Consider the following 46,396-nt stretch of genomic DNA (forward strand, 5'->3'; position numbering starts at 1 on the left):
ATACTGGAAGTGGATCCTACCATTCAAACGGTGGGGAACAAGCATACTTACAAAGGGTTCTTGGAGGTGGTGAAGTAGGAAAAAGAAGGGGGTGTATCAAAAGGCATCATAAAATAAAAATGGCCGATGATTGGAGGGTTTTAATCCAATTACATCAGCCATTTTGACTTTAAAGGTTTGCCTTTTAAAACCGAAAAATTAAGTTTTTTCGGTTTTGATACACCCCCCTCAAAAACTCAGCTTATTGATTGATTGTTAATCTACATTGTCGTGGAGAAAAGAGTTTCCTCTATTTAATCCTCCGTTTTTATCATCAGAACTTTCGTTTTCATCGCCTAAGGTATAGCGTGAAACCTGTGATTCTGAAGAGTGAGGAGTGTCATTCAACTGAATTCTTCTCCTCTTGTATGCCGGCTCATTCTCGAGATCAGATAACCCCTGAGGTGAACGCATTCTGCCAGTCAAATCATTGAGTCGCTTCATGCGCTCTTTTGCTCTTGCCTGCTGCTCTTCCATCGAGATTTCTTGTTGTTGACTAGATGTTTGAGTTTCTGGCTGATGATTTTCTTTTTGCTCAGAACGCTGCTCTGGTTGATTATCGTTTTTTAGATATGGCTCAAAGTCGTCTTGTGGCATTGCTTGCTCACGAGGCTTTGATTTATCATTCTCCAGGTCAAACTCAATGGTACCCTGGTTCTGACTATCAGATTTTGAATCGTCATTCTTCAGGTACGGTTCGTTCTCTTCTTCTTTTTTCTCCGGCTCAGCAGGTTCGCTCTTTTGGTTCTGATCATTACTTACAGGATCGGTCAAGCGAGTATCCACATCTTCTTCAAGCTTGTGCACTTTGCGTTTTGGTTTCTCTTCTAAAGAACTGGCTCCGGCATCCGGTGCGCTTTTAAAACCAGTTGCGATAATCGTTACGCGCAAGCCTTCAGCGAGACTTTCATTTGAGCCGTAACCCCAAATAACATCGGCAGTAGAACCGGCCTCTTCCTGGATGTAATCAGTAATATCAGAGATTTCATCCATTGTGAGTTCGTGTTCTTCGCTCCCATATTCCATGTTGAGGAGTACATAGCGAGCACCTTTAATATCGTTATCATTGAGCAATGGAGATGCGAGTGCCTGCTCAACAGCTTTGATAGATCTGTTGTCTCCCTCAGCAAAGGCAGATCCCATGATCGCTACACCGCTGTCGTCCATCACGGTACGAACATCCTCGAAGTCAACATTCACGTGTCCCGTACGAGTGATGATTTCAGCGATACCTTTTGCGGCTGTTGACAATACATCATCTGCCTGAGCAAAAGCTTCACCCATTTTGAGGTTGCCATACATTTCGCGGAGTTTATCGTTGTTGATGACAAGAAGTGTATCAACATGATCGCGAATAGCTTTTATTCCTTCCTCAGCTTGTTGACGTCTTTTTCTACCTTCAAAGAAGAATGGCATTGTCACAATTCCCACTGTAAGAATACCGAGTTCTTTGCAGGCTTCTGAAATAATAGGTGCTGCTCCAGTTCCGGTACCACCGCCCATTCCGGCAGTGATGAATACCATTTTGGTGTTTTTGAGAAGTTCATCTCTCACTTCATCGATTGTTTCGATTGCAGCGTTCTTACCAACTTCAGGCTTAGAGCCTGCACCGCGACCTTCAGTGAGGCTTGCGCCTAACTGAACTTTATGTGGTACCGGACTCGCTTCCAGTGCCTGATTATCAGTGTTGCAAATGATGAAATCTACACCTTCAATTCCTTGTTTATACATGTGATTGACAGCGTTGCTTCCTCCGCCACCAATACCGAGCACCTTGATGATAGACGGTGCATTTTTTGGCAAATCAAATTCCATAAGCTCGAGTTTTTTCAATCAATTAAACATTGCCGTCATCAAAAAATTCGCGGCTTTTTTCTTTTATAATGTTGAAGAATCCCGACATGCCTCTTTTCATTTTAGGCTGCTCATCGGATTTCTCTTCCGTTTCTTGTTCGCTCTCTGGCTGATTCGTTTTTTCGAGTCGCTCGTAACCTTTTAGGATTAAACCGGCACCAGTTGAAAAGCCTGGACTCGTAACTTCGTCAGATCCTTTTACGAGATGCTCTGTAGGATAGCCAATTCGAGTATCCATTCCGGTCATGAATTCAAACAGCTGAGAGATATGTTTCATCTGCGCTCCGCCACCGGTTATGACGATTCCGGCAATGAGCTTATTCTCAAATCCGCTGTTCTTAATCTCGTAATAAATCTGCTCGATGATTTCTTCCATTCTGGCCTGAATGATGTGAGCCAGGTTCTGAACAGAAATCTCTTTTGGCTCTCTTCCTCTCAAACCCGGAATGGCTACGATCTCGTGAGCTGATGTGTGATCAGCTAAAGCTGAGCCGAATTTAATTTTCAATTGCTCTGCTTGTTTCTTGATAATCGTGCATCCTTCTTTGATGTCCTCAGTGATAATGTTTCCACCGAATGGAATCACAGCAGTGTGCCTGATAATTCCTTCTTTGAAAATAGCGACATCAGTAGTACCACCACCAATATCAACTAAAACAACACCGGCTTCTTTTTCTTCAGAACTCAAAACAGCATCTGATGAAGCGAGTGGTTCAAGAATTAAATTCGCTACTTCTAATCCGGCTTTAGTAACACACTTGTAAATATTCTTTGCTGCAGCAATTTCACCGGTTATGATGTGGAAATTAGCTTCAAGTCTGCCACCCGACATACCTATTGGATCCTGAATTCCCTGTTCGTTATCGACAGTAAACTCCTGTGGTAGCACATCAATAATGCGTTCACCCGGGAGCATAACGAGCTTGTACATATCGTTGATGAGATCATCAATATCAGCTTGTGTGATCTCGTCCTCATAAGAACTTCTCATCTTTACTCCACGATGTTGTAAGCTTCTGATGTGCTGACCTGCAATACCAACATTGACAACATTGATCTTGACGCCAGATTTCTCTTCAGCTTCTTCAACAGCTTTCGTAATTGCATCAACAGTGGGTGATATATGAGTAACCACACCGCGATTTACTCCGATGCTTTCGGTTTTACCCATTCCCAATATTTCGAGTTTGCCGTGCTCATTCTTGCGACCTACCAATGCTGCTATCTTGGTAGTCCCAATATCGAGGCCAACTATTATTTCATCTTGCTGATCCATAAGCTAATTTTTTGTACAAACTACCTGGTTGTGGTATTTTAAATTTATTACATCGTATTCGTTCCAGCCGGTTTTATTCAAACCATCGTAGTAGAATACTTTCAGTTTATTCAGTTTTTCTTTCAAATCCTGAGCATCACCGAGAATAATCCTATGGTTGCCCACTCGCGGTATCAACTCGTAGTCATTGTTTTCATTTACATAAACCTGATTGAATTGTGCGTTCCACAATTCATCTTCTCTAATCGTTGAAACCAAACGATACAATTCGTGCAATTTCAACTTTTCACTGTTCAGTTTCTTCCCTGAGGTGTCAGCGTAATTTCGCTGATAACTGAGGTTAAATGGAACACGAATATTCCCGTTTGCCACCGGAACATGAGCTGTGTAATTACCCGAAAGGGGCATTAAAGCACCTTCATCATCTATATAAAAGCTCTCATTCCCAGTGTAAACACGAACTATAGGGTTTCGCTGTTCAATTTCAACCATAAGTTCCCCATTGATCGTGGAATATACTTGAGATTTCTTTACAGACGGATAGCGATCAAAAAATTCTTCTAACGATGTTATGTTAATACTGCGCACAGATTGAGCTCCGGTAGCATATCCCATATTTTTCACAGCTTGCTCAACTTCTGAGGTACTCACAAAAAAGTTTCCTTCATCAGTGTGGATATTTACTCGTAAATCTGAATACTTTTTAGATGCCAATTCACTCTCTGTAAATCCGAGCACGACTATCAAACCGACAACCGAGAGTACCCAACCTGCTATGTTCAACACACGCTTCATCGGGTTAACTCCTCTTTTAAAGGTTCAACAAGTTTGCTGATATCTCCGGCACCAATTGTCACTAACAATTCAGGTTTTTCTTCTCCAATTCTTTTAACTACTCCTTTTTTGGTCAGAACCTCTACTTTATCAGCATTGATTTCCATAGCAAGTTTTTTGCTATCAACTCCCGGGATGGGTCGTTCTCTTGCTGGGTAAATTGGCAAGAGATAAACTGTTTCACAACTCGATAAAGCCTTGCCAAAATCCTTCATATAATCTCTCGTTCGAGAATAAAGGTGTGGCTGAAAAACAGCTGTAATTTTCTTATTTGGATGTGCTTCTTTAACGGCTGATATCAATGAACTTATCTCATTGGGATGATGAGCATAGTCATCAATGAATATTGTATCGTTTTTTAGCTTGTACTCAAATCGCCTGTAAACTCCTTCAAAAGTTTGAAGACCCTGACGAAGTAAATCTATATTTAACCCAAGCTGAACACAAACTCCTAAAGCGGCTACAACATTTTCAAGATTGTGCCGACCGGGAAGCGTTACCTTAAACCCTTCATGAAGTGCACCTTTAAAGTCGAGGTCAAACGAAGTAACGCCCTGGTTCTGACCGATATTCACTGCCATAATATCAGCTCCTTCTTCCAGCCCATAAGTGTAGTGAGTTCCATTGAGTTCTAATTTTTCCTCTGCGTCATTGTGGATCACCAGAAATCCGGAAACCAACTTCGCGAAACTTTCAAATCCTTCAATGAAGCCCTTTTCACTCTCGTAAATATCGAGATGATCAGCATCTACGCTTGTAATTATTCCGGCATAAGGATGCAGCTGGAGGAACGAGCGATCATACTCATCAGCCTCAATGACAGTGTAGTTAGCGTCTTTGCTCTGAATGAAATTCGTTTTGTAATTATTCATGATTCCGCCAACAAACCCATTTACTTTCCCTGTAGCATAATGCATCAAGTGCGTTAAAATGGCTGATGTCGTTGTTTTTCCGTGAGTTCCGGCAACGCCAATTGTACGCTCCAGCTTAGTAATTTCACCGAGAACCTGAGAACGTTTGTACATCAACACGCCAGATGATAGCGCAGCTTTCCATTCTCCTAAATCTGAAGGAATTGCAGGCGTGTAAATGATCAGGTCAGCATCTTGAGGAATTTTTTGCGGATTATCCTTGTAGTGAATCTCCATTCCCTGCTTTTCGAGGTTTTCGGTCAGAGCCGACTTCACTCTATCGTAGCCGCTTATTCTCACTCCTCTGGCATGAAAATACCTGGCAAGTGCGCTCATTCCAATACCGCCTATGCCTAAAAAATAGATATGTTTCGCTTCTTCGAGATTCACTTTTCTGCCAGTTTTATTACTTCGTTTGCAATGATATCTGCAGAGTCATGCACGGCAAGCCCCGCTATATTTCGAGATAAGTTTTCGAGTTTTTTATCGTCTGATATCGTAGTTGAGATGGTTGAAATCAATTCATCTCCTAAGTCTTTATCACGAATCATCAAGGCAGCATTTCGGTTGACTAATGCCATTGCATTTTTAGCCTGATGATCTTCAGCAGCATAAGGAAAAGGAACTAAAACTACCGGTTTTTGAACCAGTGATATTTCACTCACGGCAATAGCTCCCGCTCTGCTCACAATTAAATCAGCCGCTGCATAAGCGAGATCCATTTCACTGATAAATTCACACACTTTTATGTTTTGTGCCCCGCTTTTTTCAACGGCACTTTTCACTTGTTCATGGGTCAACTTACCGGTTTGCCAAATCAACTGATAATCTGATTTAGCTATTTCATCGAGCCCATCAATTAAAGCGTTATTAACTGATCTCGACCCGAGACTACCGCCCACAACGAGCAATGTTTTTTTATCCGGTTTTAATCCAAAACGCTCAAATCCTCTTTCTTTTTTTCCTTCAATTTGTATCACACTACTCCGAACCGGGTTTCCAGACAATACAATTTTATCTTGCGGAAAGTATTCTTCCATTCCAGGATAAGCGACACAAACTTTACTCGCCTTTCGACTTAGAATTCTGTTAGTTATTCCCGGAAGCGAATTTTGCTCCTGCAGCAATGCCGGAACATCACGTTTCATAGCTGCTCTAAGAGTCGGACCGCTGGCATAACCTCCGGTTCCGACCGCTACATTTGGATTAAATTCTTTAACCAGTTTTTTTGCTTTAATGCTACTGCTGATCAACTTAAATGGAAACGCTAAATTTTTCAGTGTTAGACTTCGTTGTAACCCACTAATCCAAAGGCCTTCAATTTTATAACCTGCTGCCGGAACTTTTTCCATTTCCATCTTGCCTTTTGCACCTACAAAAAGGAACTGCGCATCAGGGCGTTTTTTCCTGACTGCATCAGCAATTGCTATAGCCGGGAAGATGTGTCCGCCCGTACCTCCACCACTTATGATCACTTTAATTTGCGGCATCAGCAATGGGTTTGTTTACAGGTTCATTTTTGGATTCGTCTTCTTTATAATTTTCTTCAGTAGCGCCTACTTCAACTGCACGGCTAACGCTCAAAATGATTCCGAGCGAAATACAGGTAAACCACAAGCTCGTTCCTCCCATTGACACGAGTGGCAACGGCTGACCGGTTACCGGCAAGAGATTTACATTTACGGCCATATTCACGAGCCCCTGGAAAACGAGACTAAAACTGAGCCCCAGGACCAGATAAGCGCCAAAGGAATGCGGCACTGCCTGTACAATCCTCACTGCCCTGTAGAGCAAAATGAGGTAGAACATCAAGATGAACAAGCCTCCCAGCAGTCCGTATTCCTCCAGTACAATTGCGTAAATGAAATCAGAATATGGATGTGGTAAAAAGTTACGTTGGGTGGAGTTTCCGGGACCTTTCCCGAAAAATCCACCCGTTGCTATGGCTATTTTAGCCTGTTCAATTTGGTAATTTCCATTTGGATCTTCTTCTTTATCTGATGCAAAACGTTCTACCCTGTTGATCCATGTTTCTGCACGGGGAAATAGATCAGGTTGAATTTTTGCAACGGCAAAGACGAGTAAAAGTGCTAATCCTCCGGCCGGAATGATAAGCAACATGTGTCTCAATCTTGAGCCGGCCATAAACATCAGCATCAAAACAGATGTAAACAAAACGGCTGCTGTACTGAAGTTTGCGGGTAATATCAATCCGCAAATCACAATTGCCGGTAAAATAATTGGAAGAAAACCTTTCGTAAAATCTTTGAGGTCGTCTTTCTTTACTGCTAACGTTCGCGCGGTAAACATGATCAGAGCCAGCTTCGCTAAATCTGACGTTTGAAAAGACTGGTTGATCACCGGAATAACAAGCCAACGACTCGCATTATTGAGGTTCTGACCGAGAAGAAGTGTGAGGATCAATAACGGAATGCTTATCCAAAACAAAAGCTGCGCAAAGCGCGATAAATAGCGATAGTGCACTTTGTGAATCAGGTAGATGAACAGGAAACCGGAAATAATAAACAACCCGTGTTTCAGGATGTAATAAAATGTGTTTCCGTCCTGGTATTTATACGCGAGTGTTACGATGGAACTGTACACCAGCAAAACTGATGCAAGCGCCATAAACACCACGATCATCCAGATGACCCGATCTCCGCCAATATGTTTGAATAAGCGCGTCATTAAAGTGCTCTCACGTATTCTTTAAATTGGTTTCCGCGATCTTCGTAACTCTCGAACAAATCAAAGCTGGCACATGCCGGTGACAACAAAACTGCTTCTCCTTTGCGAGACTCACGATAAGCGAGTCCAACTGCGTCACGCATTTCAGTAACATCGTGAATAACCGGTACAACATTGTCAAATGCTGCGTGAATTCGGCTGTTGTCTTTACCGAGTGCGATAATCGCTTTCACACGATCTTTCACGAGGTCGAGAAGTTCTGAGTAGTCATTTCCTTTATCAACTCCGCCTACAATCCAAACAGTTTGTGACTGCATAGATTCAAGAGCATACCACGTTGAATTGATGTTCGTGGCTTTTGAGTCGTTGATGTACTCAACTCCTGAAACTGTTGTCACGTGTTCGAGACGGTGTTCAACATTTTGGAAATCACTCAAGCTGTCGCGAATGATTTCTTTGCGGATCTCTAAGATCCTTGAAGCAATTCCGCTAGCCATTCCGTTGCTCGCGTTATGCTTTCCCTGAAGTGCTAATTCTTGTATTGACATTTCTAATTCCCCGTTTATATTGATTATTAAATTTTCGTTTTCTAACCAGGCGTTCAATCCTTCCTGATATCCCATTGCTGAAAAGCTGTATTGTTTCGCTTTAAGATCGCGATTTTGAAGCTCGTCAACTACAGCTTTGCTATCGACTGAGTAGATGAAGTGATCTTCTTCGGTTTGACTTCTTGTGATTCTGAATTTTGAATCGACATATCGGGCAAACTCATAATTGTAGCGATCGAGGTGATCTGGTGTGATGTTCAGCAAAATCGCAACATGAAACCGTGTTTCGTAAATGCGATCGAGCTGAAAGGAACTCACTTCGAGCACCCAGTAATCGCGATCACCTTTTAGAAGTTGGCGGGCCAGGCTCTGACCGACATTACCTGCCAAACCAACATCCAAATTCGCTTTTTGCAGAATGTGGTAAAACAGCTTGACTGTTGTCGTTTTGCCATTTGTGCCTGTTACTGCCAGTAGCTTTCCTTTGGTAAAGCGAGCTGCAAACTCGAGTTCGTCAATCACCGGTATCCTTAAAGTATCGAGCTTGCGGATGAGTGGCGCAGTATCGGGAATTCCCGGACTTTTCACCACTTCATCAGCGATCAATACTCTATCCTCAGTGTGACCACCTTCTTCAAATGGAATATCAGCATGTGAAAGAACGTCTTTCTTATTTTGCTTGAGGTTCCCCGCATCGCTGAGAAAAACCTCAAATCCTTTTTCTTTTGCCAGCAGTGCAGCACCAACTCCGCTCTCTCCTCCTCCAAGTACTACAATGCGCTTCATCTATCTCAATTTGAGCGTTACAATACTCAAAACAGCCAGTATGATGCCCACAATCCAAAATCTTGTCACAATCTTGGATTCGTGCATTCCCAGCTTTTGGTAATGGTGATGAATGGGCGACATTTTAAAAATCCGCCTTCCCTCACCGTATTTCTTTTTCGTGTATTTGAAATAGCTCACCTGGAGCATTACCGATAAATTCTCTACTAAAAACACTCCGCAGAGCATTGGTAAAATCAATTCCTTGCGAATAGCGAGCGCCACAACAGCTATGATTCCGCCAAGCGCGAGCGAACCTGTATCGCCCATAAAAACCTGGGCAGGATGCGAGTTGTACCACAAAAACCCAATACAGGCACCGATGAAAGCTCCAATGAAAATCACCATCTCCCCTGATTCAGGGATGTACATGATGTTGAGATAATCGGCAAAAATGTAGTTACCCGATACAAAAGCGAAAATCCCGAGTCCGAGACCAATAATCCCGCTCGTCCCTGCAGCGAGACCATCAATTCCATCAGTCATGTTAGCTCCGTTTGAAACAGCCGTAACGACTATGATCACAACCGGAATGTAGAGCAGCCAAACGTAATCCTTGTAGTTATCTCCCAGCCATGTCAAAAACCAGCCGTAATCGAACTCGTTGTCTTTGATAAAAGGAATTGTCGTTTTGGTTGAACGGTGTTCCTCCCACGTAAAAGTATCTTTACTTTTATTTTGGTCAGATCCCTGCTGAGCTTCAGCCACAACCTCCTGCTCTACTTTTTCTTTGATTACCACATCATCGTGGAAATAGAGAACAGCTCCTGCAATGATTCCGATTCCAACCTGACCAACGATTTTGAATTTTCCCTGAAGGCCTTCCTTATTCTTTTTGAAAACCTTGATGTAATCATCGATAAAGCCGATAGCTCCCAACCAAACAGTTGACACTAAAAGCAACAGAATGTAAATGTTATCCAATCGCGCAAAAAGCAATGTTGGGATAATGATTGAGGCCAAAATCATGAGTCCGCCCATTGTTGGGGTTCCCTGCTTTTCGATTTGACCTTTCAGCCCCAGGTCACGAACTGTTTCACCAACTTGCTGGCGCTGGAGTAAACGAATAATGCTCTTCCCAAACACCATTGAAATGATGAGCGAGGTAATGACTGCCATTGCGGCTCTGAATGAGATGTACCGGAATACACCTGCACCGGGCAAGTCGAGCTGATTTAAATATTCGAACAGATAGTACAACATTACTTGAGTTCGTTAAATTGTTCGTTCAACACTTCGAGGTCATCAAAATGGTGCCTCACGCCATTCACTTCCTGGTAAGTCTCATGTCCTTTTCCGGCAATGAGAATAATATCTCCCGGCTGTGACAGAGCACAAGCCGTTTTAATCGCTTCTTCCCTGCTGGTAATGGTCAGAGCCTTTTTCAAACCAACCGGGTCGAGGCCTTTCTTCATATCTTCGATAATCGCATCCGGATCTTCAGTTCTGGGATTGTCAGATGTCAACAAAACCCTGTCTCCATACCTGGCTGCTATTTGAGCCATCTCAGGCCTTTTCCCTGCATCGCGGTCGCCACCGCAGCCAACAACTACAATCACAGATTCATTTCCTCCTCTAATTCCCTGAACTGTACTGAGTACATTTTCGAGTGCATCAGGAGTGTGAGCGTAATCGACAATTCCAGTTACACCATTGGGTGACTGAATATGCTGAAATCTTCCGTCAACCGGATTGAGTGATGAAATTGCTGTCATCAGTTCGAGTTGATCAATTCCCAGTGTCATCCCGGTTCCATAAACCGCTAACAGGTTGTAAGCGTTGAATCTACCTACCAACTTCGTATAGAGTTCTTTCTCATCGAGGATGAGTTGCAAACCTGTCAACTGATTCTCCAGTATCTTAGCCTTGAAGTTTGCCAGAGATTTGAGAGCAAAAGTTTCCACTTTCGCTTTTGTGTTCTGAACCATAACCTCAGCGTGGCGATCATCATTATTGATGAGAGCGTGTGCATGCTGAGGGAGATTATCAAACAACATTTTTTTAGCAGCTATGTAGTTGTTGAATGATCCGTGATAATCGAGATGATCGCGCGATATATTGGTAAATATAGCTACGTCAAAATCCAGACCTGTTGTGCGATGTTGCACAATAGCATGCGAACTCGCCTCCATAAAGGCATATTCACAACCTTCGTCAACCATCTGCTGTAAAAGCTGATTGATTTGAACCGTATCCGGTGTTGTGAGTGAGGCTTCAATCTCTTTTATTCCAATCTTGTTGACAACCGTAGAGAGCAAACCGCTCTTTTTCCCGAGATCGGTAAACAATTGGTGTAAAAGCGTTACGACTGATGTCTTTCCATTAGTACCGGTTACAGCTACAAGTTTGAGTTTCTTTGAAGGGTGATCGTAGAAGTTTGAAGCCATATAAGCCAGCGCCTCGGCACTATCTTTCACTCTTACGTAAGTGATATTTTCAACCGGTTCTGACGGTAATTCTTCACAAACAACAGCCATTGATCCATTTTCAATCGCTTTATCGATGAAGTTGTGACCATCTACCTGAGTACCACGAACAGCCACAAAGACTGAAAACTCAACCGCTTCGCGAGAATCGAAAACGATGTTTTCTATCGCTACGTTTGTCGAGCCAACAACTTCCTCAATTCGGGCTTTGTACAATATGTCTTTCAATAACTTCACGTCAACTCCAACTTTATTTTTTTGCCTTTTTGAATGCGCGAACCGGCTCTGAGTGATTGCTGCTTTACAACTCCCCGACCAGCAACTTCCACATGAAGCCCCATGTTTTCGAGTAAGTAAACAGCATCCTGTACCGCCATTCCGCGAACATTTGGAACTAAGTTTGGCGTAACTTTTCGTTCATGAATATTCACCGAATCATTTCCTGTTTGAGTAAAAACCCATTCAGCTTTATCATCATTCAAGTGGTATTTCACATCAACCCTGTCGAAAACAGTTTTCAATTTATCGACATCTCCGTTTTTTGAAACAGGAATTTTTGGTCGCTCTGCTACCTGGAGCGGTTGTAATTCATCGTGAATATCAATACTTGTCGAATAAACTTTATCGGCAATTTCCTTGAAAATTGGACCGGCTACCAGGTTTCCGTAGTAAACATTTTTAGAAGGCGCGTTCACGACTACCATACAGGAATATTTCGGCTTATCTGCCGGGAAGTAACCACAAAATGAAGCCTGATAACTCACATCATCATAACCGAACTTCTCCCTCGCTATTTGAGCTGTCCCTGTTTTTCCGGCAATTCTGTAATCAGCTCCGCGGAGGTTTGTTGCCGTTCCATCTAGCACAACTTCTTCCAGCATTTCCTGAGCTCTTTTGATTGTGCCTTTTGAAGCGATTTGATCTTTTAAAACTACCGGCTCAAAGTCTTTTACAGTTCTACCGTGTTTTTGAATAGAATGCACAAAAGACGGCTTCATCATTTTACCATCATTTGCAACAGCATTGTAGAAAGTCAAAATTTGAAGTGGAGTCAACTGGAGTTCGTAACCGTGACTCATCCATGGCAGCGTAATGCCACTCCATGTTTCATCATCTGCATCCTTAATATAAGGCACACCTTCACCGGCAATTTCAATTCCGGTTGGTTCATCGAGTCGAAAATCTTTGAGCCGATCGACAAATCCTTGCGGATTAGACTTGTAGTATTTGTTGATGATCCTGGCGATGGCTATATTTGATGAAACAGCAAATGCCCTTTTCACCGTAATTTCACCATAACCTCCTTCTTTGGAATCGTACATTGGTGTATCATAAAAGAGGTGTTTCCCGTTGCCAGTTTCAATTTTGTGATCGAGATCGATAAACCCATCCTCCATCGCAGCCATGTATGAAGCCAGCTTCATGGTAGATCCCGGCTCCGTACTGGATCCGACCGCGAAATTGTAACTCTCGTAATATTGATTATCAGATCCTTTTTGAAGGTTTGCGATAGCCCTAATCTCTCCGGTATTCACTTCCATCAGAACCACACAGCCATGATCAGCATCGTGTTTTTTGAGCTGCTTCATGAGAGCGTACTCCGCAACATCCTGAATATTGACATCAATTGTACTGTACAAGTCAGCCCCGTCTTCAGGTTCAATTTCATTTTCGTCATTTACCGGCATCCAAACGCCACCTGCAATTTTTTTCATGAGGCGCTTTCCGCTATTCCCATGAAGCACATCGTGGTACGCTCCTTCTAAACCAACAGACTCAAGACCTTCACGATCATATCCAATTGTACGAGCTGCCAATAACCTGAATGGCTTTTGACGCTTATTCTGTTGCACATAAATAAACCCACCTTTATACCTGCCTCTCCTAAAAAGCGGAAAATTTCTCATCGCTTTTAGGTCATTGTACTTGACATTCCGTTTGATAAGATGGAATCGCTCCCCCTGATTCCGGGCGTTTACAAGTTCACGCTTGTATTGAAAAGGAGTTTTATCTCTGAATAGGTTTGAAAGAGATCTTGCGAGTGAATCAACTTTACTGTTGAATAATTCATCACTAAGCGCATCAGCATTTGGATCAAAGCGCACTTCGTAAATCGGAACAGACGTTGCGAGCAACCTTGAGTTGTAATCATAGATATTACCACGCACTGCATCAATTGTCCTGTATTTCACAGTGAGATTCTCTGCTTTCTGTCGCCATTGATCACCCTGCACATACATAATTTGCACAGTTTTAAAAACGATAGCAAAAGCAAAAACCCCCAGTAAAAAATACAGGAGATACACGCGCATCATCTTGCTATGTTTTTTTGGTTCACTCATCTATTCCTATAGCTTCTTTTTCTTCTTCAGTCACTACAATTTTTCTGGGCGGTTGGTAAGATTCTTCAAGTCCCAAACCTCTTTTCTCAATAATCTTTATCAACTCACTTTGCTTAGTCGTGTACATCAAATCACTCTTTGTTGTGATGTACTCACTCCGCAACTCCTTCAATTCATTTGTCACCTTATTAATATCTCTCACAGTTCCTTCAGCCATGTAGCCGTTTGCGATGTAGAGCAAAGCCAAAAAACCCAAAAAGAGCATGTAGGGAAGATTCTTCACCACTGCATCTTTAGCCAAAAAGTTTCCGCTCACCAGATCTTTCACCGGCTGCATCACTTTTCGCCTGTTTTTTTGTTGTTCTTTTTCTTCAGCCATTTTTAATCGCAACCCTCATTTTTGCGCTTCTTGCCCTGGGGTTTCTTTTTACTTCTTCTTCGGTCGGAACCGTAACTTTATTCTTCACAGGTTTTAGCGGTCTTATCAGGTTTCCGTAAAAATCCTTTTCTGGTTTTCCTGAAAAATTTCCGGTTTTCAAGAAATTCTTCACCAGCCGATCTTCGAGCGAGTGATACGAGATAACCACTAACCGACCACCTTCTTCCAGCACATCCACGGACTGAACCAGTAACTCTTCCAAAGCCTTCAGCTCATCATTCACCTCAATTCGCAAGGCCTGAAAAACCTGAGCAAAGAATTGAGCCATCTTATTTTTTGGTCCGAACCGCTCCACAGCCGACTTCAGTTTTTCAACCGTATCGATCGACTCCGTTTCACGAACACTCACGAGTTCACGAGCAATTAGCTTCGCTTTCCTCAACTCTCCATAGAACTTAAATATTCGCTCCAGGGCTTCCTCATCATACTCAGCCACAATCTGAGCAGCTGTTTTCTTCACCGATTGATCCATCCTCATATCGAGCGGACCATCGAACCGGGTTGAAAAACCTCTTTCACCAGTATCAAACTGATGCGATGAAACACCGAGATCAGCCAAAACACCATCAACAGGAAGAGCTCCATGCATCCTCAGGTAATTCTTTAAAAACCTGAAGTTCGCTTCAACCAACTGGAATCGTTCATCATTAAATTGGTTTTTAACCGCATCCTCATCCTGATCAAAAGCGATCAGCCTACCGCTATCACCCAACTTTTCAAGGATCGTTTTACTGTGTCCGCCACCACCAAAGGTGACATCGACATAAACACCTGAAGGGTCAATATTCAACCCTTCAATCGCTTCACTCAACAAAACCGGATCGTGATACATCAATCGTCAGTTTTATCATGGAGTTCACCCATCACATCCTCAGCGAGTGAAGCAAAATCATCTACATCTTCTTCCATCACTTCTTCGTAACGGTCTTTTGCCCACACTTCAATTCTATTAGCGTAAGCAAACAGCACTATTTCTTTTGATATCTCTGCCGATTTAGCAAGCGTACGCGGCAACAACAGCCTCCCCGTTCCATCGAGTAAAAGCTGAGTAGCCCCGTTGTGAAACTGACGGTAGAACTTGCGATTCTTCGCAACAAACAGGTTCAGCTTTTCAAACTTCTGCGTTTCCTTCTCCCATTCGTTCATCGGATACAGCACGAGACACCCTTCAAAACCACGGTTGATCACAAACTTCTCCTGAGCTGCAGGATCAAGCTGTTTCTTCAACCCCGAAGGCATCATGAACCGCCCTTTGGTGTCTACTTTGCAATGATATTCTCCGATGAAATTAGCCATGTATCTACTACCGTCTTTTCAGAACGTAAAAGTATTGAAAATTTACCACTTTCTACCACTTCTTACCACTTTGTTGAAAACTTTTGGCTAAACGAGGGTTTTCAACAGCAAACGACAGTTGGCTGAATTGCGGATCTGACCGTAATTACAAAGGGATAATTATTGAGGTGGCAATAAGTGGTAAAGTCGATTATGTGTCAACACATATTTGTTGAAACGAAAAGGGCTTTCTGCAACGGATTAATGAATAATGTTTAATTTCGTAATCCGTTTAGAAACGCGAGAATCGAATAAATGGAAGATCAATTAATCCGCGAAGGCGAATTCGAATACGTAGAAAAAGGGGAGGGCCCTGTAATCATCTTATTACATGGATTGTTTGGGGCTTTGAGCAATTTTGAAGATGTGATTAATCACTTTAGCGAAAAGTACAAGGTGGTTATACCCATGATGCCTCTTTACACTTTACCCATTATTAACACGAATGTTAAGAGCCTCAGTAAATTCATTCATAAGTTTATTGAGCATAAGGGTTATGACAAAGTGAACTTACTGGGTAATTCACTGGGTGGTCACGTAGCTCTTGTTTACATGACAAAACATCCTGAGCGGGTTAGATCTATGATTTTAACCGGATCATCAGGACTTTACGAAAACGCGATGGGTGGCAGTTTCCCCAGAAAAGGTGACAAGGAATACATTAAGAAAAAGGTTGAAGTTACTTTTTACGATCCAAAACACGCTACTGATGAATTGGTAGATGAATGTTTTGATATTGTGAATGATAAAAATCGACTAATTCGCATTCTTTCGCTTGCGAAATCAGCTATTCGTCACAATATGGCGAATGATCTTCATAAAATGGATGTTCCGTCATGTTTGATTTGGGGAAAAAACGATACAATTACTCCGCCTGAAGTTGCGCAAGAGTTTCAGGATAAATTACCTCAGGCAGATCTTTTTTGGATTGACGAATGCGGCCACGCACCAATGATGGAGCATCCAAAAGAATTCAACAAAATTCTACAAAAATGGCTCGATAAGACTTTTGGTGATGCTGATTAAAAAGGCACAATTCATCAAGAGTAGCAAAGGACTGGAGGACGCACCTCCAGAGTCACTTCCGGAATACGCTTTTATTGGCCGTTCAAATGTTGGGAAGTCTTCTTTGATCAACTTGCTCACTGAGCAAAAAAACCTGGCAAAAACATCAGCCAGTCCGGGCAAAACACAATTGATCAATCACTTTGAAATCAATGAAGCCTGGAATTTAGTCGATTTGCCCGGATACGGTTATGCGAAAGTTTCCAAAAAGATGCGGAACGAGTTTAAGCGCATGATTTACAATTATTTGGAAAAGCGCAAATCGCTGATTGCGACATTTGTACTGCTCGATGCACGCCATGAGCCCATGAAAGCGGATTTAGATTTTATGCAGTGGCTCGGGATAAAGCAAATTCCGTTTGTGATGGTTTTCACAAAGATCGACAAGATAGACAGCAGTGCTTTGCGCAAAAACCTCAACGCTTATCGCAATAAAATGCTTGAGACTTGGGAATTTTTGCCTGATAGCTTTACCACCTCAGCCGTGAGTCAACACGGCCGAGATGAAATTTTGAATTACATTGACCACATCAATACTGACCTGGCAAACGGCTAATTTTCGCTGGGTTTAATTATCTCCATTTTCATTCCCCAATCCTGTGCAAACTGACGCAATTCATCAGCGTGATTATTCTCACCTGTTGCGCGAGCAAAAGCATCGCTCATTGTTAAGATAGATTGATAGACAAAAAGCTTCATGTCATCTACAGTCATATCCTTTGTCCACAAGTCAACGCGCATCGTATTTTGCTCGTTTGAGTCCCACATCGATAACATGGTAGCATCACAATTTCCTTTTTCATCGGTATCCTGGGCCTCCCAGGTTATATTTTCCGGAACGTTGTTTTCGTCTAACTCTATATTGAATTTAATCTCACTTTTCTTTCCCATTACTTCTTCGGTTTATATTTAGATTTCTGTAATATCATTTGATAGTTGTCGAGTTTCATAAACTCTTTTAACGTCATATCAGGATGTTCGTCAATAAACGATCTCGCAATTTGCCAGCCTACCCAATAACCAACTCTCCCGGGAGACTCACGTGGCATTCCGGGAGTAAATGGCCCTTCTGAGAGGTAGGTTCTGACCGCTTCTTTTTCATTACTGTAGAGCACATTTTGATCCATCATTTTACCCCAAATTGAAAACTCACTATTTTCACACCACTGCAATTGTTCTTTCGTATAGCCAATTTTCAAATGGTCTGGCGCTTTTGGAAAAACAGCATCCATCACGACAAGCCCTTTTCCGTACTCAATCATTTTGGAGAGTATATTATTCTGTTTTTTGGGGTCTCCAAAATTACTGTGTATCCATCCTCTAAGAGCGTCATAAGGCAAATACTCAACATTAGCTGTTTCAACACGATACCTGGATATGGGAACTTTTCCATAAATTTCATGGTCAGATCCGAGATACATATCCAATCCAACTCCAAGTGTTGAGTCAGTAACCACAATTCTATTTTTAAACCCGCCCACAAAAGAAACGACATTTGGGATGTATTTATCAGGAAAATGATGATGGTAATAGCTGTACGCTTTTGATATTTTTTTGTGATAAGGGTTTACCGAAGAAAATTTATCCTGAATAGCTTTATTGAGTTTTTGAATGTATTTATCGTGTAAATAGTCGTCAATGGGTAAAGCTATTGCCGGGTCCTTTGGATGACCTAAACCCAGAATATTCCAGAGATAACGCATGTAAATCTCCCCGTATTCAGCACTTAGAGAATCATTAACTGATTCAATGTCGCGGCCTTTCATCGCAAAAAAGTCCTGATCGAGACGCTTCCATTCGATCGGTTCTGATTGTTGTTCTAGTTCAACATCCCAACGATTATCATTACAGGCTGTTAAAATCAATACCAAAAATATACCTTTGACAACGTGTTTTAAACACAGACGGGAAGTAAATCTCCTGTTCATAAACTGAATTTAATTGCACAAAATTATGAAACCAATCAACGTAGTAAAGCACTCTGCTGCGATTACCTTTTTTTTGTTTTCAACTTTAATTGGAACATCCCAGGGTAACGAAGATGTGAAAACTGCAAGACTTGGCCTCAACCTCTCACCTAACTTAGGTTGGATTTCACCTGATAACGATGGTTATTCAGGAGAAGGCGTAAAATTGGGGCTACAATATGGATTATCGATGGACTTTGTCCTTTTTAATAATCCAAATTATTACCTCGCAACAGGTGTTAAACTCAGTCACATTGGCGGCAAGTTCAGTCATCCTGAAAGACCAAATTATCTTGGAGAGGATGATGATAGAGCAAGAGGTGTTTCAGAAGCAAATTACAGTTTACGATATGTTGACGTCCCATTCGCTATTAAACTCAAAACCAATGAAATCGGGTACGCTTACTATTACGGTTTGTTTGGCTTAGAAGGTGGTGTAAATATTAAAGCGGAAGCTGATTACGATTACACTGATCAAAATGGCAGCAACGCTGAACTGAAAGATGTTGATGTCAAAGATGATGTAAGCCTTTTTAGAGCTGATTTGGTTTTTGGCGGTGGTATTGAACGCACACTGAGCGGCAATACCAGAATTGTCCTCGGTCTTCACTACCACAATGGTTTTACCAATATTGTAAATGGTAGATCTTATGATTTAGAATCTAATGGTGCTTTCTCCAAAGATCAGGAGTTGAAAAACCGTCAACATTTTGTAAAACTCAATATTGGAATTACATTTTAAGTGATGCAAGCGAAAAAGGTCATTGATCATATTCAATCCTGGTTACTTAATTATGTTGATCAGGCCGGTGCAAAAGGCTTTGTAGTTGGAGTATCGGGCGGAATTGATTCTGCAGTTGTGAGCTCACTATGTGCTCGTACTGAAAAACAGGTGATTCTCATGGAAATGCCTATTCATCAAGCACACGACCAGGTTTCGAGAGGAAAAAAACACATCGAGTGGCTCAAAAAGAAACACGATAATGTTTCCTCAATTGATATGGATCTGACTCCTTCTTATGATGAGTTTGTGAGAGCGCTTGAGAAGAATCAGGACATTAACGCACACACAGATTTGAAATTCCACACTCTATCCAATGTCCGCAGCAGAATGCGAATGGTTTCACTCTATGCCGTAGCGCAACTCAATTCCCTTCTCGTTTGTGGAACCGGAAATAAAGTTGAGGATTTTGGCGTGGGCTTTTTCACCAAATACGGTGATGGCGGTGTTGACCTCTCTCCTATTGCAGATTTGATGAAATCTGAAGTTTACGAACTGGGGAAACACCTCGGTGTAGACAAAGAAATCCTCACAGCGCGCCCAACTGATGGTTTGTGGGATGATGGCCGAACTGACGAAGACCAGATTGGCGCCACTTACGATGAGCTAGAGTGGGCAATGAAAGTTCAACAAAAGCACGGAGACAATCCACATGAAAGCGTTTTCGAAAACAGCCGACAAGAAAATATTTGGAAGATCTACCTGGAACGACACAAAGCAAACACTCACAAAATGAAGCCTATTCCCGTTTGCGAAATTCCAAAAGAACTGATGAAGTAAATTACTGGTGATACCATGTATTAGGACCTGCGATTAAAGCATCCAAATCCCCTTCACCTTTTTCTTCAATAGCCAACTCAACCTGATCGCTCAATTGCTCTTCATAAGTTGCGCGGTTTTCACTGTAAATCACACCAAATACTCGAGGTAAATCTGCAGATTTATCATTGTCAAAAAACTGTGACAAAATATAAGCTACTGTTCTATCTGAGGGATCATGTACAAGACAATCATCAACTGAGTTTTCACCACTGGTCAGATCCACAACCTTCGGTTTCAATCCATCCAGTACAATTCCTTTCTTATCCTTGTGGAAAGTCATCGGTTTGCCCGCTTCAATGAAAAGTGTGTTTTCATCTTTCAGGCCCCTATCAGTATAAGCGTTAAACGCTCCGTCATTAAATACCGGACAATTTTGATAAATCTCTACAAAAGAAGCACCCTTGTGTTTGTCAGCTTCAAGGAAAATCTCTTTCATGTGTCTCGGTTCACGATCCACTGTACGTGCTATAAAACCGGCATCAGCTCCAAGAGCGAGAGAAATCGGATTAAAAGGATGATCGATCACTCCCATTGGGCTTGATTTTGTGTGACTTCCCTCAGGCGTAGTGGGGGAATACTGTCCTTTCGTTAAACCGTAAATCTCATTATTAAACAGCAAGATATTCGTATCGATATTTCTGCGCAAAAGGTGAATCAAATGATTCCCACCTATTGAAAGGCTATCACCATCTCCCGTAACTATCCATACACTTAAATCAGGTTTTGCTATTTTCAACCCACTTGCAATTGATGTAGCTCTCCCATGAATACCGTGCATGCCATAAGTATTCATGTAATAAGGAAAGCGAGATGAACAGCCAATACCAGAAATAAAAACAATTTCCTCTTTAGGCTTACCAGTTTGCGCAACAGCGCTCTGAACCTGTTTTAAAATAGCGTAATCACCACAACCGGGACACCAACGAATTTCCTGATCACTCGCAAAATCTTTCGCCTTGTATTTCTTTTCCTTCACTTCACTCATCACGCATAACTTTCTTTGACTGATTCTACAATTTCCGTTGATGTAAAAGGAATCCCTTTAATCTTATTCAGCGGGATACAACGCTTGTTGTATTTCGACTGAATAATATGAATAAGCTGGCCATCGTTCATTTCAGGTACAATTACCTTATCAAATTTGGTCAGAACCTCACCTAGATTTCGCGGCAATGGGTTTAAGTAGCGCAAGTGTACGTGGCCCACATCGTAATCATCTTTCAAAAGATCTCCAATAGCTGTTTTCACAGCTCCGTAAGTCGATCCCCAGCTCAGGATAAGAACTTTCCCACTATCAGATCCATTGTCGATCTCCTGTTCCGGAATATAATCGGCAATTTTCTCGATTTTCTCAGCTCTCGTCTTCACCATCTTCTCGTGGTTATCAGGATCGTAGCTTACATTACCGGTCAGTTCTTCTTTTTCCAGTCCGCCAATTCGGTGTTCGAGGCCTTCAGTTCCCGGAATCGCCCATTTTCTCACGAGTTTCTCATCGCGGGCATATGGCATGTATTCTTCTTCCGTTTTTTCAGCATATAGAGGCTTGATCGGTTTTAGACAAGAAGCCTCGGGAAATTTCCATGGTGAAGCACCATTCGCGATGTAACCATCACTCAACAGCATAACCGGAGTCATGTGCTCCACAGAAATACGCACGGCTTCGTAAGTTGCTTCAAAGGCCTCCTCAGGACTACGAGCAGCAACAACCGGGATTGGAGCTTCTCCATTTCTACCGTAAACTGCCTGGAGTAAATCGGCTTGTTCAGTTTTAGTGGGGAGTCCAGTACTGGGTCCGCCACGCTGAACATTCACAACAACAAGCGGCAACTCTAGCATAATCGCTAAACCAATAGCTTCAGTTTTCAATGCTATTCCCGGACCAGATGATGCCGTTACTCCCAGCGCACCACCAAACGAAGCTCCTATTGCAGACGTTACTGCCGCTATTTCGTCCTCAGCCTGGAAGGTTCTGACCGTAAAGTTTTTATGCTTAGCCAGCTCGTGCAAAATATCACTTGCCGGAGTAATGGGGTAAGAACCGTAAAACATTTCGAGTCCGGCTTTTTTAGCCGCTGCTATCAAACCGATTGCTACGCCCTGATTTCCCATAATACTGCGATAAGTTCCCGGTTCTAATGAAGCGGGTTCAACATGATAACGAGAGGTAAAAGCTTCACTTGTATCACCAAAATTGTACCCGGCTTTGAGTACAGAAATGTTAGCATCTATGACATCGGGTAGTTTGGAAAACTTTTCTGTGATGTAATCTTCAGTAGATTTTAATGAGCGGTTGAACATCCAAAAGAGAAAGCCGAGGACAAACATGTTTTTGGTTCTCAGCTTTTCTTTTTTTGTGAGTGGTGAATCTTCAAGGGCTGCCATTGTGAGCTCGGTGATGTCAACATCGTAAACCTGAACATCTTCCAGCTTTTCGCTCTCTAAAGGGTTTTCATTTTCGCAATGTGCGAGTTTGAGGTTTTTGCTGTCAAACCCTGCAGTATTGGCAATGAGGATTCCGCCCTTTTTGAGTTTGTGCATATTGGCCTTGAGAGCCGCAGCATTCATGGCTACCAAAACATCGGCAGCATCACCCGGTGTAAATATTCGAGAGCTACCGAACTTCACCTGAAAACCGGACACTCCATTTACCGTACCCTGCGGAGCACGAATCTCGGCAGGAAAATTTGGAAATGTACTTATATCGTTACCAAAGAGAGCGTGCGTAGAGGTAAACTGGTTACCTGTGAGTTGCATCCCATCACCGGAATCTCCGGCAAAAAGAACTGTTATTTGCTCTCTTTTTTCTTTTACTTCAGTCATAAAAATTCTAACCTGTTTGCGACAAAATTAATGATGCCAACAATCAGAAAACATGAGGTTTATCAGGCCAGGAACTAACTTTCGTTGAGTGCAAAGTTGACTGCCTCAACAGCTTTGACCTCAGGAACCTGACGCATGATCGTGTCTTTCACCCCTTCGGTAAAGGTCATTCTGTTCATTGAACAGTTTGTACAAGTACCTTTGAGCTCCACTTTAGCAATCATGTCATCAGTGATTTCAGCCAAATAGAGATCGCCACCATCTTCCTTGAGAAATGGGCGAATTTGCTCCATGGCCTTCATCGTTCTTTCGTATATATCTTCTTTGTTTGCCATAGTCTTATACTTTAGACATCTTCTTCTCCTGAAGCGTTTTTTCAACCTCCTCAGCTAATTTCATAAACTCACGGGCCTGAATAGTATCGCCCTGTAAAACGGCTGGTCGGCCAGCGTCACTCGCTTCACGGATGCTTTGTACCAACGGGATCTGACCCAAAAGGTTTACGTTCAGATCCTCAGCTAAATTCTTGGCTCCATCTTTACCGAAGATATTGTAACGTTTTTCTGGCGCATCTTCCGGAACGAAATAGCTCATGTTTTCCACGATTCCAAGCACTGGTACATTTATGTTCTCTAACTGGAACATGGAAACACCTTTTTTAGCGTCACTGAGGGCAACAGCCTGAGGTGTACTCACAACTATTGCTCCTGTCAATGGAGCTTCGTTTACAAGTGTCAAATGAACATCTCCTGTTCCGGGAGGTAGATCGATCAACATGTAATCCAGATCGCCCCAGTGAACATCCTGGAACATTTGCTGAAGAGCCTTTGTAGCCATTGGTCCGCGCCAAACAACTGCCTGCTCAGGATCAGCAAAAAAACCGATTGAGATCATTTTTACTCCCCACGGACTTTCAACTGGTGCCATCATCCTGCGGCCATCTACATCAACCACGCCAGGCTTTTCGTGAACAACATCAAACATCATGGGCATTGACGGACCGTAAATATCAGCATCGATCAAGCCCACTTTGTAGCCTTTTTTCACTAATCCTGCTGCGAGATTTGCCGTTACTGTTGATTTACCAACACCTCCTTTGCCTGAAGCTACTGCAACAACATGTTTTACTTTAGACATGTGCTTGCGCTGCTCCGGCTCACGATCGTTGGGTTTTTCACTCAGTGGCTTCACATCAATGTGTGGTTCAACATCTTCTGATACGTGCTGCTTCAAATAATGCTCACAAGCATCTACAATCCGCTTCCTGTTGTGCATAGCAGGATTGTTCACCCTGAGCACAAACGCCACATTGTTTCCATCAATCTTAATGTCAGAAACTAAATTCGCTTCTATCAAATTCTTCTTGAGATCCGGCTCTACGACATAGGAGAGCCCTTCCTTTACCTGTTCCTCTGTAATCATCTTTTTTTGTGACATTAGATCACAAAATTAAGGATTATTCAACAGTTATTTAGACTGATTTTAAAGAAGTTGAAATTCTAGTATTTTAGGCAAGAAGATAATTCATATAGATAGCTCCATCAACGGGTCCCAGAACAGCTTTTCAAACTCCACCACTTTATCATCCTCAACTCGCACGCCTTCTCTTTCGAGTTTTTGTTCCATTTCCAGTAAATCTGGGAAATGATGTTTGCCAGTAAGAACCCCATTCCTGTTCACTACCCGATGAGCCGGAACCTCAACACTTGCAGAATGTGATGCATTCATTGCATAACCTACCATTCGCGAGCTGCGTGGAGCTCCAAGGTATTTGGCTATTGCTCCGTAAGAAGTTACTCTGCCTCGCGGAATTTCACGAACAGTCAACCAAACAGATTCAAAAAAATCGCTATGTTTTTTTACATCACTCACTCTTCTAACTGGAAGATAATGTACTTGATCTTAAACCCTTTTTCGCTGAAAATGCCTTCATAGTGCGTTTTGATACTCAATACCTCCTGTACACTCTCATCAAAATTCTCCATGCCTTTGCCGTAAAGATCATTGGTCTCAAAAAGTAGCTTGAACCCGTGTTCTTTTATCTGATCAAGCGTGTATTCGTAAAGCGGTGTATTGTCTGTTTTGAGGTGAACCAATCCACCCTTTTTCAAAAACCTCCTGTAACGATCAGTAAACATTTTACCCGTTAACCGTTTTCTTTCTCTGCGCTCCTTGAGTTGCGGATCGGGAAAAGTGATCCATATTTCATCTACTTCGCCCTTTTCAAAAAACAAATCGATGAAATCAATTCGGGTTCTGAGGAAAGCTACATTTTTAAGATTTTCATCGAGCGCTGTTTTCGCTCCTCTCCAAATGCGAGCTCCTTTAATATCGACACCGAGAAAATTTTTATCAGGGAATTTACGGCCCAGCCCAACCGAATATTCTCCTTTACCACACCCCAGCTCCAACACGAGTGGATTTTCATTCTCAAAAACCTTCTCGTGCCACTTACCTTTCAAGGGATGACTTTTAAAATTTCCTTTACCTTCATTTTTGATTTCATGGAGGGCCGGCTCAATGGTATTGGGAAATTCCTTCATTTGAGCAAAGCGGGCCAACTTCTTTTTTCCGGGCATAACTTTCAATTAATGCCGCAAAAATAGCAGACTCAATTTGATTGGGTTCGCTATTTTTGACAAGTGGCAAAAGAACCGCACATATTAGTAGCCCCGTTGAATTGGGGTTTAGGACACGCCACGCGGTGCATCCCGGTAATTCGGGCTCTGACCGAAAAAAACGTAAGAGTTTCCATCGCTGCTGAAGAACACCCTAAAGCTCTTCTGGAAAAGGAATTTCCTGATTTGGATTTTTTTGATCTTCCCGGCTATCAAATCACATATCCATCGGGCGGCAACATGGCTATACACATGGTCAAGCTGATGCCTAAAATATTAAAAGGGATCAGTGAGGAACGTAAAGCTCTTGAAAAGCTCATCAAAGAAAAAAATATCGATGGCGTGATTAGCGACAACCGTTTTGGTTTGCACACGAACCTCGTTCCAACAGTTTTCATCACGCATCAGGTGATGATTAAAAGCGCCTTTGCCGAGTCGATTATTCAAAAACTCAACAGGCGTTTTATTAGCAAGTTTGACACGTGCTGGATTCCGGATTATGAAGGTGAACCCAACTTATCGGGCGACTTGAGTCACCGCTATGAAAAACCAAAAGGAGCCCGGTTTATTGGTCCGCTCACCCGCTTTTCACGGTCAGAGCCTAAAAAAGTTGACATCGAGGTACTGGCCATCATTTCTGGCCCTGAACCACAGCGAACGCTCTTTCAACACATCGTGCAAACCGAGTTGGAGATTTCCAATCTAAAATCTGTGATGGTAATTGGCAAAGCTGAGCAACCTCAACACTTAAAATTGGAAAACATTGAGGTTCGCTCCCACGCAACAGCCACAGAACTGGAAGACCTCATCAATCGGTCAAAATATCTCGTGACACGATCGGGCTACTCAACTTTAATGGATTTAGCTGCAATGGGACGGTCTGCCATTATGATTCCAACTCCCGGACAAACTGAGCAGGAATATCTCGCACAATACCACATGGACCGCAAACATTATTTCGCCATCGATCAGGATCGGTTCGATTTGGAAGAAGCCATAAAATTCTCAACTGACTTTGAAGGTGTCTTCCTTCCTCCAACGCCAGATAAGATGAATAGAGCGATTGAGGAGTTTTTGGGGATAATCCGCGATTAAAATCTGTCATTTTTATCAAAAAAAGTTAACAACCACTCCGTAAAAGGGTGTTGTACTCTTTCAGGATACAAAAAGATCAATTTTTGTACTTATGAAACAAACAAAATCAATCTCAACATCTTTTCAATAACTAAGCCCAAGCCATTTGAAAAAATGAAAATTCAATATTTCACGATTTGAGAAAACGCTTTTTCAGCTCACTTAACCCTATACCAACCCTCTCTTCCAACTCTTCACATTTCCTGTACATCTTCGATTGAAAATCAATAAAGTTTTGATCTTCTTGAAAAGGCTTGTGGTTTGCAGCTTTAGTGAGTTTTTCAATTTCGCTCGCGATTTTTTTCGTCTGTTCAGAGAAAAAATAATTATTCACTTTTTCCCAAATAAAATCGACAGCCTGTTCATTGGGATGCACCATATCCTTCCCAAAAAACCGATAATCGCGCAATTCGTCAATCACCCATTCATAGGAAGGAAAATAATGAACTTGCTCAAAATTCTCAACAGTAGAACTACAAACATCAACAAGCCTTCCTTTTGAGCGATTATTCTCAACGAATCCGTCTTTCAAGTGCCTTACCGGACTCACAGTCAACACCACCTCTACATTAGGGTTAAGTGCGTGTATTTTCTCGATGCAAGCATTCATAGCATTTTGGATTTCAGATACCTCAAGCAATCGTTTAGTGAAAATACGCTGTGGCTGTTTGTGGCAATTAGCAACTACTTCAGCAGTTTCATCTAGCTCGTAAACCCAGGCTGTTCCAAATGTGATGAAAATTGTATGTGCTTTTTGCACACTGCCTCTCAGTTGAGTTTGCTTTGTTTCAAGTAGTTTTTTCAATTCACGATCAGAACTGGCCGAAACTCTGGAGTGCGCATCAAAACTGAACCACCGGTTGGCGGATTGGAGATAATGGTTCTGACCGAAAGTCTCATTATCAATTGCCTTATTGATATGATCAATAATCGAAATAGGATTGAAAATAACGCCAAACGGATTTTCTAAAATATCAAAACCCGCATTTCGCATTTTAGTGCCAATATTTTCACTGAAGCACGACCCAAGAAACAAAGCCAGGTCGCGATGATCAATTGATTTCAAGTTGAGTTGCGGATGAAATTCGGTTCTGAACGAAGCACTCATAATCATCATTTTCTTTACGCAAAGCTCGATTTTTTTAAAAAAGTAACGGTAGTTAGCCGTTTGCCTTTTACATTTGCGCTAAACTTTTTCAAAAAAATCAAATCAAATGGCTGAAAAACAGACCATCACGGTAGCTCACGGAGACGGAATTGGCCCAGAAATAATGGATGCCACTCTAAAAGTTCTAGATGCGGCAGGTGCGCAATTGAATTATGATAAAATTGCAATTGGGCAGGATGTATATCTCAAAGGAGTTACTTCAGGTATTGAAGAAGGTGCCTGGGACAGCTTGCGTAAAAACAAGATTTTCCTCAAAGCTCCTATTACTACTCCACAGGGTGGTGGATTTAAAAGTTTGAACGTTACTGTTCGCAAATCGCTTGGTCTTTTTGCAAATGTTCGTCCATGTAAAGCTTTTACTCCTTTTGTGAGTTCTAACTTTCCTAACATGGATCTCGTAATCGTTCGCGAAAACGAAGAAGATCTTTACGCAGGAATTGAACACCAACAAACCGAAGAGGTTGTTCAAACACTCAAATTGGTTTCTCGCCCTGGTATTGAAAGCATTGTGCGTTATGCATTTGAATATGCTCGTGTAAACAACCGCAAAAAGGTGACTTGCATGACCAAAGACAACATCATGAAACACACTGATGGCTTGTTCCACAGCGTATTCGATGAAGTCTCAAAAGAATATCCAAATATCGAAGCTGATCACATGATCATTGATATTGGCTCTGCTAAGCTGGCTGATAATCCTGAAGCTTTTGATGTTGTGGTTACACTCAACCTTTACGGTGATATTGTATCAGACATCGCTGCTGAAGTTGCCGGTTCTGTTGGGCTCGGAGGCTCTGCTAACATCGGGACAGATGTTGCCATGTTTGAAGCAATCCACGGATCTGCTCCTGACATTGCCGGAAAAAACATTGCCAATCCATCAGGTTTGCTCAACGGAGCTATTATGATGCTCGTTCACATTGGTCAAACTGATGTTGCTGAGAAAATTGAAAACGCATGGCTCAAAACACTTGAGGACGGCATTCACACCGGTGATATATATCAGGAAGATATTTCTGTGAAAAAAGTGGGAACTCAAGAGTTTGCTGATGCAATTATCGAACGTCTTGGTCAAACCCCAACAAAATTCGATATCAAGAAATACGACACTGATGCTGACCCGATGAAAGTTGAACGCAGACCAACTAAGAACTATCGCAAGAAAGAACTCAAAGGTGTTGATGTATTCATCGACTGGGTTGAGAATGATAGAGATCCTGATGTAATAGGAAAAGGTCTTGAAGATTGCCAGGGTGATACACTCAAACTCAAAATGATCACCAACCGCGGTGTAAAAGTTTACCCGGGCGGTTTACCTGAAACTTTCAAAACCGATCACTGGCGTTGTCGTTTTGTTCCGCAAGATGAAAACAAGGAACTCACTCACGCTGATATTACTCAACTATTGACTAATATCTCTGAAGCTGGTTTTGACTTCATCAAAACTGAACAGCTTTACACTTTTGACGGTGAAAGAGGTTACTCTTTAGGTCAGGGTGAATAAGATAAATTCATGAATTATAAAGAAAGCCGCTTCGTTTGAAGTGGCTTTTTTTATGTTCTACTGAGGCTTAGCTTTTTTAAGTGTAAAAGAGAAAGTAGAGCCTTCTCCTTCCTGAGAGCGAACATTGATCGTTTGCCCGTGAGATTCGATAATGTGTTTCACAATTGCGAGTCCAAGGCCTGACCCTCCCTGATGGCGAGACCTCGATTTATCAATACGGTAAAAGCGCTCAAATAACCTCGGCAGGTGATCAGCTGCTATACCAAGGCCATTATCTTCCACCTCAACGAGGATATTTTCATCCATGTCGTAAAACTTGATGCTTGTTTCGCCACCGTCTTCTCTGCTGTACTTGATAGAATTCATAATCAGGTTGGTCAAAACCTGAGAGATTTTACTCCTGTCAGCTTCAACCCAAACAGCCATCTTTGGATCTCTAACTGTGAGTGTCACGTTACTTTCTTTGGCTCTGAACTCGAGCTCTTTCACCAAATCATCGGTTAATTTTATCAAATCGAATTTTGTGAATTCCATCCTTCTTTCCCCCGATTCCAACTTGGTGATTTCATCGAGCTCGTTGATAAGGTTGGTAAGCCTTTCCAGGTTACGATCGGCACGTTCAAGGTAATCCCGATTGATCTTAGGGTCTTCCAATCCTCCTTCTAACAAGGTAAGTAAATACCCCTGAATACTGAAAATAGGCGTTTTGAGTTCATGAGATAAATTACCGATAAACTCTTTACGAAACTGCTCCTGCTTCCTCAGTTGTTCAATTTCTTCCTTATTGCTTCTCGCCCACTCTTCAACTTCAGTATTTACCTGCCCCAGTACATCCTTACTCAAATCGAGATCTTCCATATTTCCCGATTGCGTTTTAAAGCGGTGAATTGTTTTGTAGATGAGTTTAATTCTGCGGTGAATAAACTTTTCAATCCCCGTATTAATTGAAATCCAGGCTACTGCAAAAATGAGGATTACAGTAATACCATATATTAGCCACGGTTCCCACGAATCCGTGTAAAGCAAAAAAGCCGGCAACATCAGCACACCGGCAATAACAGCAACATAGAGCGCTGTAATGAACGCTATTTCGCGTGGCGTTCTATTTTTCATCAAGCTTCAAATTTATAGCCTACTCCTTTAATTGTTTTAATGTACTTATCACCAATTTTTTCTCTCAACTTACGAATATGCACATCAATTGTGCGGTCTCCCACCACAACATCTTCACCCCAAACAGATGACAAAATGGTATCGCGATTGAATACTTTACCAGGGGTAGAAATGAGCAAAGAGAGTAATTCAAATTCTTTTTTAGGGAGATTCAATTCTTCGCCAGATTTTGTTACAATGTAACGATCTCTATCGATAACAAGGTCGCCAATTACATTTCCTTTTGGTTTGTCATCAGAAGTAGTTCCCCTTCTCAACATCGCTTTTATTCTGCTGGTCAGAACCCGTGGTTTTACAGGCTTAATGATGTAATCATCAGCACCTGCATCAAAGCCGGCAATTTGAGAGTAATCTTCTCCGCGAGCTGTTAAGAAGGTCACGAAAGTGTCTTTTAGAGAATCTATCTTACGCATCTCAGCACATGTTTCAATACCATCCATTTCAGGCATCATAACATCGAGAATGATAAGGTCTGGTTTAGTCTTTTTAGCAATATCGATCGCATCGCGGCCATTATCAGCTGTTTCAACTTCAAATCCTTCTTTTTTGAGGTTGTAACTGATAAACTCCAGGATGTCCTGTTCATCGTCAACGATCAAAATCTTTTTATTATCCTGACTCATAGTGATTTAATGTAATTTATTAATCCTGGCAACAAAATTATTTCAAATGTACCCTTTTATATTAAACACGTATTAACGTTGTTTTAATTTGAAGGTAACACAGCTTCAACACCTTTGTTAGCAACAAAAGAAGCGTTTGGTTCTGACCAAAACAAACTCGAGTTAACATTAAGGAAACACTTCTTTAAATGTAAGATAAAAGCACATTAAGGTTCAGGTAAAAATACAAGCATTCTTTTGCTCCCAAATCATAAAAACAAAAAAAATCTGTCACAGATGAAGAATTTAAAATTACTTTCAATGCTCGCTTTCGCTGCGGCTTTCACTTTCACATCATGCAGCGATGACGATGATGATGATCCAACACCAACACCTTCTAACGGTGGTAACAAGGTGATCACTGAAAACATTACATCAAACACAACCTGGAAAACAGGTAATGTTTATCAATTAGGCTCAAGGGTTACAGTAACCGATGGTGCAACTTTAACAATTGAACCAGGTGTAATTATTAAAGGTGAAGCCGGTAGTGGTGCTAATGCAACAGCTTTAGTGATTTCAAGAGACGGTAAAATCATGGCGAATGGGACTCCAGATCAACCAATCATTTTCACTTCTGTAGCTGATGAAATTGAACCGGGAATGATTGAAAGTCCAAATCTTGATCCTACAACAAACGGACTATGGGGTGGCTTAATCGTCCTTGGAAACGCACCAATTTCAGCTGATGCTCAAGCTATTCAAATCGAAGGTATTCCACCATCTGATCAAAATGGTCTATACGGTGGTACAGACCCAAATGACAGCTCTGGTGAGTTGAGTTACATCTCTATCCGTCACGGTGGTTCAAACATCGGTGAAGGAAATGAGATCAACGGCCTTACTCTTGGCGGGGTTGGCAACGGCACATTAGTTGAAAACATTGAAGTTATAGCAAACCAGGACGATGGTGTTGAATGGTTCGGTGGAACGGTTAATGCAAGTAACGTTGTTGTGTGGAATTCAAGTGATGATGCTCTTGATACAGATCAGGCATGGGCAGGAACAGTTGACAATTTTGCAGTTGTTGCCGGTGAAGGTACTGACCATGCAATGGAAGTTGATGGGCCAGAAGGCTCTATGAATGCAGGTCACACTGTTAGAAACGGATCTGTTAGAGGAGTAGAGTCAACTCAACTGGGAGACTTTAGAGATGGAGCTAGAGGTTCTTTCGAAAACATCTATTTCTTTAACTTTCCAGATCCATCTAATTCTGACAATAGAGGTACTCTTGAACTTTCAGGATCTGAATCACAAACAAATTTTGCAAACGGAGATCTTAGTTTCTCAAACCTTGAGATCACTCTTGCTTCTGGTTTGGCTCTTAATGATGTTTTCTTAGACGGTACTGATGTACACGCAACAGATGTTCCTGCAGGTCAAAACACTGTTGGTGCTGATGTATCTGTTTTTGAAGGTTGGTCCTGGACTTCACTTAGCGGTGCATTGAATGACTTTTAATGAAAAATTAATTGACCCGATATTTTAATTTACAAAACAGGATAACTCGCAAGCTAATTAGTTTGCGAGTTTCCTATTTTATTTAAACCAGTAAAAAATGAAAGTAATCTTCACTTCTGTCTTTTTTGTTTTTATGGCTATAGGGCAATTGACAGCCCAACAAAGTGGAATTTCAGGAAAAGTTATTGATGGTGCTACAGGCGATCCACTTTTTACTGCTAATGTTGCTGTTAAAGGCACATCTACTGGCACCACCACAGATTTTGATGGTAAGTATGTGCTCAATTTGGATCCCGGTACATACAACATTCAATACAGCTTTATCGGTTATGCTCCTGTAACCATTACAGGTGTTGAGGTAAAGGAAGGGGAAAAAACAGTTCTCAACCCTGTTTCACTCAAACAAAAATCTCAGCAATTGAAGACTTACACAGTAACTGCTGAGTCTAACAAAAACTCTGAAACGGCTATTTTAACGATGAAACGTAAATCAGAGAATTTACTCGATGGAATTTCATCTGCCAGTTTCAAGAAAATTGGCGACTCTGACGCTGCCTCTTCAATGAAGCGAGTGACAGGGGTTTCAGTGCAGGGAGGAAAGTATGTTTACGTTCGCGGGTTAGGTGATCGCTACACAAAAACAATGCTCAACGGGCTCGATGTTCCTGGCCTCGATCCTGACCGAAATACGCTTCAAATGGACATTTTTCCAACTGATGTAATCGATAACATTGTTGTTAACAAATCATTTGTAGCTGAGTTACCTGCAGACTTTACTGGTGGTGTAGTTAATATTACGACTAAATCATTTCCAGATCAAAGAGAAGCAGGAATATCAGTAAGCGCAGGCTACAACCCAAACTTTCACTTTAATTCTGACTACCTTACTTATCAGGGAAGCTCCACAGATGCTCTCGGTTTTGATAATGGAACGCGTGACATCCCTGCAGAAAAAAACATACCTCTTTTTGCTGATGCTGAAGTTATCGGTAGCCCTGACAGTGAAAAGGGACAACGATACCAGGATATTTTAAGTTCTTTTAATCCTACTATGGCTACTATGAAGCAAATGAGCCTCATAGATTTTGGCATAGGAGGCCATTATGGAAATCAAGTCAAAAAGGAAAATGTGACGCTCGGGTACAACTTTATGCTCAATTACGCTAATAAAACAGAATTCTACGAAGACGCTGTTTATGCCCGCTATGGACTAGATGGTGATCCCGATGTAAATGAAATGGAACAGAGAGAGTACCAAAAGGGTAACTACGGGGTTAACAACGTACTCTTGAATGCAATGGGTGGTTTTGCGATCAAAACTGATAAAGCCAAATACAAAATCAACTTACTACACATCCAAAACGGAGTTTCTAAAGCCGGCCAGTTTGATTATGAAAACTCTGACCAGGGAGCTGTTTTTGAAGCTGAACAACACAATCTTGAATACAGTGAGCGTTCTCTTACCAATATGCTAATCAGCGGTAAACACTATTTTAATGAGTCAGACTGGAAACTGGAATGGAAACTCTCACCAACTTACTCATCAATGGACGATCCTGATATTCGATTTACTCGCTATCAAAGAAGAGGAGAAGCATACTCAATTGGTACTGAAGTTGGATTCCCTCAAAGAATTTGGCGTGATTTAGATGAAATTAACCTCAGTAACAGAGTTGACCTCAAAAGAAACTTCACTTTCTTAGGTGGAAAATCAAATCTCAAGTTTGGAGCAGCCTACACTTTCAAAGAACGAGATTTCACTATCCGAAACTTCGACATCAATGTTCGTGATATCCCTCTTACAGGAAACCCAGACGAACTGTTTTATAAAGAAAACCTATGGCCTTATAACGGCAATAAAAATAGAGGTGTAGCTTATGAGCCCAAATTCATCCCTACAAATCCTAATGATTACAACTCTAATGTAAATTACGCTGCAGCTTATGTATCTTCAATGATCAGACCCACAACCGATTTATCAGTGTCTCTTGGTTTGAGAATGGAAAACTACGTTCAGCGATATACCGGACAGGATCAATTGGGCACAAATGTTCTCAATAATGAAGAGGTTCTCAACGATCTCGGTTTTTACCCATCGGTAAACGTGACTTACGCACTCAACGATAAGCAAAACATCAGAGCTTCTTACTCTCAAACAGTTGCTCGACCATCATTTAAAGAACTTTCCTATGCTGAGATCTACGACCCGTTGACAGGCCGTACTTTCATCGGTGGTTTGTTCAGAGATGCTGATGATGGAAGAGGCGTAGAATACTGGGATGGTGACTTGACTAGCTCTTACATTCAAAACGTTGATTTGCGATGGGACTTCTTCCCAACATATAGCCAAACTGTTTCAGTTGGTGCTTTCTACAAATCTTTTGATGACCCAATTGAAATTGTTCAATTTGCTACTCAAGCCGGAGCCTTCCAGCCAAGAAACGTTGGTGACGGAGAAGTTTACGGTGCTGAAGTTGAAGTTAGACAGGGACTAGGCATCATCACTGACAAACTGGAAAATTGGAAAGCTACTGCTAACGTTACACTTGTTGAGTCGCGCATTCGCCTTAGCTTAACAGAGTACGAAAGCCGTGTGAACAATGCCAGAACAGGACAGGAAGTTGATCGATATAGAGACATGGCCGGACAGGCACCCTACATCATCAATGCCGGTTTTTCTTATTCCGGAACTGATAGTAGCGGTGTATTCAGCAACTTTGATGCTGCTTTATTCTACAATGTTCAGGGACCAACTCTCCAATATACTAGTATTGTTGATCGCCCCGATATTTACACTGTCCCTTTCCACAGCCTGAACCTCAACACTTCCAAAAAGTTTGGGAAAGACAATCAAATGCAGGTGGGGCTAAAAGTTTCAAATATTCTCAACGATTACCGCGAATCGGTATTCAAATCTTACAAAGCAGAAGATCAATACTTCACAAGACTTCGCCCTGCAACAACAATCAGCGCGAGTTTCAAGTATGAATTCTAACAATTTTTAAACCAAACATCTATAACTAAAAAAGCCCGGAAATCCGGGCTTTTTTTATGGTAAATATTTTTTGAAAAATCACACTAATTCAGCAAGCATTACCCAGTTCCTGGTTCTGACCATTAATACGATCCACTCTTCTTTGAAGTGCCTTGATCTTACTGGCGAGGAGTTGGGTTGAGTAAGCTTTGCGCAAATAATCATCGACTCCGGCATTAAAAGCTGCCACCTCAGAGTACTGATCCTGAACTTTTGTATAAATAACCAAAATCGATTCTACTTTCTCAATGTGATTTCGGGCAGTCATTAAAAGATCAACTCCATCGCTCTCTTCTAAAACGAGTTCTGAAAAAATAATTTGTGGTTGAATTTTTTCACATAATGAAATTCCCTCACTGTAAGAAGTAGCATAAACCAGTTCAAAGCCCGCAACTCGTGCAGCTTCGCTAAAAGTCTTATAGCTCTCATCACTGGGGTCAACGAGCAAAACACGAAGAGAATTAGTCATTTGGTATATTTTTAGGCGAAATTAGCCCTGCAATAACAAGATAATTTAACTGGTTTTTTATGGAACTGTTATCTATATGAACAATCTTTAAGCCAAGGTTATGAGAAGTTTTAATCAACTCCTTAACTTTTAATTAAAAGCTGAATATCCATTTTATCGGGTAAGGATTATAATTTCGCACTTCAATATTGATCATATGACATTTGATTTACTCAATATAATTACTGCTCTCGGTGCTCTGGGGCTGTTTGTTTACGGGATGAAAACCATGAGCGAAGGCATCCAGCGCGTTGCCGGACCATGGATTCGCCACCTCCTTTCTGATTTAACTCAAAGTACGGCTGGCGGAATTGCCAACGGTTTCCTCACAACGGTGATCGTTCAATCTTCATCGGCCACAACGGTTATGATGGTGAGTTTTGTCAATGCCGGTCTCATGAAATTGAAACAGGCAATCAATGTTATCATGGGAGCTAATATTGGCACTACCTCAACGGCTGTGCTCATTACACTTGTTGGGTTTTCGCCTTTTAATGTCACAATTTGGGGATTACCCATGCTAGCAATAGCGTTTCCTTTGCTTTTTGCAAATAGTTCCACGATCAGATCCCTGGGTGAGTTTTTCGTAGGTCTCGGGCTTTTCATTTTAGGGCTGGTTCTTATCAAAGCTAATATTCCTACTGTCAACGAATTTCCAGAAATAGCAGAGTTGATAGCATCTGTCCATATCAACAGCTTTTTATTATTCCTGATTTTTGTGACAATAGGCGCGCTGTTTACTGTCGTGATTCAGTCTTCATCTGCTTCGCTGGTTATTACTTTGACTCTTGCAGCAAATGGATTCATCGATTTTGAACAGGCTGCTGCTATGGTACTGGGTGAAAACATCGGGACAACAGTTACAGCAAACCTCGCGGCCAACATAGGAAATGTACATGCCAAAAGAGCTGCTCGTGCTCATTCAATTTTCAATGTATTTGGTGTGGTGTGGATGCTTCTCGCTTTTCCTTTTTTCATTGACGGAATTGCAATATTCACTAACTGGGTTATCGGTTATAGTCCGCTCGATGTTAATCCCGCCTCAGAACAATATCAATACGCAGTCAATTGGGGAGTTGCATTTTTCCACATCGCCTTTAACCTTACCAATACCTTCATTTTTGTTTGGTTTACAGATATTGTGGTAAATCTTGTGATTCGACTACTTCCATCTCAGGGGAAAATCGACAAAGAGTACACGCTCGAATTTATTGATCGCGGACCAATGGGAACGCCTGAATTATCTCTACTGGAGGCCAAAAAAGAAATGGCAAAATTCGGGTGGTTAACGGAGAAAATGCTCAACTATTTCACTGAGTTATTCAACAGTAAAGAGCGCAAAATAACTGATAAACGAATCCGCAAACTCAAGAAATACGAAAACATCACCGATCGCATTGAGCTTGAAATTGCTGATTATTTGATGAAAGTTTCTCGTGGTGAATTGACTTCTCAAACATCTGAAAAGGTGAGAAGCATGTTGCGCATCAGCAGTGAGCTGGAAAGAATTGGTGATTTATTTTTCCAAATGACGATCACCATGGAAAAGAAAATTGAAGATCGTATTTGGTTTACGCCTGAACAACGCTCAAACATCCAGGAAATGTTGGAAATGCTCAGGGAAGCATTTGAAGTAATGAACAACAATCTCAAGGATGACGTATCAAACATTGATATAGCTCGCGCCAAGGAGATCAAACGCAATATTATGCAGCGTAAAGAAGAAATAAGAAAGAGTCACTTTAAAAGTGTTGAGCTGGGAGATTACAACATTCACAGTGGATTAGTTTACAATGACTTATTCAATGCCTGTGAAAAGATTACAGAAAATGTGACAAACGTAACGGAAGCGATGTACAATAAAATGGCTGAACAACAAGCTTAATCCAGTTCGAGTACATAGACCTCACTCTCAGCAGCATTGCTTTCATTCAGAGCCCTGTCTACTAAAACAGCACTGAATTTTACCGTATCGAGAGAAGGATTAAATGCTGATTCATCGATTTTTTTAATGATTTCACCTTCGAGCAATGCGTCACCATCATCTTCTTTGAGTCGGCTTATGCGGTCGTTTAACCCGGGAGAACCTTCAGGGTATTCGTATTTCAACCACTCCCCGTTTTCCAGGTAATACAAATCGATCAGCAAATTGTAATAATATTTACTTCCTGTGTCGTATGGTGGATTTGTTTCACTTTGATCAAGGCCAATATCGCCATCACAATCTTTAAATTCGTAAACCAGTTCAAATGAATCGGCACTGATGGGCCTGAAAGAAGTATATTTCATGGACGGGACCGGATCTGAACAGGTTTCCGGTTCACAGGACCATGCCGTGTACATCAATACAATTGCGGTAATTACCTTTGCAAGGTTTTTCATGTTTACGAAGTTACAATAAGCGCTCAAACGAATCAAATTACAATTGCCTGAAACTGCTGAAATATGGTCTATCGATAACGAGCAACAATTCAATAATGTTGCCCTCAAAACTTTTCGTTTTCAATACGAAAAGGTTGCAATCTATCGCGAATTTGTTGACACTTTAAAGATAGACCCAAACTCAATTGAGCACTTTTCAAACATCCCATTTCTGCCCATTTCTTTTTTCAAAACACATTCCGTTTATCCGCAAAGTTACCCAAAGCCGGAGGTTACGTTCTCGAGCAGCGGCACCACGGGATCTGACCGTAGCCAACACAAACTACACAAATTAAAAGTTTACCGCGAGTCATTCAACCGCGCATTCAGGCAGTTTTACGGCAAGCCTGAAGAATTGGCCATTTTGGGACTGTTACCGAGTTATCTGGAACGAGAAGGTTCTTCATTGATTTATATGGTTGATGATTTAATTGGTCAGAGCCGAATTCAGGAAAGCGGTTATTACCTCTACGATCACGAAGCGTTGCGCGATCAACTTCAACAGCTCGAAGACAAAAAACAACCAACTCTCCTCATTGGAGTCAGCTATGCATTGCTCGATTTCGTAGAAAAATATTCGCTCAGCCTCAACTACACAACTGTGATGGAAACCGGAGGCATGAAGGGAAAACGAAAAGAAATGGTAAAGGAAGAGTTGCACAGGATTCTGCAAAATGGTTTTGGTGTTGATGCTATTCACAGCGAATACGGCATGACTGAATTGCTATCTCAAGCCTACTCGAGCGGACAAAACATTTTTAGAGCTCCACCCTGGATGAAGGTTATGGTTCGCGATACCAATGATCCGTTTTGCTACATCGAAAACGGAAACACAGGCGGACTCAATATTATCGATCTCGCCAATCGCTATTCGTGTAGTTTTATCGCCACTCAAGACCTGGGCAAACTTCATAATGACGGTAGCTTTGAGGTGGTTGGCCGTTTTGACAACAGCGATATAAGAGGCTGTAATCTTTTGGTTCAGTAGGTTCACGGTCAGAGCCAAACCTCACAATATTTCAAATTATCACCCCATTAATTGAAAAAAATTGCTTGTTTTGAGTGATAACAGAAAAACATCAAACATGAACTTTCTCGGAATTATACCGGCTCGTTACGGATCAACACGTTTAGAAGGAAAACCACTTGCTGATATCAACGGCAAACCGATGATTCAGCACGTTTACGAACGAGCACAAAAAGCCCTTGAAACGGTTTACGTGGCAACTGATGACAAGCGTATTTTTGAAACAGTTGAGTCGTTTGGCGGGAAAGTCATCATGACCAGCAAAAACCACTCAACAGGCACCAATCGATGTTTAGAAGCCTACAAAAAAATCCAGAAAATAAGCGAAACACAATACGATGTAGTTATCAACATCCAGGGAGATGAACCACTTTTGGCAAAAGAAAACCTCACTTCGCTAAAAAAATGTTTTAAAGACCCTCAAACAAAGTTGGCTACTCTTATTACACCTGTTGTTCGTTTAGATGACCTCTTCAACGAAAGCGAGGTTTTTGTCACGTTCAATAAAAACTATTTCGCACTTTACTTCTCCAGATCTGTAATTCCACACATCAGAGGAGTTGATAAAACTAAATGGCTCAAAAAAACCACCATTTACAAGCATCTGGGCTTTTACGCTTACACCATTGAAACACTTGAAGAATTTGCCAGCTTACCTGAATCAGGACTGGAAAAAATGGAGAGTCTTGAACAAAACCGCTGGTTAGAAAATGGTGGTAAAATCAAACTCGGCTTCACCAGCCACGACAGTATTTCAGTAGATACAATTGATGATCTAGAAAGAGTGAGGAAAATGATGAAATAGGTCATTACAAGACCTAATTGTATTCCTACAAAATCATTATCACTCTCAATAATCTGCGATTATAATTTTAAAACGTTCCGTCTGTGGAACGTTTTTTCGCCTTTACCGTTTCACTCACGGAACAGTTGAGAGACTATAATTAAGACTCTGAAAAAACATATTCTATTCTTCAATAATTGTTCATCCCTCAACCAAATAAGAGCTACCGATAAAACACTACTAACTTCATCCAAATACCTATTTTTGCGCAAATTTAAGTTCGAATGAGTAAGTTCAAAGTTCAGGTTGGCGACATCAATGCCGGAGATGACAAATTGTTTCTCATATCTGGCCCATGCGTGATTGAAGAAGAAAGCACGATGATGCGCACAGCCGAAAAAATCAAGGAAGTCACCGAAAAGCTCGACATTCCGGTAATCTACAAATCTTCATTCCAAAAAGACAACCGTAGCTCTGTCGATTATTACATGGGGCCGGGAATGGATGAAGGTCTTCGCATTCTGGAAAAAATCAAAAATGAGTTTGGCTTTCCGCTTTTGACAGACATCCACTATCCTGATCAGGCAAAACCTGCCGCTGATGTTGTTGACGTACTTCAAATCCCTGCTTACCTGTGTATGCAAACGACACTCGTAGTTGAAGCAGCTAAAACAGGCAAAACGGTCAACCTAAAACACGGTCAGTTCTTGGCACCCGAAAACATGGCGAAGCCAACAGCTAAAATTGAATCGACCGGAAATAAAAATATCATTTTAACAGAACGTGGCTACACATTTGGTTACAACGATCTCGTAATCGATCCCAGGAGTTTTTACGACATGGGCAAAATCGGTTATCCGGTAGTTTTTGATATTACGCATGCTATTCGCAAATATGGAATTCCAAGTTCAGATCCGAGCGGTGGAGCACGCCAATACTTACCAGTTTTGGGCAGAGCCGGAGTCGCAGCCGGAGTTGACGGCATCTTTGTGGAAACGCACCCGTGCCCCAGCGATGCTCTTTGCGATGCTGCCAGTCAGCTCGACATGGACCAGCTCGAAGAGTTTCTCAAGCCACTCATCGAATTACATGAAGTTGAATTAAAATACCGCAAATAATTAATTCATAAGAAAACCACATCTTTGTGGTCTGATAAGAAAGGAAAAAAGAAATTTAAACCATGGAATTATATCTCGATTCTGCCGATATAAACGAAATCAAACACGCTTTTAAACTCGGCTTTTTAAGTGGACTAACAACCACACCAACTTTTATGCACCGTCACGGTATAACTGATATTGACGGTACAATCGTTGAGCTTTCTAATATCGTTCCCGTTCTTCAAATTGAAGCACTTGGTGAAACAGCTGAAGAAATTGTTGCTGAAGCTAAGCGCCAGGAAAAACTGGGACTCGATCGCGAAACAACAGTTTACAAAATCCCAATTTCAATGGAAGGTGTAAAAGCCTGTAAAGAACTCACTGATCAGGGATTCAAAGTAAACATTCATCTCGTGTACACGCTACAACAAGCTTACATGGCAATGCAGGCAGGGGCAACATACGTTTGTCCGCTCGTTGGTCGTTTACAGGATCAGGGAACTGATGCTCTTTCATTGATCGAGCAATGTGTTGATGCCGTAAACTTCTATGGTTATAACACCAAAATCATGTTCTCATCTGTTCGTCACGTTGAGCACGTTCGCAACGCGATTAACATTGGTGTTCACACAATCACAGTTCCATGGAAAGTGATGAAGCAACTAACTGAGAACCACTTCACTGAAATTGGTACTCGCCAGTTCTTCGAGCACACTCGCCTCATGACTGTTCGCGTAAAAGATATTATGAACGATCACAACCCAATGGTTGAAGAGGGTGCTACAGTAACTGATTGTACAGTAAAAATGACATCAGGTGGATTTGGTGCTGTGAGCGTTGTCAATGACAAGCAGGAAGCAATCGGCATTTTCACTGATGGAGACCTCCGCAGATTAATCGAAAATGAAGGTGCCAGCGCAGTGAATAAGAAAATGAGCGAACTGGACCTATCAAAACCTCTTTCTGTAGATGCTGAGTCATTGCTCATCGATGCACAGTCGATCTTTACAGAAAAGAAAATCGATGAACTTGTGGTTACTAAGAACGACAAAGTTGTTGGTATGCTCGATGTTCAGGATATCGTAAAAATGAATAGCTAATCCGATGCAGGATATTCAACATATTTTTGAATCAAAAGGCGGGGAGTTTATCTCTTCGCCTTTTTTGTTGCGCCAAAAATTAAAAGACGTGAAAGCCCTCATCTTTGACTGGGACGGAGTATTCCACTCAGGCTACAAAGATAAATCGCGCAGCAGTTCATTTTCTGAAGCCGATTCGATGGGCGTCAACATGATGCGTTTTGGCTATTATTTACTCAACAAAGAAATTCCGTTTACGGCAATTATCTCAGGTGAGAACAACCCTACGGCTCTTCACTGGGCTGAGCGTGAACACCTGGATTTGACCATTAGCGGAATGAAAAACAAGGTTGAGGCGCTCGATTATTTACAGTCAGAACACGACATTAAACCACATGAAGTGCTTTTCGTGTTTGATGATATTCTCGACTTATCGCTCGCTAAGGAAAGCGGTGCAAGGTTTCTCGTGCGTAAATCGGCCAACCCTTTACTGGTCGATTACTGCAAGCGCAAACAACTCGCTGACTACATAACCGGATCTGAAAGTGGTCAACACTGTGTACGTGAAGTGAGCGAAGTTGTACTATCTAATCTCCAACTGTTTGACGAAACAGTTGATAAACGCGTAGCCTTTGATGATGACTATAGCACATACATCAAAAAACGCAATGCTATAAAAACAAAAAGGGAGTGAATCCTTATAAACACTCCCTTTTCGCACCCCTAATTTTAACTGTTAAAACTTAATCCTGAGCGTAGCCATATAGTTACGGCCGGCTTGAGGGAATAACCCTGTGTAGCGGTAATATGGATTATTTGCATCATTTGTTTTTTCCTTAGTCACATAAGGATCTGATGAATCTACATACCCCGGATTGCTGCTCGCAAATCGGTAAACCCAGGCATTGGTGATGTAATCAACATCAAGCACGTTGCGCACCTGGAAAGCAACTTCTAAATGTCTTACAAATGAATTCTTGATTCCGTAAGAAAGCTGAATGTCATTTGTCAAATAAGCATCGAGAACGCGTTGGTCAGATCCTGTATTATCAAAGTGCTGTTCGCCAACATACTTTCCAAATCCGGTAATTTTCAACTGATCATCAAGACCGGTGAAGTTTGTTGGAACAGTATAAGCAAGTTGAGTAGCAGCAATTGTATTTGGAGAAAAAGCGATATCAGTATTTTCGCGCTCAATTTCAATTTGACCACCATTTACCCAGTCATCAACTTTTTCAGTGTAACTACTGATCTTGTTTTGACTGAAAGTTGCATTTCCCTGCCAATCGAGGCGTTTTGTGATTTGCCACCCAAATGTCAATTCAATACCTGCCCTGTAACTCTCTGGCACATTCATACGAACAGCTGATCCTACATCATTCACATCTCCTGTAAGTACGAGCTGATCGTTGTAATCCATAAAGTAGAAATTTGCTCCAATTGAATAGAGTTGAGTAGCTCGCTTGTACCCAAATTCGTAATCGATAAGCTCTTCAGGTTTTGGTTTTACACCATCCGGAGCATCGAGATAATCGTTACGTGTTGGCTCACGATGCGCTACCGATACCGATCCGTAAAGTTTAGACTTCTCACTCATATTCCACGTGAATCCTACCTTTGGATTGAAGAAAGTGAGCGTTTCATCAACATCGATTAAGCGACCATCGTTATCAACTCCATTTGCCTCATATTCTACCTGGCGCAACTGCAAGTCACCAAAGAAATTGAAATCATTCAATCGGTAATTTGCTTTACCGTAAACATTAATATCAGTTTTAGTAGCTGTGTTGTCATAGAAACGGTCATAGATTTCACTACCACTCGAATACTCAGCCCAAATGATTTCTCCGTAGTGATCACCAACATACTCGTTTGCTCCACCACCTAGTGTGAAATCGAAGTTTCCTTTGCTGTATTGGAGTGAGTAAACAATTCCGTAAAAGTCATTATCGAGCCACCTGCGCTGAATAAGGTTTGTTTCGTTGATTTCTGAGTCACGAACAACCATTGAATCTCCGTTCACAACAGTTGTATCATATCTCGCTGATGCATCTGGATTTAGGAATGGCTCATCATTGCCGAGTCCAAATGTATCTGTCCCGAGATTAATTGGTTCAAGGCCATAATCACCAAACGACTCTTTTGAATCAAAATTCAGGTAGTAATTGTAACCGGCACCTTTATATTGCTCAAAGTACCCCTGTCCTTTCGTATAGTGCAATGAAGCGGTGAACGAAAGAGACTTACTTATATCCTGAAGCCAGTGTAATTGATAATGCGTTTGCTCATAGTTATCAACCTCATCAGGATAAGTGTATGAATTAAATGTGCGATTTTCATCGAGCAATTGCGGAGGCACACCGTTCCACGCCTGATAAGTACGCTCCTTACCACCAAAAGTCAAAAACTTAAGCGTTGTTTTTTCGCCATAGTAGCCTCCACTAAAGTAGTACGACTTGAGGTCAGAGCTCGCTCTATCGATGTAGCCGTCACTCTGAATCGTAGATAACCGACCATCGAAAGCAAAGTTATTTTTGGTCAGACCCGAACCAAATTCAACTGTGTGACGCATCGTGTTAAATGAGCCATAGCTTCCGGTGTATTTACCAAAAGCTTCAGGCTCTAATTCGAGCGTATTGATTTTCATCGTTCCGCCAAAAGCTCCGGCACCGTTAGTCGATGTACCAACTCCGCGCTGGATCTGAATGTTATCAGCTGATGAAGCGAGATCAGGCATGTTCACCCAAAATGTTCCGTGCGATTCAGCGTCATTGTAAGGAATACCGTTGATCGTAACATTCACACGGGTATTGTCAGATCCACGGATACGCATTCCCGTGTAGCCAACTCCGGCACCGGCATCACTCGTAGTGGTTACCGATGTAGACATATCCAAAACGTAAGGTATGTCCTGCCCGAAGTTTCGATTTTCGATCTCAGCCTCTGAGATATTCTCGAACGCAATTGGCGTTTCTTCTGTAGCCCGCGTTGCTTCGATCGTTACTTCACGAGCCTCCATGGCTTTGCGTTTCAACATTACTTCAAGCGGGCTCTGACCGTTAGCAGCCAAATCAACAGTAACTTTTTTGGTCGCATACCCGATGTAGGAAATCTTGAGTTGATACTCCTTTTCAGATAAGCCCTCGAATGAAAAAGCACCTTTTTCATCAGTAGATGTCCCGCGATAAGTTCCCTCGATGAGAACTGTAGCCCCGGGGAGCGGTTCATTAAGTGTGCTCAGCACCTTTCCTTTTAATGTGACATTTTGTGCCATGGCAGTCACCACCATCAACCAAAGGCAAACAAAGAGCAGTCCTTGTCTTTTCATAACATAAATGTTTTAGACAGAAAACTGGGGCGGTTTTCCTCTGGTTAATAATTGTTCAATAAATATGTAGTTACCCACTACTTTTTACCTACGCCAGCATTACCTGGATCAGGTTACGTCTTTAGAAAGACCTGGGTATAATCTCAGCCCGTAGCAACGGGCACCCCATGAGATGACGCAAATGTATGGAGATTTATTGTTTGACCATATGCGAATGACGAGAAGTTTGAAGCATGTAATTTATTTTTTCCTTAATTTCACACACTTTTAATTTTAACAATTATTGACTTTTTGATTATGAGGAAATTGATAGCGTTGGCGGTAATAGCTGTAGCCAGTATTGGCATGGGAATAGGACAAAGTGTAACAGGGCAACAGGCCAAAAACCTTGTTAATGGAGCTGCTGAAGTATGGATGCAGGAC

General features: G+C 41.7%; 41 protein-coding genes and 1 riboswitch. Of the genes, 14 read left to right on the forward strand and 27 right to left on the reverse strand.

All coding sequences use genetic code 11. The annotated features are described in order from the left end of the window. Window positions 1–255 precede the first annotated feature (255 nt). The 13 genes from ftsZ to mraZ are packed head-to-tail and all read right to left on the reverse strand — an operon-like array spanning window position 256 to window position 15,478. The gene (gene ftsZ, locus RI557_RS05920) at window positions 256–1,854 is read right to left on the reverse strand and encodes a cell division protein FtsZ (protein WP_310667731.1); all 1,599 of its coding nucleotides are present in this window, start codon (window positions 1,852–1,854) and stop codon (window positions 256–258) included. Window positions 1,855–1,876: 22 nt separating this feature from the next. Continuing rightward, complete coding sequence (gene ftsA, locus RI557_RS05925; RefSeq protein WP_310667730.1) at window positions 1,877–3,169, reverse strand: cell division protein FtsA; 1,293 nt, start codon at window positions 3,167–3,169, stop codon at window positions 1,877–1,879. Between the two features lie 3 nt (window positions 3,170–3,172). Beyond that, a complete protein-coding gene (locus RI557_RS05930; protein WP_310667729.1) occupies window positions 3,173–3,964 on the reverse strand; it encodes a hypothetical protein in 792 nt (263 codons plus the stop codon). Further along, a complete protein-coding gene (gene murC, locus RI557_RS05935; RefSeq protein WP_310667728.1) occupies window positions 3,961–5,304 on the reverse strand; it encodes a UDP-N-acetylmuramate--L-alanine ligase in 1,344 nt (447 codons plus the stop codon). Before murC ends, RI557_RS05930 begins: the two co-directional genes overlap by 4 nt. After that, window positions 5,301–6,404, reverse strand: coding sequence for an undecaprenyldiphospho-muramoylpentapeptide beta-N-acetylglucosaminyltransferase (gene murG / locus RI557_RS05940; protein WP_310682714.1), 1,104 nt, complete (start codon window positions 6,402–6,404; stop codon window positions 5,301–5,303). Before murG ends, murC begins: the two co-directional genes overlap by 4 nt. Next, window positions 6,391–7,602: an FtsW/RodA/SpoVE family cell cycle protein gene (locus RI557_RS05945; protein ID WP_310682716.1), complete on the reverse strand. Its 1,212-nt coding sequence runs from the start codon at window positions 7,600–7,602 to the stop codon at window positions 6,391–6,393. Before RI557_RS05945 ends, murG begins: the two co-directional genes overlap by 14 nt. Continuing rightward, the gene (gene murD, locus RI557_RS05950) at window positions 7,602–8,936 is read right to left on the reverse strand and encodes a UDP-N-acetylmuramoyl-L-alanine--D-glutamate ligase (protein ID WP_310682718.1); all 1,335 of its coding nucleotides are present in this window, start codon (window positions 8,934–8,936) and stop codon (window positions 7,602–7,604) included. Before murD ends, RI557_RS05945 begins: the two co-directional genes overlap by 1 nt. Beyond that, complete coding sequence (mraY, locus tag RI557_RS05955; RefSeq protein ID WP_310667725.1) at window positions 8,937–10,178, reverse strand: phospho-N-acetylmuramoyl-pentapeptide-transferase; 1,242 nt, start codon at window positions 10,176–10,178, stop codon at window positions 8,937–8,939. After that, entirely contained in the window at window positions 10,178–11,638 is a 1,461-nt protein-coding gene (locus tag RI557_RS05960) for a UDP-N-acetylmuramoyl-L-alanyl-D-glutamate--2,6-diaminopimelate ligase (protein WP_310667724.1), read from the reverse strand. The genes mraY and RI557_RS05960 overlap by 1 nt, the downstream gene beginning before the upstream one ends. After that, the gene (locus tag RI557_RS05965; protein WP_310682720.1) at window positions 11,635–13,716 is read right to left on the reverse strand and encodes a penicillin-binding protein; all 2,082 of its coding nucleotides are present in this window, start codon (window positions 13,714–13,716) and stop codon (window positions 11,635–11,637) included. The genes RI557_RS05960 and RI557_RS05965 overlap by 4 nt, the downstream gene beginning before the upstream one ends. Before the next feature lie 19 nt (window positions 13,717–13,735). Beyond that, window positions 13,736–14,122 (reverse strand): FtsL-like putative cell division protein, encoded by a 387-nt coding sequence (locus tag RI557_RS05970; RefSeq protein WP_310667722.1) that lies wholly within the window; start codon window positions 14,120–14,122, stop codon window positions 13,736–13,738. Beyond that, on the reverse strand, window positions 14,115–15,014 hold the full coding sequence (rsmH, locus tag RI557_RS05975) for a 16S rRNA (cytosine(1402)-N(4))-methyltransferase RsmH (RefSeq protein WP_310682722.1): 900 nt from the start codon (window positions 15,012–15,014) through the stop codon (window positions 14,115–14,117). The genes RI557_RS05970 and rsmH overlap by 8 nt, the downstream gene beginning before the upstream one ends. Continuing rightward, complete coding sequence (gene mraZ, locus RI557_RS05980) at window positions 15,014–15,478, reverse strand: division/cell wall cluster transcriptional repressor MraZ (protein ID WP_310667720.1); 465 nt, start codon at window positions 15,476–15,478, stop codon at window positions 15,014–15,016. The genes rsmH and mraZ overlap by 1 nt, the downstream gene beginning before the upstream one ends. 294 nt (window positions 15,479–15,772) lie before the next feature. Between mraZ and RI557_RS05985 the strand changes: the two genes are divergently transcribed. Both RI557_RS05985 and yihA read left to right on the forward strand, forming a co-directional pair. Further along, the gene (locus tag RI557_RS05985; RefSeq protein ID WP_310667719.1) at window positions 15,773–16,543 is read left to right on the forward strand and encodes an alpha/beta hydrolase; all 771 of its coding nucleotides are present in this window, start codon (window positions 15,773–15,775) and stop codon (window positions 16,541–16,543) included. Continuing rightward, window positions 16,533–17,138: a ribosome biogenesis GTP-binding protein YihA/YsxC gene (yihA, locus tag RI557_RS05990; protein ID WP_310667718.1), complete on the forward strand. Its 606-nt coding sequence runs from the start codon at window positions 16,533–16,535 to the stop codon at window positions 17,136–17,138. The genes RI557_RS05985 and yihA overlap by 11 nt, the downstream gene beginning before the upstream one ends. On the opposite strand, the gene gldC is transcribed toward yihA, so the two are convergent. Continuing rightward, window positions 17,135–17,473, reverse strand: coding sequence for a gliding motility protein GldC (gldC, locus tag RI557_RS05995; protein WP_310667717.1), 339 nt, complete (start codon window positions 17,471–17,473; stop codon window positions 17,135–17,137). The two genes, yihA and gldC, sit on opposite strands and share 4 nt — an antisense overlap. Then, window positions 17,473–18,453, reverse strand: coding sequence for a hypothetical protein (locus RI557_RS06000; RefSeq protein ID WP_310667716.1), 981 nt, complete (start codon window positions 18,451–18,453; stop codon window positions 17,473–17,475). The genes gldC and RI557_RS06000 overlap by 1 nt, the downstream gene beginning before the upstream one ends. 82 nt (window positions 18,454–18,535) lie before the next feature. Here RI557_RS06000 and RI557_RS06005 point away from each other — a divergent pair, with 82 nt between their 5' ends. Further along, window positions 18,536–19,291: a porin family protein gene (locus RI557_RS06005; protein ID WP_310682723.1), complete on the forward strand. Its 756-nt coding sequence runs from the start codon at window positions 18,536–18,538 to the stop codon at window positions 19,289–19,291. Between the two features lie 3 nt (window positions 19,292–19,294). Further along, a complete protein-coding gene (nadE, locus tag RI557_RS06010) occupies window positions 19,295–20,110 on the forward strand; it encodes an NAD(+) synthase (RefSeq protein ID WP_310667714.1) in 816 nt (271 codons plus the stop codon). 1 nt (window position 20,111) lies between these two features. Here nadE and RI557_RS06015 read toward each other — a convergent pair whose 3' ends face one another. From RI557_RS06015 to trmB, 6 genes are all read right to left on the reverse strand, one after another. Then, on the reverse strand, window positions 20,112–21,137 hold the full coding sequence (locus RI557_RS06015) for a 2-oxoacid:ferredoxin oxidoreductase subunit beta (RefSeq protein ID WP_310667713.1): 1,026 nt from the start codon (window positions 21,135–21,137) through the stop codon (window positions 20,112–20,114). Then, window positions 21,137–22,972, reverse strand: coding sequence for a 2-oxoacid:acceptor oxidoreductase subunit alpha (locus RI557_RS06020; protein ID WP_310667712.1), 1,836 nt, complete (start codon window positions 22,970–22,972; stop codon window positions 21,137–21,139). Before RI557_RS06020 ends, RI557_RS06015 begins: the two co-directional genes overlap by 1 nt. A gap of 74 nt (window positions 22,973–23,046) precedes the next feature. Then, window positions 23,047–23,307 (reverse strand): NifU family protein, encoded by a 261-nt coding sequence (locus tag RI557_RS06025; protein ID WP_310667711.1) that lies wholly within the window; start codon window positions 23,305–23,307, stop codon window positions 23,047–23,049. A gap of 4 nt (window positions 23,308–23,311) precedes the next feature. After that, the gene (locus RI557_RS06030) at window positions 23,312–24,409 is read right to left on the reverse strand and encodes an Mrp/NBP35 family ATP-binding protein (RefSeq protein ID WP_310667710.1); all 1,098 of its coding nucleotides are present in this window, start codon (window positions 24,407–24,409) and stop codon (window positions 23,312–23,314) included. 87 nt (window positions 24,410–24,496) lie between these two features. Continuing rightward, entirely contained in the window at window positions 24,497–24,844 is a 348-nt protein-coding gene (locus RI557_RS06035) for an MGMT family protein (RefSeq protein ID WP_310667709.1), read from the reverse strand. Next, window positions 24,841–25,551, reverse strand: a complete 711-nt coding sequence (trmB, locus tag RI557_RS06040) for a tRNA (guanosine(46)-N7)-methyltransferase TrmB (RefSeq protein WP_310667708.1) — start codon at window positions 25,549–25,551, stop codon at window positions 24,841–24,843. The genes RI557_RS06035 and trmB overlap by 4 nt, the downstream gene beginning before the upstream one ends. Window positions 25,552–25,614: 63 nt before the next feature. Here trmB and RI557_RS06045 point away from each other — a divergent pair, with 63 nt between their 5' ends. Next, a complete protein-coding gene (locus RI557_RS06045) occupies window positions 25,615–26,685 on the forward strand; it encodes a glycosyltransferase (protein ID WP_310667707.1) in 1,071 nt (356 codons plus the stop codon). Window positions 26,686–26,854: 169 nt separating this feature from the next. Here the strand turns inward: RI557_RS06045 and RI557_RS06050 are convergent, their stop codons facing one another. Beyond that, window positions 26,855–27,832, reverse strand: coding sequence for a GSCFA domain-containing protein (locus RI557_RS06050; protein WP_310682725.1), 978 nt, complete (start codon window positions 27,830–27,832; stop codon window positions 26,855–26,857). A 106-nt stretch (window positions 27,833–27,938) separates the two neighbouring features. Here RI557_RS06050 and RI557_RS06055 point away from each other — a divergent pair, with 106 nt between their 5' ends. Continuing rightward, a complete protein-coding gene (locus tag RI557_RS06055; protein WP_310682727.1) occupies window positions 27,939–29,396 on the forward strand; it encodes an NADP-dependent isocitrate dehydrogenase in 1,458 nt (485 codons plus the stop codon). Between the two features lie 57 nt (window positions 29,397–29,453). On the opposite strand, the gene RI557_RS06060 is transcribed toward RI557_RS06055, so the two are convergent. Next, window positions 29,454–30,509 (reverse strand): ATP-binding protein, encoded by a 1,056-nt coding sequence (locus RI557_RS06060; protein WP_310667704.1) that lies wholly within the window; start codon window positions 30,507–30,509, stop codon window positions 29,454–29,456. Continuing rightward, window positions 30,509–31,192 carry a response regulator transcription factor gene (locus RI557_RS06065; protein ID WP_310667703.1) on the reverse strand — a complete coding sequence of 228 codons (684 nt, stop codon included), beginning with the start codon at window positions 31,190–31,192 and terminating at the stop codon, window positions 30,509–30,511. The genes RI557_RS06060 and RI557_RS06065 overlap by 1 nt, the downstream gene beginning before the upstream one ends. 276 nt (window positions 31,193–31,468) lie before the next feature. On the opposite strand from RI557_RS06065, the gene RI557_RS06070 reads away from it, so the two are divergent. Both RI557_RS06070 and RI557_RS06075 read left to right on the forward strand, forming a co-directional pair. Continuing rightward, a complete protein-coding gene (locus tag RI557_RS06070) occupies window positions 31,469–32,692 on the forward strand; it encodes a hypothetical protein (protein WP_310667702.1) in 1,224 nt (407 codons plus the stop codon). A gap of 97 nt (window positions 32,693–32,789) precedes the next feature. Next, window positions 32,790–35,687 (forward strand): TonB-dependent receptor domain-containing protein, encoded by a 2,898-nt coding sequence (locus tag RI557_RS06075; protein WP_310667701.1) that lies wholly within the window; start codon window positions 32,790–32,792, stop codon window positions 35,685–35,687. Window positions 35,688–35,775: 88 nt separating this feature from the next. On the opposite strand, the gene RI557_RS06080 is transcribed toward RI557_RS06075, so the two are convergent. Further along, window positions 35,776–36,195 carry a response regulator gene (locus RI557_RS06080; RefSeq protein WP_310667700.1) on the reverse strand — a complete coding sequence of 140 codons (420 nt, stop codon included), beginning with the start codon at window positions 36,193–36,195 and terminating at the stop codon, window positions 35,776–35,778. A 196-nt stretch (window positions 36,196–36,391) separates the two neighbouring features. Here RI557_RS06080 and RI557_RS06085 point away from each other — a divergent pair, with 196 nt between their 5' ends. Then, on the forward strand, window positions 36,392–38,119 hold the full coding sequence (locus tag RI557_RS06085) for a Na/Pi cotransporter family protein (RefSeq protein ID WP_310667699.1): 1,728 nt from the start codon (window positions 36,392–36,394) through the stop codon (window positions 38,117–38,119). Here RI557_RS06085 and RI557_RS06090 read toward each other — a convergent pair. Next, window positions 38,116–38,616 carry a hypothetical protein gene (locus RI557_RS06090; protein ID WP_310682730.1) on the reverse strand — a complete coding sequence of 167 codons (501 nt, stop codon included), beginning with the start codon at window positions 38,614–38,616 and terminating at the stop codon, window positions 38,116–38,118. The two genes, RI557_RS06085 and RI557_RS06090, sit on opposite strands and share 4 nt — an antisense overlap. Before the next feature lie 43 nt (window positions 38,617–38,659). On the opposite strand from RI557_RS06090, the gene RI557_RS06095 reads away from it, so the two are divergent. The 5 genes from RI557_RS06095 to RI557_RS06115 all read left to right on the forward strand — a co-directional run bounded on the left by RI557_RS06095 (window position 38,660) and on the right by RI557_RS06115 (window position 43,339). After that, window positions 38,660–39,643: an acyl transferase gene (locus RI557_RS06095; protein WP_310667697.1), complete on the forward strand. Its 984-nt coding sequence runs from the start codon at window positions 38,660–38,662 to the stop codon at window positions 39,641–39,643. Between the two features lie 70 nt (window positions 39,644–39,713). Continuing rightward, window positions 39,714–40,487, forward strand: a complete 774-nt coding sequence (gene kdsB, locus RI557_RS06100) for a 3-deoxy-manno-octulosonate cytidylyltransferase (protein ID WP_310667696.1) — start codon at window positions 39,714–39,716, stop codon at window positions 40,485–40,487. A 263-nt stretch (window positions 40,488–40,750) separates the two neighbouring features. After that, on the forward strand, window positions 40,751–41,584 hold the full coding sequence (kdsA, locus tag RI557_RS06105; RefSeq protein ID WP_310667695.1) for a 3-deoxy-8-phosphooctulonate synthase: 834 nt from the start codon (window positions 40,751–40,753) through the stop codon (window positions 41,582–41,584). Window positions 41,585–41,646: 62 nt separating this feature from the next. Further along, window positions 41,647–42,666 (forward strand): transaldolase family protein, encoded by a 1,020-nt coding sequence (locus RI557_RS06110; RefSeq protein WP_310667694.1) that lies wholly within the window; start codon window positions 41,647–41,649, stop codon window positions 42,664–42,666. Between the two features lie 4 nt (window positions 42,667–42,670). Further along, window positions 42,671–43,339: a hypothetical protein gene (locus RI557_RS06115; RefSeq protein ID WP_310682732.1), complete on the forward strand. Its 669-nt coding sequence runs from the start codon at window positions 42,671–42,673 to the stop codon at window positions 43,337–43,339. A 42-nt stretch (window positions 43,340–43,381) separates the two neighbouring features. On the opposite strand, the gene RI557_RS06120 is transcribed toward RI557_RS06115, so the two are convergent. Beyond that, window positions 43,382–45,973, reverse strand: a complete 2,592-nt coding sequence (locus tag RI557_RS06120; protein ID WP_310682734.1) for a TonB-dependent receptor — start codon at window positions 45,971–45,973, stop codon at window positions 43,382–43,384. A gap of 67 nt (window positions 45,974–46,040) precedes the next feature. Beyond that, window positions 46,041–46,151, reverse strand: a riboswitch (TPP riboswitch). Window positions 46,152–46,396: the final 245 nt, after the last annotated feature.

The sequence above is a fragment of the Salibacter sp. genome, assembly GCF_031581065.1.
Lineage (GTDB): Bacteria > Bacteroidota > Bacteroidia > Flavobacteriales_G > Salibacteraceae > Salibacter.

What these genes read in the sequence shown, in the direction of transcription:
- ftsZ (WP_310667731.1), bottom strand. Translation starts at nt 1,854, where the DNA reads ATGGAATTTGATTTGCCAAAAAATGCACCGTCTATCATCAAGGTGCTC.
- ftsA (WP_310667730.1), bottom strand. Translation starts at nt 3,169, where the DNA reads ATGGATCAGCAAGATGAAATAATAGTTGGCCTCGATATTGGGACTACC.
- RI557_RS05930 (WP_310667729.1), bottom strand. Translation starts at nt 3,964, where the DNA reads ATGAAGCGTGTGTTGAACATAGCAGGTTGGGTACTCTCGGTTGTCGGT.
- murG (WP_310682714.1), bottom strand. Translation starts at nt 6,404, where the DNA reads ATGCCGCAAATTAAAGTGATCATAAGTGGTGGAGGTACGGGCGGACAC.
- RI557_RS05945 (WP_310682716.1), bottom strand. Translation starts at nt 7,602, where the DNA reads ATGACGCGCTTATTCAAACATATTGGCGGAGATCGGGTCATCTGGATG.
- murD (WP_310682718.1), bottom strand. Translation starts at nt 8,936, where the DNA reads ATGAAGCGCATTGTAGTACTTGGAGGAGGAGAGAGCGGAGTTGGTGCT.
- mraY (WP_310667725.1), bottom strand. Translation starts at nt 10,178, where the DNA reads ATGTTGTACTATCTGTTCGAATATTTAAATCAGCTCGACTTGCCCGGT.
- RI557_RS05965 (WP_310682720.1), bottom strand. Translation starts at nt 13,716, where the DNA reads ATGATGCGCGTGTATCTCCTGTATTTTTTACTGGGGGTTTTTGCTTTT.
- RI557_RS05970 (WP_310667722.1), bottom strand. Translation starts at nt 14,122, where the DNA reads ATGGCTGAAGAAAAAGAACAACAAAAAAACAGGCGAAAAGTGATGCAG.
- rsmH (WP_310682722.1), bottom strand. Translation starts at nt 15,014, where the DNA reads ATGTATCACGATCCGGTTTTGTTGAGTGAAGCGATTGAAGGGTTGAAT.
- mraZ (WP_310667720.1), bottom strand. Translation starts at nt 15,478, where the DNA reads ATGGCTAATTTCATCGGAGAATATCATTGCAAAGTAGACACCAAAGGG.
- RI557_RS05985 (WP_310667719.1), top strand. Translation starts at nt 15,773, where the DNA reads ATGGAAGATCAATTAATCCGCGAAGGCGAATTCGAATACGTAGAAAAA.
- yihA (WP_310667718.1), top strand. Translation starts at nt 16,533, where the DNA reads ATGCTGATTAAAAAGGCACAATTCATCAAGAGTAGCAAAGGACTGGAG.
- gldC (WP_310667717.1), bottom strand. Translation starts at nt 17,473, where the DNA reads ATGGGAAAGAAAAGTGAGATTAAATTCAATATAGAGTTAGACGAAAAC.
- RI557_RS06005 (WP_310682723.1), top strand. Translation starts at nt 18,536, where the DNA reads ATGAAACCAATCAACGTAGTAAAGCACTCTGCTGCGATTACCTTTTTT.
- nadE (WP_310667714.1), top strand. Translation starts at nt 19,295, where the DNA reads ATGCAAGCGAAAAAGGTCATTGATCATATTCAATCCTGGTTACTTAAT.
- RI557_RS06015 (WP_310667713.1), bottom strand. Translation starts at nt 21,137, where the DNA reads ATGAGTGAAGTGAAGGAAAAGAAATACAAGGCGAAAGATTTTGCGAGT.
- RI557_RS06020 (WP_310667712.1), bottom strand. Translation starts at nt 22,972, where the DNA reads ATGACTGAAGTAAAAGAAAAAAGAGAGCAAATAACAGTTCTTTTTGCC.
- RI557_RS06025 (WP_310667711.1), bottom strand. Translation starts at nt 23,307, where the DNA reads ATGGCAAACAAAGAAGATATATACGAAAGAACGATGAAGGCCATGGAG.
- RI557_RS06030 (WP_310667710.1), bottom strand. Translation starts at nt 24,409, where the DNA reads ATGTCACAAAAAAAGATGATTACAGAGGAACAGGTAAAGGAAGGGCTC.
- trmB (WP_310667708.1), bottom strand. Translation starts at nt 25,551, where the DNA reads ATGCCCGGAAAAAAGAAGTTGGCCCGCTTTGCTCAAATGAAGGAATTT.
- RI557_RS06050 (WP_310682725.1), bottom strand. Translation starts at nt 27,832, where the DNA reads ATGAGTGCTTCGTTCAGAACCGAATTTCATCCGCAACTCAACTTGAAA.
- RI557_RS06055 (WP_310682727.1), top strand. Translation starts at nt 27,939, where the DNA reads ATGGCTGAAAAACAGACCATCACGGTAGCTCACGGAGACGGAATTGGC.
- RI557_RS06060 (WP_310667704.1), bottom strand. Translation starts at nt 30,509, where the DNA reads ATGAAAAATAGAACGCCACGCGAAATAGCGTTCATTACAGCGCTCTAT.
- RI557_RS06065 (WP_310667703.1), bottom strand. Translation starts at nt 31,192, where the DNA reads ATGAGTCAGGATAATAAAAAGATTTTGATCGTTGACGATGAACAGGAC.
- RI557_RS06070 (WP_310667702.1), top strand. Translation starts at nt 31,469, where the DNA reads ATGAAGAATTTAAAATTACTTTCAATGCTCGCTTTCGCTGCGGCTTTC.
- RI557_RS06075 (WP_310667701.1), top strand. Translation starts at nt 32,790, where the DNA reads ATGAAAGTAATCTTCACTTCTGTCTTTTTTGTTTTTATGGCTATAGGG.
- RI557_RS06080 (WP_310667700.1), bottom strand. Translation starts at nt 36,195, where the DNA reads ATGACTAATTCTCTTCGTGTTTTGCTCGTTGACCCCAGTGATGAGAGC.
- RI557_RS06085 (WP_310667699.1), top strand. Translation starts at nt 36,392, where the DNA reads ATGACATTTGATTTACTCAATATAATTACTGCTCTCGGTGCTCTGGGG.
- RI557_RS06090 (WP_310682730.1), bottom strand. Translation starts at nt 38,616, where the DNA reads ATGAAAAACCTTGCAAAGGTAATTACCGCAATTGTATTGATGTACACG.
- kdsA (WP_310667695.1), top strand. Translation starts at nt 40,751, where the DNA reads ATGAGTAAGTTCAAAGTTCAGGTTGGCGACATCAATGCCGGAGATGAC.
- RI557_RS06110 (WP_310667694.1), top strand. Translation starts at nt 41,647, where the DNA reads ATGGAATTATATCTCGATTCTGCCGATATAAACGAAATCAAACACGCT.
- RI557_RS06115 (WP_310682732.1), top strand. Translation starts at nt 42,671, where the DNA reads ATGCAGGATATTCAACATATTTTTGAATCAAAAGGCGGGGAGTTTATC.
- RI557_RS06120 (WP_310682734.1), bottom strand. Translation starts at nt 45,973, where the DNA reads ATGAAAAGACAAGGACTGCTCTTTGTTTGCCTTTGGTTGATGGTGGTG.